Consider the following 57,671-nt stretch of genomic DNA (forward strand, 5'->3'; position numbering starts at 1 on the left):
CTCATCAATTGTTACCATAATAGTAACCTTTGGATCACTAACCGGAGCCATTCCAACAAATGAAGATATATATTTACCATCTTGATATCTACCATCAATAACCTTTTGAGCTGTACCTGTTTTACCACCAATATGATATCCTTCTATGAATGTTCCTGTACCCGACCCACCAGTAACAACTCTTTCAAGATAACTTCTAAGTTCGGCTGTTTTTTCAGTACTAGCAACTGTTGATGTTTTAGGTTTAAATGTCTCGTCTACAATTTTCACATTATTTTCATCTTCATGAGTTACTTCCTTCATTACATGCGGTTGAATTAGGGTTCCTCCATTAGCAACAGCATTAAATGCTGCCATATATTGAACAGAGTTTACAGTGTTAGTTTGACCAAATGCTATTGTTGCGAGGTCCGCGTCTGATACTTTATTAACAGGCTTTACAATACCCTTCGCCTCACCTGGTAAGTCGATTCCACTTGCTTTACCAAATCCAAACTTATTAATGTATTCACATAATTTTTCTTTGCCAATCATAGCTCCCAGCTCCATGAATCCTACATTACATGAATTTTGAATTATATCTGGGAATACCTGCGCTCCATGTCCTTGTGTTCTCCAGCATTTTGGATGAATGCCACCAACTGCTAATGATCCATTACAAAAGAATTTTGTATCCTTATTAACAATATTTTCTTCTAATCCTGTAATAGCTGTTACAACTTTAAATATGGACCCTGGCTCAAATGTATCATTTACTAACCTATTTCTCCACATCTTTTGTACTTTATCCTCTTTAGTTGCTCCATCAAAATTATCTGAACCCTCTCGTGGATTATTAGGATCAAAATCTGGCTTATTAACCATTCCTAAAACTTCCCCTGTCTTAGGATCCATAACTAATATTGAAACTGCTTTTGCCTTAGTATCTTCATATGCCTGTTGAGCTGCTTTCTCAGCAAAATTTTGAATATTTTCATCAATTGTAAGAGATACATCTTTACCATTTACTGGTGATGTAAATTGAGATATTGTATAGGGTAAATCCCTGTTGTTTTTATCAAGCTCTGCAATCTTCATGCCAGGAATTCCTGATAGATATGAGTTATATTGAAGCTCCACTCCAGTTAATCCCTTACCATCGACATTAGTACTGCCTAGTACATGTGCTAGAAAATTATTATTAGGATAATACCGCTTTGTATCTGGCGAAACCAAAACTCCGCTTATATTAAGTTCCTTAACTTTATCTGCCTGTTCTTTTTCTATTCTTCTCACAAGAGTAGCAGATCCAGCATTTGCACCACTTGGAAGTTTAGTTTCAAGTTTATCCTTAACTTTTGTAACATCAAGGTCCAATGCCTTTGCAATAGCAGGCGCTATATCATCTGTTTTTAATCCTTCATCTCCAGAAGGAATAGGAATTCCTACGCTCTTCATTTGATCAATTTCAGTCTTTTTCAGATCTTTTAATGTTCTTTTCAAATATGACCTTATAGAATTCAAATCGAAGTCAACTCTATAAACATTAGCGGATACAGCAAGTTCCTTACCATTTCTGTCTAGTATTCTTCCCCTTATAGCATCTATTTTTACTTCGCTTGTCCATTGTTCCTCTGCCCTTGCCGCATAGTCAGCTCTCTTAACTATCATTATATATGAAAGTCTTATTGTTAATATTGCAAAAACAAAAGTCAAGACAAAAGCAGCAAAACTCATCCTTTGGCGCATTTTTGCTCTATCTTTATAATTTTTCTTTTTCAACGTCTACTTCCCCCATGTACTTTCTTTTGGTATATGAAAAGACAATAAGTCAAAGATACTTTGTATATTTTATGTTATATACAATATCCTTGCCTTATAGTTACTCATTAGTAAATATACTTACCATAGCACATCATAAAGTTAATCTAACAATGGAAGACTTCACCTTCTAAAATTCAGTAAAATATATCTTCCATTTAGATTTAAGTACAATAGTACACATTGACTTATTATTCCTAATTATACCTTACATAACCCTCAAAATACCGATAATTTAACTTATTATTATTTATGTGGGAACACAAATTACTACGACTACTTAAGTAAACTTGTTAGTTTAGAGAATAAAGTATCTTTTTTAGGGTTAGATTCTGTATTGGTCGGTTTTATATCCTCAAAATAATTCTGAGCAAAATCAATCCTTACAGTTTCCTCTTTCTTTGGAACAAACATAGCCAATTTATTTGAAGCATTCTGTTCTATATTGTTTAAAGATGAAAACTTAAGTAATTTAACTTTTATAGCTTCATTTTCTTCTTGTGTTAGCTTAATTTCAGCACTTAATTTACTTACTTTACTTTGCATACTATAAATTTTATTATCCCCAGAAATAGTTATAAATCCAAGACCAATTATGACTACTGCTACAGTTAACATATATTTTCTATCATTTCTTCTGCTGTTTCTCAATAAATTGTTCTTGTTTGTTATATTTTTTCTTCTTTGTATTTCCTTATATTTCTTCTCTGGTTTACGTACCCTGGTTTTTCTTTCTGGTGCTAATGCTGTATTCCCTTTTATATAATCATATTCTCTTCTTCCCATTTTATTCACATCCCAACATATTTATAACATAATAATAATTATATTTTTTCAATTATCCTCAATTTAGCGCTTCTACTCCTTGGATTTTCTTCAATTTCCTCTTCAGTTGGTGCTATGCCTTTTTTTGATATATTCTTAACTTGTGGTAATTTTCCACAAGCGCAAATCGGAAATTCTTTTGGACAATTACATGGGTTTTCTAATTCTCTAAATTTAAGTTTTACAATTCTATCCTCTAAAGAGTGGAAAGTTATTATTGCCATTCTTCCCCCTTTATTTAATCTATTCACTCCATCTTCTATAGTTTTATTTAGTATTTTCAATTCTGAGTTAACTTCTATTCTAATCGCCTGAAATGTCCTTTTAGCTGGATGAGGTCCTTCTCTTCTCATTTTGGCTGGAATAGCAGCTTTAATAATATCTACTAGTTCAAAAGTTGTTTCTATAGGCTTTTCTACCCTTCTATTAACTATAAAATTTGCAATTCTTTTAGCAAATCTTTCTTCACCATAATCCTTTATGATTTTATATAAATTTTCTTCTGAATAAGTATTTATAATTTCATAAGCAGAAAAATCATTATCTCTGTTCATCCTCATATCCAATGGTGCATCCTTCATATAACTAAATCCTCTAGATGCTTCGTCAAGCTGATATGATGAAACACCAAGATCCATTAAAATTCCATCAACTTTTTCAATCTCTAAATCATTTAAAATGTTATCTATACTATAAAAATTACTATGAACATATTTTACATTACTAAAATCCCTTAGCCTTTCTTTAGCTGCACTTAGCGCATCTTTGTCTTGATCTATACCTATTAGCACTCCATCAGATGATAGATGCTTTAAAATATGGGAAGAATGTCCTGCACCACCTAAAGTACAATCAACATAAATTCCATTTTCCTTGATATTTAGTGCGTCTATGCACTCATTTAATAATACTGAAACGTGTTTAAATTCCATACTAAAAACTCCTTATATTCCTAAATCATTCATTTTTTCTGCAATTGAATCAAAATCTATACTTGATTCGTTATATTCATTCCACTTTTCTTTGCTCCATATTTCTACTCTAGATAATACTCCAATACTTACTATGTCCTTTTCTATACTTGCATATTCTTTTAAATTTTGTGGAATTAATCCCCTACCTTGTTTATCTAATTCTACCTCACAAGCCCCAGAAAAAAAGAATCGTACAAAAGATCGTGCATCTTTATTTGTTAAAGGCAAAGTTTTTAATTTATCTTCTAGTATTTTCCATTCTCCAAGCGGATAAGCATATAAACATCCATCTAGGCCTTTTGTAATAACAAATTTATTTCCCAGACCTTCTCTAAGCTTCACTGGAACAATTATTCTATTCTTAGGATCTAACGCATGTTGATATTCCCCAATAAACATTATTCTCAGCTCCCACTTTGATACTTTTTGAAATTCTCCTCTATTTTATACCACTTAACACCACTTTTAACCACTTTAAGTATATCTATTCTATAAAAACATGGTATTTCCTCCTTCATACTGATATTTTTTTATAAAAATTAAAAAAACTACGTAAAAACAATATATATTTTTACGTAGTTTTTCATCTTTTAAAATAAAATTCTTATTATATTATACTTTTTAGTCTCTTAATGTGGCTCCAAGTTTATATTCCAAAGATTTTAGAATCTTTTCATGAACTTTATTAACATCTTTATCTGTTAATGTTTTACTTTCATCTCTGTACCAAATAGCATAAGCTATACTCTTCTTACCTTCTGGAATTTGTTTTCCTTTATATATATCAAACAATTCCACTTTTTCAACTAAGTTTCCACCAGCTTTTTTAATTGTTTCATCAATTTCTTGAACTAGAAGACTATCATCAACAAGTAATGCTATATCTCTTGTCACTGCTGGGAATTTAGGTAATGCTTTATACTTTTTATCCATATCAGCATTTTCATATAAAACATCTAAATCTAACTCAGCAACAAAGCATGGTACATCTAAACCATAATTCTCACAAACATCTAAGTGAACTTCTCCAAGTGTTCCAGCATTGTTTCTGGCAACAACAATCTTAGCTGTTTTTCCAGGATGGTAGCTTACATTTTCGCTTTCTCTTTCATATTTAACATTTTTTATTCCAAGACCCTCAGTTATGTTTTCAACAACACCCTTAAGTTCTAAATAATCACAATCTCCATACATACCTATAGTTAAGGTATTTTTTTCTATTGGAAGCTTTGTTTCATCTTCATTTGGAATATAAACTTTACCCATTTCAAATAATCTAACATATGAATTATTTCTAGAATAATTTCTTCCGAGAGATTCCATAATTGAAGGAAGTGTTGATGTTCTCATTACACTATAGTCTTCTCCTAATGGATTCTTTATCTTAACAACCTTTCTAAGTTCACTATCTTCAGGTAAATTGATTTTATCAAATACCTTTGGAGATACAAATGAGTAACTAATAGATTGATTTAATCCACTTCCTGTTGCAAGCAATACTACTCTGTTATCTAACATTCCTTTTCTATATCTAGGTTCTCTTTCTGTAGACACCTTGAAAATTGTTGTAGGAATCTTTTCATATCCATAAATTCTTGCTATTTCTTCAGCTATGTCTTCTCTAATTGCAATGTCAACTCTGAAAGTTGATGCTGTTACAACTAAATTTTCACCATTAATTTCTGTGAATAAATCAACACTATCTAAACATCTCTTCATCTCTTCTTTAGAAAGATCTGTTCCAAGGAAGTTATTAACCCAATTTGAATCAACAGTTACAGTTGATGCTTCTTTTTTATTGTTATAAACATCTATAGTGCCTTCCATAACTTCTCCAGCATTTAATTCACATATTAAACTACATGCTCTGTTTATTGCTATTTCAGCCAAATTAGGATCAATATCTTTTTCAAATCTGCTTGAAGCCTCTGTTCTTAAATTTAACTTCTTAGAATTCACTCTTATGTTAGTACCATCAAAGTTTGCACATTCAAAAACAACTTCAGTAGTATCTTCTTTTATTTCTGAGTTTAAGCCACCCATTATTCCAGCAAGGCCTATAGTGTTGCCTCCATCTTTAATACAAAGCATGGAATCATCTAATTCTCTTTCTACTTCATCTAAAGTCGTGAATTTTTCTTTATCTTTAGCTCTTTCAACAACTATTTTATTAGTAGTGATTTCTCTCTTATCAAAAGCATGCATTGGTTCCCCAATTTCAAGCATTACAAAATTTGTTATATCAACTATATTATTTATAGGTCTAATTCCTGCTTCAAGAAGTCTTTCCTGCATCCATCCTGGTGATGGCTGCACTTTAACATTTTTAATTCCTCTTGCAATATATCTATTACAAAGTGAATCTTTAACTTCAACTGTTAGTTCATCACTTATATTCTTAGAACATTTTGCTTCATAATCTAAATTAGGCATTTTATAAGTAGTTCTAAGCGCTGCCGCTGTTTCTCTTGCCATCCCAACCATGCTTAAACAATCTGGTCTATTTGAAGTTATTTCGAAATCCAAGATAGCCTTATTTAAACCTAAAACTTCTTTAATATCAGCTCCGATTTTAGTATCCGCAGGTAAAATCATTAATCCATGTACTGGTTCATCTCCCGCTATGCCTAATTCTTCTTCTGAACAGAACATACCATTTGACACTTCTCCTCTAAGCTTACCTTTTTTAATTTTAGATCCATCAGCTAATGTAGAACCATGAAGAGCAACTGGTACAATGTCTTGTTCTTTCATATTGGTTGCAGCTGTAACTATTTGTATTTCTTCAGTGCCTATGTCAACCTGACATATACTTAATTTTTCTGCATCTGGATGCTTTTCTATTTTATTAATTTTACATGTAACCACATTTTGAATTACATCACCTTGAACAACAAGTTCCTCTAATTGTGAACCAGTTAAAGTTAATTTATCTCCTAATTCTTTAGGACTAACATTTATATCAACATAATCTTTAAGCCAGTTATATGGTACTTTCATTTTGCTTCCTCCTCTTTTAACAACGAAGTAATTAATTCGCTCTAAATCTAATATCTCTTACCCTCATTTTTATAAGTGTAAAAGTTCTTAATTGTGCTTCGCACTTTTTTATATGTGATAAGATCTTAATTGCAGCATAGCTGCTTTTTTTAAGGTGCATATTCTGAAGAATATATATGGTAATATTCTCTAGAATATATATGGTTAAAAATATATATTCTTAAATCTCCAAGTTTCTAATTACTAGAACTCATGAAAGATGTTATGCTATAAGTTCTTAAAATTGATTTAAGAATCTCATATCACTTTCATAAAGTAATCTTATATCATCTATTCCATATTTCAACATTACCATTCTATCAACACCAAATCCAAAAGCAAATCCACTATAAACTTCTGGATCAAGCCCACAATTTCTAAGAACATTTGGGTGAACCATACCGCAACCTAATAATTCAATCCAACCACTGCCTTTACACACTCTACATCCTTCTCCACCACAAACAAAGCAAGTTGCATCCATTTCAGCAGATGGCTCTGTGAACGGGAAATGGTGCGGTCTGAATTTAGTTTGAACCTTATCTCCAAACATCTTCTTAGCAAATAATTCTAATGTTCCTTTTAAATCAGCAAAAGTAACTCCTTTGTCAATAACCAAACCTTCCATTTGATAGAATATTGGCGAGTGAGTAGCATCTACTGAATCTGATCTATATACTTTACCAGGTGATATCATTTTTATTGGAGGTTTTTGATTTTCCATAGTTCTAATTTGAACTGGTGAAGTTTGAGTTCTTAGAACTATATTATCGTTGATATATAAAGTATCTTGTTCACTTCTTGCCGGATGATTCTTAGGGATATTTAATGCCTCAAAATTGTAACGGTCAAGTTCAACTTCTGGACCTTCTTCAATAGTGAAACCCATTGAAATAAAGATTTCTTCCATGCTTTGTAATGTTAGGTCTAAAGGATGCCTTTTTCCTATTACTTTTTTTCTTCCTGGAAGTGAAATATCTATAGTTTCTCCAGCAAGTTTTTCTGACTTTTCCTTATCTTTAATAGTTTTTAATATGCTTTCTAGTTTCTCTTCAACAACAGCTTTAGCTTCATTCACCATTTTTCCAACTATCGGTCTTTCTTCTGGAGATAATCCTCCCATACCTCTTAATATTGTAGTAAGTTCTCCTTTTTTACCTAAGAACTTTACTCTTATCTCTTCTAATTCACTGCTATTTTTTACAGCTTCAATTTGATTTAATGCAAGCTCTTGCAATTCTTTAAGTTTTTCTTTCATAATTGTTCTCCTTTCAATAAATTCAGCAAACAATGTCATATTATTTACTTTTAGTCGCCAATAAAGTGATTTTTCATTTATTTCTTAAAACACACTTCAAAAATCTTAACCCCTTACCGGCTAGACTTGAATTAATCACAAATTATTATACTGAGCAAATTTTTACACAAAAAAATCGCCCCCATAAAAAGGGACGAAAAATCCGCGTTACCACCCTAATTGGAGCTTTATCACTAAAGCAACCCAACTTAATTTAATTAACGACTTTTTTTGCCGCTAGCTACTACTAAAAATTTCACAGCTAGAACTCCTGAGTGAACTTCAATATTATATTATTTAAGAAGGCTTGCAGTCTATGACCTTCTCTCCCTTAAAATTCTTCTAATATCTACTCTCTCATTCACAGTTTTTAAATATTTCATTAATACAACTAATTATACAAATAAATCCTAAAAATATCAATACTCAATTTTATGATATCTTTACAAATTACTTTGCCTTACTTTTTCATACATTATAACTGACGCAGCTATAGCTACATTTAGAGATTCTGCATTACCAGGCATAGGGATTTTAACTTTAGTATTAGCCAAATCAAATACTTCACTACTCACTCCATTACCTTCATTTCCAACAGCTAGCAGAACTTTACCCTTTAGATCTACGTCAAAAAAGTTTTTATCAGTATCAAGTGATGTAACAACTATGTTGAATCCCTTCTCTTTTAATTGCTTAACTAATGTTAAATTCTCATCATCATAATGAATAGGAATATAAAATATAGAACCCATTGTAGATCTAATAGTTTTTTCATTGTATATATCTACAGTTCCTTTTGTTAATATAATCCCTTGTACTCCTGCCGCATGAGAAGTTCTTATTATAGTTCCTAAGTTACCAGGATCCTGTATTTTATCACAAAGCAAATAGAAATCACCATTATCACTTAATGACATTGAATTCATATTAATTACAGCAATTATTCCTTGTGGCCCTTCTGTAGAAATTAATTCTTTAAATAAGCTTTCACTTATTTTATATATTTTTGTATCCTCAGTTATGTAATGTAATAAAAATTGATCAATTCTCTCAAATGCATCTTCTGTAACAATTAAATAATCTATATTAACTTTCGCTTTGAATGCCTCTTGAATCAATCTAAACCCTTCTATTATATATTGATTATTTTTATTTCTATTTTTTCTTTCTTTAAGTTTCTTGGTATACTTAAACAAATTATTTTCTTTACTTTCAATAAATATCAAAGTTCTACACCTCTAACCTATTCAGCTTTTCTTACAAATCATACTTTCAAGCTCATTACCAAGAGCCGCCACAACATTCCTATATACTTATATATAATCTTCGAAACAAGAAACAGCTATACCATTACTATAAATTATTTTATAAATAAAATAAAATGCGGCCTAAGCCGCATTTTATGTATTAAGCGTTTAATTGTTTCTTAGCAACTTCTACTAATTCTGAAAACGCCTTAGGATCATTTATAGCTATCTCTGATAACATTTTTCTATTGATATCTATTCCAGCTAATTTAATTCCGTTCATGAATTTTGAATATGATAAATCATTCATTCTTGTAGCAGCGTTTATTCTTGCGATCCATACGCTTCTATAATCTCTCTTCTTATTCTTTCTTCCAACATAAGAATTTCTTAATGCTCTTATTACTGATTCATTAGCAGTTTTAAATAACTTGCTCTTTCCACCATAGTATCCTTTTGCAAGTTTTAAAACTTTTTTATGATTTTTACGAGAATTTTTCGCTCTCTTTACTCTTGCCATTACTTAAACCTCCTGCACTACCTCTATTTTATAGGTATGGTAATAATTTCTTAATAGTTTTTTCTTGTGTTACTGAAACGTATCCAGCTTTTCTAAGATTTCTCTTTCTCTTTGAGCTCTTCTTAGTTAAGATATGACTCTTAAACGCTTTAGCTCTCTTGATCTTTCCTGTACCTGTCTTTTTGAATCTTTTTGCTGCACCTCTATGACTTTTCATTTTTGGCATGATTAAAATCCTCCTCTCAAGTTATGCCTTCTTAGGCCCTAAAACCATTGTCATGCTTCTGCCTTCTCTTTTAGGATGTTTCTCTATTAGGCAGACATCTTCTAATTTAGAAGCAAAGTTATTAAGAATTCTTTGCCCAATGTGGGAAAGTTCCATTTCTCTACCTCTAAATCTGACAGTGATTTTAACTTTATCTCCATCTAATAGGAACTTTCTTGCATTTTTTGCTTTTATGTCAATATCATGTTCCTCAATAGTTAGACTGCATCTTATTTCTTTAATACTTACAATTTTTTGCTTTTTCTTAGCTTCTTTTTCCTTTTTTGATTGCTCATATATATACTTACCAAAGTCCATAATCTTACAAACTGGTGGTGTAGCATTAGGAGAAATCATAACTAAGTCCATTTCTTTCTCTTCTGCAAGTCTTCTTGCTTCAGCTGATGAGATAACACCTAATTGCTCCCCATCGCTTCCAATCACTCTAAGTTCTTTTTCTCTTATTTCTTCATTCATAGAAAAATCTTTATTAATATTTTTCACCTCCGAAAAATTACATACATAATAAAAAGACGGCCATATAGCCGTCTCAACATTATCAATACATCATGCATAATGCATAAATAGATATCCATTAACCCAACCAGTAGAATTAACACTGTTAGGTGAGAAACGGCTGTTTCTTCTTAACGAATATTAGTATATCATCTTTATTAATACGTGTCAATATTTTTTCGCAATTATTTTTTCAGAATTATATTCGTTGTTTGCTTCATAAAAAGTCACTCTATTTTCAAACACATTTTCTATTGTATCCAAAAACTCCTTATTGTTGCAATTTTCTTTACCAAAAATATTTATAGCTTTTGGTGCATTTGTAATAAGTCCACTTATTAGTATGTCCTCAATATTTAAATCTACTTTATTTTGTTCCGTTATTAATTCATTGCAAAAATCGTAATATAAATTTTTACCTTCTTTATCCCGAATAATATAATTATTCCCTTCTTCTATTATTATATTAACTTCTTCTATCTTAGATTCCTGTAACTCTACAAAATACTTTAGTAATTTTATAAATTCCTTATATTCCTTTTCGACCATATATCTTTCCACAACTTTATCTATAATTTTCTCAATATCACCTCTAAGTTTTCGCATTCTAAAAGTTATAAACCCATCTATATTAAGTTCTTGTTTTTCACTTATACAATCTCTAATCATTTCTACCATTAAGTTTATTTTATTTAAGCAATATATAGAATCTTCATTTTGAGTAGTTTCTTCATATTTTAATACTTTAACTATTTGATCTTCCACCTCCAGTATCTCACTTTGTTTTAAGAAAAAATAGTTATCCGTTATGAATTCAAACATTTCTTTTTTTCTATAATTATCAATTACTATTCTATATAAAATATTACTAACATATAAGTTAATAACTTCTTTTATTTTTTCATTATAACATTCATCCTCAGAAATTATCTTAATTATATGAGTATTTCCTTCGATGCTTTCAACAAACCCTATTAAGATATTTTTCTTCTTCAGTAGCTCTCTTAGCTCTTGCAGGTCCCGAGAAAAAGTCAAGTCTTCACTATAAGCTAATTTTAAAATAAGCATGGATTTCACTCCCTTCTTAATATTAGTATGTATAAAAAATCTAATGATATGCAGAGTTTATATTTTATTTTTGGTTAAACACAAGTTCCTTTTTTACGTATAATCGTTAATTAATTGACATATCTAAATCTAAGGTTCAAAATATAATTTAAATCAACTGCCTTGCTAGATTGCAAAAGCAGATTATTTATCACATTTTTTAAGGAGCATTTTATGCATTGTTTTATTGATTATAGAGCGACAAAAGAAGAATTACTTAATCTTTCAAAATTTGGAATCAATCCAATTCTAGTCCCAAAATCTAATGATGTTTATGAAGCTATAAATGGTCATCCTGATATTCAATTAAATATATTAAAAAATAGTTTAAGTGATAAAATCATTATCCAAAAAAATATTTCTGAAACTTTCATTAATATTCTCAAAGAAAATAATATAGATTATATTTTTTCTAAGAGCTCGTTGACTAATAAATATCCTGGTGATATTATTTTAAATTCCTTAATATTAGAGAATTATTTTATACACACATTAAAATTTAGTGACGATAACCTTTTAAAATCGCAATATTTAAAAAAACATATTAATGTTCCTCAAGGATACACCAAATGTTCTATCCTACCCGTTAATGAAACTGCATTAATTACAAGCGATAGAGGAATTTTTGAATCTTTAAAAAATTATAACTTTGATATTCTTCTGCTTCCTCCCGGAGATATATTACTACCTTCACTAAATTATGGCTTTATAGGCGGGGTTGGTGGTATGATCTCTAATAACAAAATGGCTTTCTTTGGTGATCTAGATAGTTACAAATGGGGAGACGAAGTAAAAAAGTTTCTTTCAAAATATGACGTCGCACCCATCCCACTAAGAAAAGGAAAATTAATAGATCGAGGTAGTCTACTTACCTTATAATCATGTCCACTATATAATATGATTTCTGTTTTTTTATGTTACTTTTATATTAGGCAACTGAAGCATTATATAAAATACAAAAAATTACTTAAATCTCCTTTATAATGTTCTCAAAAACAAAAAAGATAGCATGTGTAAGATTCCTCTTGACTGCTATCCTTTTCATTTTTATCTTATTATCCTATTTCTTATCTCACTGCTCAATTTTTCAGCTTTTTCTTTTACAATTCCTGTCATAGTTCTAAATTCGCTACTCATATCTTGAGTGAATTCTTTCATTTCACATCTCATTTTTTCTGCCTTTTCTTTTATTTCTTTGTTTAAATCTAGCATAATAATATCTCCTTTCTTAAAAAATCTTTATATTATTTATAATTGCTAAAAAATTATATTTATAAATGTTTTTTTGTAATATAAGTTTGCCCCAAAATAGGAATATTATTAATAAAACTCTGACTTATTTTTAATTTTTCAAATATTTATGGTCATATGTAAAAATTTTTCATATGACCATCACAATTTCTTACTTTTTGATTATTTCTATATTTCTAAACTTAAAAATTCGCCTTCCATATATAAATCAAATTTATTAAATGCCCAAGAAAATAAGAAATTTACTTTGACATAGTAGCTTCCTATCATTTAAACTATTTTAGAATAGATTTATAACGAATTATTTTATATTTTAGGAGGCAATTAATGAGCGTACTTACTGTTAAAAATATGAATCATGGCTTTGGAGATAGAGCTATTTTCGAAGATGTATCATTTAGATTATTAAAAGGTGAACATGTTGGTCTTATTGGAGCTAATGGAGAAGGTAAATCAACATTTATGAATATAGTAACAGGAAAACTTATGCCTGATGAAGGTAATGTTATATGGTCAAATAATGTTAGAGTTGGATATATGGACCAACATGCTGCTTTAACTAAAGGACAAAGTATAAGAGATGCTTTAAGAGATGCTTTTAAATACCTTTTTGATTTGGAAGCCGAAATGAATTCTTTATATGAAAAAATGGGTGATTGCAGTGAAGATGAGTTAAATAAAATGTTAGATAGAACTGCTACAATTCAAGACATGCTTGATCATAATGGATTTTATATAATTGATCCAAAAGTCGAGGAAGTTGCGAAGGGGCTTGGACTTTTAGATTTAGGCTTAGATAGAGATGTTGATGATTTATCAGGTGGACAAAGAACTAAAATTCTTTTAGGTAAATTATTACTACAATCTCCTGATATTTTACTTTTAGATGAGCCTACTAACTATCTTGATGAAGAACATATAGAATGGCTTAAAAGATACCTTCAATCGTATGAAAATGCATTTATACTAATTTCACACGATATCCCATTCATAAATTCAGTAGTTAACTTAATTTATCACGTAGATGAAAGAAAGCTTACTAGATACGTTGGAGATTATGATGAATTCCAAAGAATATATACAGAAAACAAGAAGAAATTAGAAGCTGCCTTTGAAAAGCAACAAAAGGAAATTGCAAGACTTGAAGACTTCGTTGCTAGAAATAAAGCTAATGTTGCTACTGCTAATATGGCTAAATCTAGACAAAAGAAATTAGATAAGATGGATGTAATTGAACTTTCTAAGGAAAAGCCAAAACCTGAATTCAACTTCAAACCAGCTAGAGCTTCTGGTAAAGTTATTTTTGAAACTAAAGATTTAGTTATAGGTTATGACTCTCCTCTTACAAAACCATTAAATTTATATATGGAAAGAGGACAAAAAATAGCATTAGTTGGAGCTAACGGACTTGGTAAATCAACTCTTTTAAAAAGTTTACTAGGTATAATCAAACCACTTAGCGGAGAAGTTAATCTAGGAGATTATCAATACATAGGTTATTTTGAACAGGAAGATAGAGGCGATAATAGTAACACTTGTATAGAGGAAGTGTGGCAAGAGTTCCCTGGATATACTCAATATCAAATAAGAGCTGCTCTTGCTAAATGTGGACTTACAACTAAACAATTAGAATCTCAAATAAGAGTTCTATCTGGTGGTGAGGCTGCAAAAGTTAGGCTTTGTAAAATTATAAATAATGAGACTAACATATTAATACTTGACGAGCCTACAAATCATTTAGATGTTGATGCAAAAGATGAATTAAAAAAGGCACTTAAAGAATACAAAGGAACAATTCTATTAGTTTCACATGAACCTGACTTTTATAGAGACATAATAACTGAAACTTGGAACTGTGAAGATTGGACAACAAAGATAATATAGCAATTATTAAAAATGTAGTCAGTTTATTAAAACTGGCTCTTTTTTGCATTTTAAACTTTATCACTTTATATAATCTCTCTATAAAACCTTATCATGGTGTTTATATATAAATTCATATATTAACTATATAAAATACAATAAAATCTCATAATGCAAATATAATAATAAACAGTTCTCTTTTCATTGATACTTTCTTCTATTATAATAATGTTTAAGAGATAAAAACACTGTTTCTGTTGGTAGTCAGAACCTATATTATAATATAGCAGTAACCTGCCCTCCTGGGGTTGTCCATTCTCCGTAAATTTATTTCATACAGGAGGATTTAATTATGGTAACAATAATTAAATTAACAGTTCTTTTTGATGATCCATTTTGGATTGGTGTCTTTGAAAATATTGAAAATGGCGAATATAATGTATGCAAAGTTACCTTCGGCTCAGAACCAAAAGATGAGGAAACTTACGAATTCATACTAAAAAAATTCTATCATTTAAATTTTAGTTCGCCGATATTGTCTGATGAATTTAAATCAGTAGAAAGGAAACACAATCCTAAAAGGCTTCAGAGAAGTATTAGAAAAGAGGTTAATGCTAAAGGCATAGGAACTAAAGCTCAAATAGCTATGCAATTACAGCATGAACAAAGCAAAATAATACGCAAACAAAAATCAAAAGAGCAAAAGGAGCAAGAAGAGCAAAAAAAGTTTGAGTTAAGAAAAAAGAAAAAGCTAGAAAAGCATAAAGGACATTAACAGTAAAAGTCCTCTATAAATCTCTTCTTTTTTAACTATTATACTTCATTTTGTAACTATCTAAAATGCTCGAAAATAACAAGTTAAAAATGCTACTAATGTCTTAAACACAAATAAATATCATTTTGATAAATGATATTGCAGCATTATATTAACTTGTTATTTTTGTTCTTCTTTATAATTTAAATATACTTTTTTATTTTATCTCACAAAGTTCACTGTCTTAAAAACTCTTACTTGACATAAAATGCTAACATGTTATCATAAAACTATTAGCTAAAAGCAATATACATATAAAGGGGATATTACAAAAATGATGACACTAGATAAATTTGAAGAAGCATACGAAATCGTACAGAGAGTAATTTTAAAAACTAAATTAGTGTTTAGTGATTATTATTCAGATATTACAGGAAATAAAGTCTACTTCAAGCCTGAAAATATGCAAAAAACGGGTGCTTATAAAATAAGAGGGGCATACTATAAAATCAGCACGCTTTCAGAAGAAGATAGAAACAAAGGTCTTGTAACAGCTTCTGCTGGCAACCACGCTCAAGGAGTAGCTTACGCTGCAAAATCCTATAATACAAAAGCAATAATTGTAATGCCAACTACCACTCCACTAATGAAGGTTAATCGTACTAAAGCCTATGGAGCAGAAGTTATTTTACATGGAGATGTTTATGATGAAGCTTGTAATTACGCTTTAAAACTTGCCGAAGAAAAAGGCTATACTTTCATTCATCCTTTTGATGACTTAGATGTAGCAACCGGTCAAGGCTCAATAGCGATGGAGATCATAAAAGAATTACCAACCGTTGATATAATCTTAGTACCAATAGGCGGCGGTGGACTCGCTACAGGAGTTTCTACACTCGTTAAACTTCTTAACCCTAACATAAAAGTTATTGGTGTTGAGCCCGCTGGTGCAAACTGCATGCAGGTTTCATTAAAAAACGGAGAAGTAATCACTCTTCCTTCAGTGGATACTATAGCTGATGGTACTGCCGTTAAAACTCCTGGCTCTAAGATTTTTCCATATATAAAACAAAATCTTGACGAAATCATAACTATTGAAGATCACGAGCTTATAGGAGCATTCCTAGATATGCTTGAAAATCACAAAATGCTTGCTGAAAACTCAGGTTTATTAACTGTAGCAGCATTAAAACACTTAGATGTAAAGGATAAAAAAATTGTATCTATTATAAGTGGTGGCAACATGGACGTGATTACTTTTGCATCCTTAGTACAACATGGTTTAATTGAAAGAGAACGTATTTGTACAGTTTCTGTTTTGCTTCCAGATAAACCTGGTGAATTAACAAATGTATCTAAGGTAATTGCAGAAGCTCAAGGTAATATAATCAAACTAGATCATAATCAATTTGTTAGCATTAATCGTAACAGTGCGGTTGAACTTGATATAACTATGGAAACCTTTGGGCATGAACATAAAGAAGCCATTATAAAAGCCCTTAGGAATAATGGTTATGATCCAAAAGTTATAAACCCTAAAATGATTTACCAATAATTAAACTTACGAAAAATGATCTACAAAAAACTTTTAGTAGATCATTTCTATTTATAATATATTTAGGTCTTTTATTTTAGCACCTTACCAGCGCCATTACACTTAAAAACTACAACTTGTCCTACTTTTAATAATATATTCTTCTACATACCAGTACTTTAAAGTTATATTAATTGATTAAAAATACTAATTCAATTTATTATTTTTAATCAATTCTTTTACATCAATTAACCGTTCACATATTTTAAATGCTAATTTTTTTGTCTCTTCCTCTAATACTTTCATATCCGGAACATGTATACCAGTCATTCCTGCTGAATGAGCCGCCATTATCCCAGCGTCTGAATCTTCTATAACCAAACAATTTTTAGGGTCCACATCTAATTCTTCTGCTGCCTTTAGGAAAATTTCCGGATCTGGTTTGGAATTTTTCACTTGATCACCGCAAACTATAGAATTAACTTTCTCTTTTATCTTTGCTTCTTCCAATAGTTCTAGTGCTCTTTGTCTCCTTGTTGAAGTTGCAACAGCTATTTTAAATTTTTCTTTATTTAAATAATCTAGTAATTCATGAACTCCCGCTTTAATTTTAACACCATTTTCATTTGTTGTTTTATGTGCTAATTCAGATTTCTTCTTATATATCTCATCAAACGGGAAATCACTTCCATATTCCTCCAACATAACTAACTTTATGCCATCAACATTTCTCCCAATAAACTTTACATAAAACTCTTCAGCTATTTCATATTTATATTCTTTAAGAACTTCCTTATAGCATTGAAATGATATTCTTTCTGAATCAATTAATACTCCATCCATATCAAAAATTATTGCATCTATTTTTTTCATACGTTTTCTCCTCTTCTCCAATTAAAAATATTGCGTACTTTTTATATCTTAACATTTTACTTCAAACTTTCCAACTAATAAAACAATTCCAAAAATCTCTTTGCTGCACCCCATAAATATCTCTCCTTAATCCAAATCGCTGTAATTTGAATCTTTAAAGTATCTCTTAATAATAAGTAGTACATCCTTTAAATCATTTAGATCAATTTCCGCACATTCATTCATAAACATATAATATTGACTCATCACAACCACCATCGCTTCAGATTCCCTACTTCTCTAGCAGCCGAATTAGTAATTTCTATTATATGTTTAGCCCTCTTATAAAGAAGTTTGCCAGCATCTGTTAATATTATTGTTCTTGCTCTACATTCAAATAATATTAAATACTAACTACAATAAACTGCTCTAAATCAATTGATAAGAGCAGTTTATTATTAAAATATGTACAATTATTATTTATATATAAAATTCCGTATTCTTTCAAGTAACATACTTAACGCTACAGTATTTGCTCCACCCTCTGGAATTATTATATCTGCCCTTCTTTTGCTTGGATCTACAAACTCCTCATGCATAGGTTTCACAGTTCCTAAGTATTGATTTATTACAGAGTCTAAATCTCTACCTCGCTCTTTTACATCTCTTAATAATCTTCTTATTATCCTTACATCACCATCAGTATCTACAAAAACTTTTATGTCCATCAAATCACAAAGTTCCTTATTTTCAAATATCAATATTCCTTCTAATATAATAACCTTAGTTGGCTTAACTTCAACCTTATCATTTAGCCTAGTGTGTTCAACAAATGAATAAACCGGATGGTATACTGTATTTCCTTCCTTTAACTGCTTAAGATGATCTATTAAAAGATCAGTATCAAATGAATTTGGATGGTCATAATTTAGCTTCTTTCTTTCTTCTAATGAAATTTCTTCATTAGATTTATAATAATAATCATGACAAAGTATAATAACTTGCTCCTCGAAGACTTCCCTTATTTTCTCAGCTAGCGTAGTTTTACCTGATCCACTACCACCAGCTATACCTATTATCATTACATCTTGCATATCTTCCTCCATAGTATTATATATATATTCTAAATTAAACTTATATTATCATACCTTTTAGATTTTATTACAAAATAAAAAAAAAGACAACTCTTATCAAACCTTAATTATCTCTATTAGGGCCTAACAAGAGCATTGCTGTAATGCTTTTCTTATCAAATTAGTGAATTCTATAATGCATTTTTTTGGAGCACTGATGATTTCTTATATAAGTATACAGTGAGATTCTTATTCTCTTTATTGACATTCCTTAATATTATTGCATTTTCACTATTATTTTCAATACTTTCTATATCAAAAAGTTCAATTGCTTTATTAATTTTTTTAATTTCACCATTTTCTTTCTTATATAGCACGGATAAGGTTTCATCAAAATAATAATCTTGTTCTAATGTTTTATTCTGATTTTCTTCCGTTTCACCATAAGTAAATCTATCTTCTCTTCTTAAATAAGCTTTTTTCTTACTATTTATTCCAGCTTTGTTATAAACATTTTGTTTTTCATGAATATTTATATTCTTCAAAATGCACTCTATCTTAATTACAAAATTTTCGTATTTTTCAATCATTTCTACTAGTTCACTATACTCAATAACATCTTCACCATACTTAGTTCTAAAATCATCAAGCATATCCTCAACTTTACCTCTATCATATATTCCTTTGAAAGATATATCTTTTGCTAGCTCTTTTACTATATTATTTATACTTTTATAACGTATAAACTGTAGCATTTTTATAATAAAAAACATAGACAACACACAACAAGGTACTGAAATTAATGGGAAGTTAATTAGTAGAGCTCCAAGAAAAATTAGCAGCATAAAATTCCTATTGGCATCTTTATATATCTCGATTCCTTCCACAAGTGCAGGATTATAGGATAGAATCTTCTCTATCATCAAGTTCTTATTTTTTTGATTAATCTTTCTATCACTTTTAATAATTCTCCTTGATTCTTTTCTTTTACGTCCTCTCATATCAGCTACCTCCTCTTATTGTAATGTTTTCCTTAATTTTACATCACATATTATTTATTATCAAGCTCTTCCATAATTTAAATATTTCTATGTTTTACTCTTATTTTTCTTTTTTCCTTGTATTTTTCTTTATTTCTCTAGCCTTTTTTACACTACCATGTCTATTTTTAACAAAAAATTCTTTAATCACCTCTCATTAAATTAACTTTCTCATGATTTATAACAAATTGACCAATTACTTTATTTCCATTTATCTTATCAATCTCAAAATCAACCTATTGACACAATTACACTCATGTGATATATTAAAAGTTTTATTTTTTTCACAAATATGTTATACTATAAAAATAAAGAAAAAGGAGGTGGATTTTTTGTTTTCCATAGGAGATAAAGTTGTTTACCCCATGCAAGGCATAGGTACCATAGAAAGAATAGAAAATAAAGTTTTCAGCGGCAAAAATAAAGAGTATACAATAATAAAAATTCTATCAAATCACTTAGAAATAATGATTCCAAGTGATAAACTAGCTAATTCAAATTTACGTAAAATTAGCGACAATTCTACTCTCGAGAATGTATTATTTAATATTAATAATCAAGAGAATAATTCTCAAGTTATGTCTGCTAAAGAAAGATATCAAATTAATTCAAATAAAGTGAAATCTGGTTTGCTCAAGGATAGTGCTGAAGTTGTTTACGATTTGATGATTATAAGGAAAGAAAAATCACTAAACACAAGTGAAAAGCAGCTCTTCAATACTGCCCACAAATTATTAGTTCAAGAAGTTTCATTGATTAAAAATATTACTGAAGTGGAGGCTGAAAATTTTTTAGATTTGAATTTGGGATGATATAATATTTAATTTTTATTTTGTTGATTATCTATTATACAAACCTCTACATAAAAATAATAAAGTTATATCTATAAAAACTTAATCAAGAATTTATAGATATAACTTTATTAACTAAAAAAGCTATAAGAGTAAACTCTTATAGCTTATTGCTTCAAACAGAAACTATCTTCTGTTGTTTTGTTGCTTTCTAGCTCTTCTACAATCAGCACATCTTACTGGTTCATTTTCGAAACCTTTTTCTTTGTAGAATTCTTGTTCTCCAACTGTGAATATAAATTCTTTTCCACAATCTTTACATACTAATGTTTTATCTTCCATTTACAATTCCTCCAAATTTAAAGACTTAGTTAACCAATATTTTCTCATAAGGAGAAATTATAATATAATTAAATCTTTTATATATTTTGTTCTCATCGAACTTCTTAAGTATACCATACTATTTTTAAAAATACAATACTATTTTTTAATTATTCTCTGTTACTCCAGATGAAATATTTACAAATGAATTTGTGATAATGTATTTATTATCTCCAACTCGAATGAATTTCATTTTGACACTATCTCCAACCTTAGTTAAAGCAACTTCTCTAGAAGTTTCTGTTGAAACTGAGAAGATATTTGGATTATTCTTTATTTTAACATCATAAATACTTTCACCTTCTTTTATAACAAGCCCTATTCTTTCAACTTCTCCTTCTACTACTTCTTCCTGATTCCCACTTTCCAGTGAAATATTAGTATTAGTCAAACCTTCAAGATATTTGTTCAACGTTGCTTGAAGTGTATCTCCAACCCCCACAGTATTATAATTCTTAACATTTACCATAGAATATTGCTTAACTAAACCATTAGAATCTTTTAAAGTCATAAAATATGTTGGCTCATTCTGAATATTAATTAAGTAAGGAAAAGTTGCTTTATATCCATACTGTTGAACCTTCCCCTCCGCTGATCTCATACCTGCTTCCTCTGTAGCACCAGCAGTTTTATACAGTTTTGTTTCTCCATTCCTCGTATTAGTTAGTGTAAACCCTACAAGTGATTCATCGCTTCCTACTGAAGTAATGCCTGTATAATAGTAACAGGTCCCTTTATTATAAATTATATTCATACCATTTGTTGATTTTAGCTTATCTTTGTCAGTAAAGTTTAAAACCCCATGAACTAATTCTCCCCATTTATTAATATATCTATTTATATACTGCTTAGGCTGTATTCTATCGACCCAACTTGGTAAATTATTAATATCATAGATAACTGAGTTTCCAGTCTGCGCATCCATTACTAATGCCCCGATAGCTTTAGCTTCTATAATACCTACTCCGGTATCATATCTTGTTATTACCCAATAAGGTCTTCCAGTATCATCCAACTCAAATGTATAATCTGTATGTCCAGCTTTCATATCCTTAAAGTAAGCTGCCCTGCTTAAATCACTAAAAAAATATGCAGAATTTAAATATTTGAGTTTAATATCATTCCCATCAAGTTTAGTAACCAATTCCACATCATTCTGATTTGTAGCACTTACTTTAATATATCCAATTGTCCCTTCTCTATTGGTAAACCATTTAAGAAAAGATGAATGCTCAAGTGGAGCCACATAACATAGTTGACCATTTACACTTTGTAGATTTAATTCACCAATAGTAACTTGACTCCCAAGGCTTGTAATTTCACCGAGTTTTTTATCTGCAAGTTTATATGCAAGTTCTTTATCTATTGTAGGTAATTGATTTATATCCATATATTCTATTTGGCTTGAAAAATCTACTTCATCTATACTCCCAATCAAATTTCTGTGAGCATTATAGCTAATTAGCGGACTATAAAAGATAAATATGGCAATATATAATGCAGCAACCGATGATGCTGTAATTATATATTCTTTTCTTCTAAGCAAAATCCCATATGCTAAAGTACAAATTACGAATATTCCAACTATAGTACCTGCACTAAGACTAATATCTAAAATTAAACTACTTGAAAATAATAAAATCAATCCAATAATCAAATACGCACTAAATAAAATTTTAAGATATCTAATGAAATTTCTATTATTCATGTTTCTCCTCCAATATATTTATATTTTTTGTATAGATTATTATAGCATATAAAAATACTCCTGTATTTATGAAGCTATATAAATACAGGAGCTCATATATTATTAAAAGGTAAAATTTCTAAAATAATATAGCTATTAATATGTGGAAACTATATTATAAAAATGTGTAGATATGCAATGGCAAAGCATTCTTCACATTTAAGAAATATTCCTTTTGGGGGCAAAGTATAATAGTATTTTTTCTTTAAAATATTCTTTAATTAAAATTTCCTTACAACTTAATTGTAAAAGATATTTATCTTATTCCTTATTTTTACTTTATGATTATTTATTTACAAAGTCAAAAAAGAGATAAGAAGGCCAAACTTTACAATTGTGAGACCTCATTATCTCTAATCTATAAAACATATTTACATGATAACAAACATTTTATATATATTCAACATTTCCAGAAAATTCTTAAGAAACGTAAGAAAATATATCATCATACTATATTTTTTAAAGTTTTTGCTTAGATTTTTTTCACATTTCTTGTTGCTACTATATCTACATTAGTTCCAAGAATATTTTTAATTATTATATCGCCAATTTTGATAGGTGCATTTACTGTAATTTTGTTGATCTCCTCCATGCATTTAAAATTAAGATCTTTAGGAATTGGATTTTTTGTTTTTACAGGCACCACTGCCAATTCTCCATTTTCTACTTTAACAGTTGAAGTTATTACTCTTACTGGGTTTGTAACTTCATTTATCCCATATTCAATACCTCTATTGCAACCATTTCCTTGTACACTATTATTTTCTGCATCTACTTTTAAATGACATCCCTTAGGACAACATATACAAATTAATTCTTTTTCCATTTTATTCACCATCCTCTAATGATATTGTTATATCACCTTTAACCTTATCTAATAGCACCTTACCTAAAACTACTTTTTCCATTTCTGATGGTGCTAAATGAGCTCTTTTAAATTTAGCTATAACTTCATCATTACATCTTACAACTAATGCTTTATCGTGATATATATTATTTACTCTCATAAATATAGTCAATTTATCATCAACTGCATCTACATTAAGTCTTTGAGGAACTGTATAATTCACATTTGACCCATTTATAATATTTATATATTTATTTTTATTAAGCTCTCCTTTAATATATATTGCAGCTGAAAAACCAGCATGTTTTGATTCTTGACTTACAAAGTCTACTAAATCATGAACATGTACTACATTCCCACATGCAAATATACCATCTACTGATGTCTCCATACTTTCATTAACCATTAAACCATTAGTTCTTCTATCTCCCTCAATTCCAGCATTAAATGATAATTCATTTTCAGGAATTAATCCAACTGACAATAACAAAGTATCTACTTCAAATTCTTTTTCAGTTCCTTTAATAGGTCGTTTATTCTCGTCAACTTCAGCTATTATAACTTTTTCAAGCCTATCTTTTCCTACAATATCTACTACTGTGTGAGAAAGATATAGTGGAATATCATAATCATTTAAGCATTGAACTATGTTTCTATTTAATCCATTTGAATATGGACATAATTCAACAACCGCTTTAACTTTTGCTCCTTCAAGAGTCATTCTTCTTGCCATTATAAGCCCAATATCTCCTGACCCTAAAATAAGAACTTCTTTTCCCGGCATATATCCTTCTACATTAATATATCTTTGAGCTGCTCCAGCACTAAATACTCCTGCTGGTCTATCACCTGGTATATTAATCGCCCCTCTGGTTCTTTCTCTACATCCCATAGCAAGAATTATAGCTTTTGCCTTAAGTTCCATGAATCCTTCTTCTGTGTTTATTGCATAAACTGTTTTATCTTTTCCTATCTCTAAAACCATTGTATCAAGCTTTATCTCAACATCTGTATCTTCAATCATTTCTATAAATCTTCCGGCATATTCAGGCCCAGTAAGTTCTTCTTTAAAGGTATGAAGCCCAAAACCATTATGAATACATTGATTTAATATACCTCCTAATTCTTTATCTCTTTCTAAGATTAATATCTTTTTTATCCCATTATTATATGCTTCATATGCTGCTGCAAGGCCTGCTGGCCCTCCACCTACTACTATTAACTCATAACTCATAACACTACCTCGCCCTTCTACTTACTTTTACCCACTAGAATATAAGAATTATCCTTTTCTAAAACAACACTTTCAAGTGGAACACTATATTCCCTTGCAATTATTTCTTGAACTCTTGGTCCACAGAATCCACCTTGGCATCTTCCCATTCCCGGTCTGCATCTTCTTTTAACACCATCTAAGGAAAGAACTCCAAAACTTCTCTTTATTGCATCTACAATCTCACCTTCTGTTATACTCTCACACCTACACACTATTCTTCCATACTGTGGATTTTTCTTAATTAATTCTGCCTTCTCCTTAGGTGACAACTCCATGAAATGAATTTGCTCTCTGCTAGCTACAAAGTTTTCTTTTTTCTCTAATTTGCACCCTGCCTCAGCTAATATATCTACAACTCCTAAAGCAATAGCAGGAGCTGATGTTAATCCAGGCGACTTCATCCCTGCCACATCAATAAATCCCTTAACCTCATCATTTTCTTCAACTATAAAGTCACCTGTATCTGGATTAGCTCTAAGACCTGCAAAGTTCCTTATACTTTCTCTAAAATTAACTTTTTTTGTAGATCGCATTGAAGCTTCTCTTATAGCTTCTAACCCTTCTGCAGCTGTTCCTAAATCCTCTTTATCCTCTATATCCCTAGCATCTGGCCCCACCATTAAGTTTCCATGAACAGTAGGAGTTACTAAAACCCCTTTTCCTAATTTTGATGGGCATTGAAATATTGTACTATTCACTATATTCCCCTGACTCTTGTCCATAATATAATACTCACCGCTTCTTGGAATTATTTTAAAGCTCTCTTTACAGATTAGATTATGAATCTTATCTGCATAAAGTCCGGCCGCATTAATTACAAATTTAGCTTCAACAAGTTCTCCATCTTGAGTTGAAATTCTAAACAAATCCTTTTTATCTATAGAGACAACTTCTTTTTGTAGTTTAAGTTCTCCACCATTTTGAACTGCATTTTCAGCGAGCGCAATTGTATATTCAAACGGTCCTACTATACCACCAGTTGGTGCATATAATGCCCCTTTTATTTCTTCATTAATGTTTGGTTCCATTTCCAGAACCTCACCCTTATTTAATATTTTTAAATCTTTTACTCCTATCTTATTTCCATTTTCATAAAGAGCTTTTAACGTATTTAAATCTTCATCATCAAAAGCTAGAATTAGTGATCCATTTCTTTTAAAAGGAACACTTAATTCTTTGCATAAATCTTCAAACATTTCATTTCCTGTCACATTGTACTTTGCCATTAAAGTGCCTTCTTTAGGATCATAACCAGCATGGACAATTGCTGAATTTGCTTTACTTGTACCCATTGATACGTCTTTCTCTTTTTCTAAAACAACTACTTTTAAATTATACTTAGTTAATTCTCTAAATATAGAGCTCCCTATAACTCCTGCTCCAATTATCGCCACATCATACATAAAACATCCTCCTTATTATAAGACATAAAAAAAGTCAAGCAAAAAACACGATGAAAAATCATCCTAGTTTTATGCCTGACTCTATATTCTCTCAGCATTTATATTCAATTACATTTATATTATATCCTGTAAAGGTATACTTGTCCAGTATAAATATTAAACTTTTTTAAAACTTTTCACTTTATTTATCCATTACATTTTATTCTATTCTTCTTCCCAAGCTTCTGCCCTTTTAACAGCCTTTTTCCATCCTCTATATAACTTTTCCTTTTTATCCTCAGATAGATTTGGAGTATAAGCCTGACTTACAGCCCACTTTTCAGCAATTTCTTCTTTTGATTTCCAGAAACCTACAGCAAGTCCTGCTAAGTATGCTGCTCCAAGTGCTGTTGTTTCTGTTATTATAGGTCTTACAACCTCTGCACCTGTAATATCAGCTTGGAATTGCATTAATAAATTGTTTCTACTAGCTCCTCCATCAACCTTAAGTCTTGTAAGTTTACATCCAGCATCTTCCTGCATTGCATCAATAAGATCTTTGGATTGATATGCAATAGATTCAAGAGCAGCTCTAATTATATGATTTCTATTAGCACCTCTTGTAAGCCCAAATATAGCACCTCTTGCATACATATCCCAATATGGAGCTCCAAGTCCAGTAAATGCAGGAACAACATATACACCACCGTTATCTTCTACTTTTTTAGCAAAGTATTCTGTATCAGCTGCATCATTAACTAATTTAAGTTCATCTCTAATCCATTGGATAACAGCTCCACCTACAAATACTGATCCTTCTAATGCATATTGAACCTTTCCGTCTATACCCACTGCAATCGTGCTTACCAATCCATTTTTACTATGAATTAATTTTTCTCCAGTATTCATAAGTAAAAAACAACCTGTTCCGTAAGTATTTTTAACACTGCCTTCTTCAAAGCAAGTTTGACCAAATAAAGCGCATTGTTGATCCCCAGCCATACCAGCTATTGGTACTCTAACTCCTCCAGTACCTCCAAGGTTTGTATATCCATAAACTTCTGAGGAATTCTTAACTTCTGGAAGCATTGATTTTGGAATGTTAAGTTTTTCTAAAATCTTTTCATCCCACTTTAAATCCTTTATATTATAAAGCATTGTTCTTGATGCATTTGTATAATCAGTTACATGAACCTTTCCATTAGTAAGTTTCCATACAAGCCAAGTATCGACTGTACCAAATAATAACTCACCTTTTTCTGCTCTTTCTCTAGCACCTTCTACATTATCTAAAATCCATTTAATCTTTGTTCCTGAAAAATAAGCATCCAATAATAATCCTGTATTTTCTTTTACGTATTCTCCAAATTCATTGTCTTCCTTAAGCTCTTCTATTATAGCTGCAGTTCTTCTACATTGCCATACTATTGCGTTATATACAGGTTCGCCAGTATTTTTATCCCAAACTATAGTTGTTTCCCTTTGATTTGTAATTCCAATAGCTGCAACTTCTTCTTGAGTTATATTTGTTTTTGCAATTACTTCTTGTAAAACTCCGTATTGGCTTGCCCATATCTCTAACGGATTATGCTCAACCCATCCTTGGTTTGGATAGATTTGTGTAAATTCTTTTTGACTTACTCCAAAAATATTTTGCTCCTTATCAAAAACTATCGCCCTTGAGCTTGTAGTTCCTTGGTCTAACGCTATTATATATTTTTTCATACAATGCACCTGCTTTCTATATTTGTAAATTTTAATTTTAAATACTAAATTTTGCAATAAATCTTATTGATTGATATTTATTAATCATTTTAGAATTTAAATGTTACTTTACGCAGTAATTTGCTCATAATTATAGCCACATAAAACATTCATTTATACTTACAATGCTTATTATATCTTGCTGCATAGTATAAATTTAAAATTTACTTAGGTAAATAATATTAATCTAAGTAAATTTAGTTTTATGTGGCTTCATTCTCTAATTCTCTTTAGCCTACATGTCCCAAATTTCTTTTTTAGTAGTAGATACACATGTTGCTCCTGAATTCAATGCTTGCATTACATCTTCTTTGGTTTCAATTAATCCGCCAGCAACAACTGGTTTATTAGAATGTTTCGAAATAATTCCAAGTACTTTAGGAATTATTCCTGGTAATACTTCTATTGCATCACATTCAGAAATCATATGATTTTTTACATTATTTAATGAAAGTGTATCGAAAATAAATACTCGTTGAACTCCTAATAAATTATATTTTTTAGCGAGTTTTACAACTTGAGGTTTTGTACTAATAATGCCACTAAATTTTGTTTCATCCTTTATATATTTTATAACAACTTCCTTGTTAGTAAGGCCTTCAACTAAATCGATGTGGATTATTCCTATTTTATTCTTAGATGATATAATTTCACTGATATTTTTGATGTTCATTATATCTCCAAATAAAACAAATATAATTTGAGCATCTGAATTTATTGCTAGTTCTAACTGTTCTTCATTTTTTACTGCTGCTATGATCGGATTTTCTTCTAATAATTCTTTAATATTCATGCATACTCCCATGTAATTGTTTTCTTTTTTTATTTTAAGTATTACATATTTATCTTTTAGTGTCAAATCTAATTGACTAAAATAATAAATCAAATTCTCTAAACTTTCTGGGTATTTTTTCACAATTTGTCACACTTTAAATTTATAATTATTTACTATTTATATTTATATTTTCACTTAGTAATCTAATAAATATGTTTATAAACTACTTTGCTTAATTACATAAACACTGTGTGAAATACCGCTCCTAGAACAGCTCCTACTATTGGTGCAACAACAGGAATCCATGCATATGACCAATCTGAATCCCCTTTGTCAGGTACAGGTAGTAATGCATGTGCAATTCTTGGCGCTAAATCTCTAGCTGGATTAATTGCATATCCAGTTGTTCCCCCTAAACTTAAACCAATTGCCCAAATTAAAAATCCTACAAATAATGTTCCAATTCCATTTGTTAAATTTTGTGCTCCAATTCCTAAGATTCCAAATACTAATACAAATGTTCCTATAACCTCACAAATAAAATTTAATGAATTATTTCTTACAGCTGGTCCAGTACAAAATACTGCTAGCTTGTCCCCTTTATTATCTGTTGATTTAAATTGATCATAGTTAAAAATCAATACTAATGCTGCTCCTAAAAAGCCACCTATAAATTGTCCTGCCAAATAAATTGGGACCTGTCCCCAAGCAACTTTACCTATAGCTGCAAGAGCAATAGTTAACGCCGGATTAAAGTGAGCTCCACTATAACTTCCAAAAATTAGAGCGGGAACTGCAACTGCAAATGCCCATCCTGTTGTTATTACCATCCATCCTGAACCAAACCCCTTTGAATTCTTTAGTACAACATTTGCGACAACACCATCTCCTAAAAGAATAAGTAATAATGTCCCCACTAACTCTGCGAAAAAAATTGTCATAACACTCTCTCCTTTTCAAAATAACAATATTATTTAACTTAATATTTAATATATTAAGTTAATTTGCTTTTGATTTTCATTCCATAAATTTGATATTTTCCACATGACCTATTGTTATAAATTTCATTCTTCTTTTGATTCAGAGGCGTTATATTTTTTTACCACTTTTCACCTACTCTCAAACTTTATAATTCTATTAATATTTCAAGAAAATTACCCAATAGATATTTATGATTATGAGAATTATACTAAGAAAATGTTTGATTTTTAAAATCCAAATAAACTTAATATTAAATAAATTTGCTCATAATTATAGCCACATAAAACTTCCTTGTAATCTATCAATACAACATAAATCTGTTGCATTGATAGATTACAAGATTAAATTCACTTAAACGGATATAATTCCCTAAGCAAATTCAGTTTTATGTGGCTCTATTCTCTAATTCTCTACAGCCTAAATTTCTAAAGTTTCCCTTGAAATTTTAATGTAATTGTTTTCTTATTGATTTTAGTATCACATATTTATTTTAAGGTGTCAAGCTTCGTTAACAATATAACAATCATAATTAACCAGCTTATTTTTACCAATTATAGAAAAATAGAGTATTAAAAACAATTATTTTTCTTATAACATCTCATATTTTTTTCTAATTTTAAATTATATAGCTTCTTATTGTTAAATTTTTATTTATCATATAAATTGCTAGATTAACAGACACTACTAACTCAAAAAGAATGATTAAACCAGCTATATTATGAGATTTAATCATTCTTTTCTGTATGTAAATTAAAATAGGTACCATAAAACCTTATTTATATATGTCAGAGAACTCTATATTTATCTTTTCAATATAATTTTTTCCTATGGAATCACAAAAAGAGAATTCCTCCTCAACTTCATCAACTAATTTACATGGTATTTGGATTATGAATTCTGTACCTTCATTGATATGACTTTTAACCAAAATTGTTCCTCCCTGCAATTCAACCAAAGATTTTACAAGTGAAAGCCCTATTCCACTTCCCTCATGATCTCTTGTTAGAGATTTATCTACCTGTATAAATCGTTCAAATATAGTATTAAGTTTATCTTTCGGAATGCCTCTACCAGTATCTTTAATACAAATACTAATATTTTCACCTATGTCTTGTACATTTACTAAAATAGTGCCGCCATTAGGTGTAAATTTTACTGCATTTGATAAAAGGTTTAGTATAATCCTTTCCATTTTTTCAAGATCGCAGGCAATAACTTTTTCTTCTACATCTGTATCAAATATTAGTGATAATCCTTTGCTTTCAACATAATCTGCTACAGATATAACAATGTTCTCAATAAGACTAATTATATCAACATTTTGCTCACAAATATCGAAATATCCCGAGTCAATTTTTGTTATATCAATTATATTATTAATAAGCCTTAGCAATCTATAACAATTTTGTTTCATAATTTTAGTATATTTATATTTATCTATAGATTCATCTGGAAATGAACATTTTTTTAATTTTAAATCATGCATTTGCAGGGCAGAAAAAATGAGGTTAATTGGAGTTCTTAGTTCGTGAGATATATTTGAAAAGAACTCCGTTTTTATCCTATCGTATTCCTTAATCTCATATAATTTCTTTCTTTCATCTTCTACACTTCTACGTAATTCTTCAATATTCTTTCTCTCAGTTATATCTATAGCCACTCTCATAAATAACTTATGTCCATCTTGTAATTCTCCAATATATGCTGAATAAAAGTTCCAAAATCTTATATTACTTTTCCGCGTTTTTACAATATATTCACCATCATTCTGCCTCTTTTTAGATGTAGATAGTTTTTTTATATTATTATCCGCCAAGTCTAACTTGAATATTTCTGATACTTCTGCCCATTTAGAAATTGTAGACATATCTTTAATTGTATAACCTGTAATTTCGACCCATGTTCTATTAATTGTTTTAATATTGCCATCTTCAGTATATAACATTATAGGTAATGGAGCTTCTTCTAATGAATAACGAAATTGTCTTTCACTTTCTTTTAGAGCTTCCTCTGTTTTTGTTCTTTCAGTAATTTCTTCTTCAAGTACAACGTTGAATTCTTTTAATTCAAGAGCTATCTCTTCAAATTGTTGATTTTTTTCACTAACCTCTTTTTTCAAAACTTTATTAAGATTAATTAATTCTTCATTAGTCCTCTGTAACTCACTAATCGAATTACTATTCTCATTCTTTATTTTTTCTAGTTGAAGTTCCATAAATCTAAGCTTTAAGTGCATTTCAATTTTCACTACTACTTCTAGTTCATTAAAGCAACTACATATATAATCAACTCCTCCAACACTAAATAATTCCTCTTTATCATTATTTTCTTTTGAGCAGATAAAAATAATCGGAATTTCCCTAAGTTCTTTATCGGTTTTTAATATTTTACATATTTTATATCCAATTTTATCATTTTCACTAATATCAATTAAAATTATATCTTGAATATTTTCTTTCACATAGTTTACGGCTAAATCATAGTTCGAAGTATTTTTAATATTATTATAACTTTTCTGCTTAAGTATCTTTGTTAATGCCTCAAAATTTTTAACACAATCACTAAAAATAAAAATATTAGCATTATTCAATAATAGTTGCATATCTTCCATTACTTATAACCTCATCTCAAAATATTTTAAATAGATACCTGGAATATCTCTTCTCAAAAATAACTTAAATTTAAGAATTAAACGTTTTATTTCCACTAATGTATAAGGAATCTTACATTTCTGTCTTAACCCTAAACACAAGCATTGTCGATGATTGATTCATATGACCTATAAACTGTTCCCCATAGGCGGAAAAACCAGCTGTAGGGATATCTTTAAATATTTCTGTATATTCATTCAATAAATTATTTCTTTCTAACTCAAGTATTCTATGAATGCACTGGAAATTTATCATCCCTTCTATTCTCCCAAACTCATTTATCTTGTTATCGATAGCTTTTTTAGTTTCTTCAATAATATTTGTTGATTTAAGAAGTTTAACTTCCATTCCTTCAAGTATATTACAGTAAAACGACATACTTGTCCCAATTACTTGTTGCGGTGCTCTTATAAAAATATCTTTTTCCCCAACTATTAGTCCTAATGGATTTGTCATGAAATATTTTGGAACATCATCTAATGAATGTTCTCCTACAGCATCTGCATATTCAAAAACTGCAGGCCTATTGTTAAACTCTATAACTTTCCGTTTTTCTTCATTAACCTTGTTAGCAATAAAGACATGATCCAAAATTTCAAAGCTTTGTGTTTTTATTATATCAAATTCTGCCTTATCGCTTATTTTTAGTAAAATAAGAACAGCAGAATCATTATAAACATTTCCATTTGCGCTAACAAACGTTTCTGAAAACTTATAATCATCACCAGCTGATCCACCAACAAAAAAAACATTCGTTCTATTACCAATCAAGTCCATAATTTTTTCTTCTTTCATGCTTAGTCCGTCAATTAATGTAATACCAACAAACTTTTTAGTATCCATAGTATATAGGCTTTCTTCATAGTATTCTTCGAATGACTTAAAGGCTTTTTCTATACTTAAGTTTTCTCTCATATTTTTTACAACTTCTACCTTAACATCTGAAACAATATTTGATCCGATAGCCATAGCTACAACAGAATTTCTTAAAACTTTACCACTTACTAACTCTCCTGCTGTGGAACACCCTACTACCATGCATTTCGGAAAATTTTTACTCATGAGCTTGCTGATCTTCTGTTGATCAAAGATGGAGGATGCAAAAAAAATTATTAGCTTTGTATCCTCAACATTCAACTGTTCTTTCAAATCTAATACAACTTCCTCTTCTGTGTACTTAGTTGAAAATGCAGACTTCATATTAATCCCTCTATTATCAAAACTCCTTATATTTAATTGCTTAGCTATTTCAAAAAGTTTCTCAATTATTGCAATATCATCTAAAGATTTATTATCAAACTTTGTTGGATTAATCCCTTTTAATATTAATTTAGCTATAGTCATTTCTTTAATAGCAGGATTACCTCTTGATCGTTCTTGAATAATCTCATCAATCATTTCTTTTATTTTCCCAGGCAATAATACCACTCCTATTCATTCTCTCTTCACACATTCTTAAAATTATCCAACCAAGTATATATTTTATATCAAAATAATTATAATTATAACATATAATTCCTATTTTTTACTTAATTTTCTTTCAGAATATCTTATATTCTATTCATGTATTTTTAAAAAAGCATAAAATGCCAACTATATTATTCACAATATAGTTGGCATTTACTAAAATTAACATCTTTATCATTTATATATCAAAAAATATATTTTTTACTTAAAATCCTCTATTCTTATTATATTATCTATTTTGTTAACTGATTTTAAGCTTTTAATCTCTTCAATTGCATTATCAATTTGAGCCTCATTTGTTCTATGAGTAACTAAAACAATCGTTACTTGCCCATCTTCTTCATCGCCTTTTTGTATAACTGAACGTATACTCACATTGTGTCTTCCAAGTATCGCAGTTATTTCTCCAAGTACTCCTGATTCATCTAGAACAGTAGCTCTAATATAATATTTACTTTCAACAGAACCCATTTCTAAGATTTCTCTTTCCCATAAATTATTCTTAACTACTGGATTTGAATTATCTGTATCAACATTACTTCTAACAATTGAGACTATATCACTAACCACAGCACTTCCGGTAGGCAGATCGCCTGCCCCTCTTCCATAAAACATTAAATCTCCAACTGCATTTCCTCTTATAAACACTGCATTATATGAATCGTAAACATTTGAAAGCGGATGTTTTTTAGGAATCATTGTAGGATGAACCCTTAATTCAACCTTCCCATTAACTTCTTTTGCTATAGCTAATAATTTTATTCCCATTTTAAATTCTTTAGCATACTTCATATCAACAGCTTCAATTTTTGTAATACCTTCTCTATATACATTTTTCACATCTATTTTTGATCCAAAAGCCAATGATGCTAATATAGCCAATTTGTATTGTGCATCATACGCTTCAATATCTGATGTAGGGTCCGCTTCTGCATATCCTTTTTCTTGAGCTTCTTTTAATACATCGTCAAAATCAGCATCCTCAAGTTCCATCTTACTTAATATGTAGTTCGTTGTACCATTTACAATTCCATAAAGAGTTTCTATTTTATTAGCAGTTAAACTTTCATCTATTCCTTTTATGATTGGAATACCTCCAGCTACGCTAGCTTCATAACTGAACATAATCCCCTTTTCATCAGCCTTCTCAAAAAGCTCATCGCCACCAGTTGCAAGTAACATTTTATTAGCTGTTACTATATGTTTCTTAGCATCCATGCATCTAAGCATATAATCTCTAGCAGGTTCCATTCCTCCCATAACTTCAACAACGATTTTAATTGAATCATCTTCTAATATCTCGCTAAAATCTGTAGTTATAAGTTCATTAGGTATATCTACACCTCTTGGCTTATTCTTATCTCTTACAAGGACTTTTGCAACTTCTACTTCATATCCGCATCTTTTCATAATTTCTTCTTTATTAGAATTTAAAATCATCCAAACACCACGACCAACATTCCCCAATCCTAGTAGTGCTATTTTTACTTTTTTCATTTTGTGCCCCCCTTAAGTTAAACATAAATAAAATATGTCCTATATCTATAGTAAGTTATAGTATTCTTATTAATTATAATTCTTATATTAATTTTTGGCTATATTTTTTTATTTAATATTTTCTATAGGAGAAAAAAATCACCTTCTCAAATTTATACTTCATTTGAAGGTGATTTGATATTTTTTAAATATTTATATGATAATAGCTAGCCCTTACTCCAATAATTATTTTATAACTTTCTTTTAAACATTGTATAATAGACTTACTACTTTCTTCACATAATTAGAGTAATTTAGATTTATGAACTCATATAAATAAATGAAGACTATTTAACTGTTAATTAACTTATATAGCTTTTCTACTTCATCCGTAATTACACCATAAGCTCCATATTTCATAACCATCTTCATGTGCTCCTCTTCGTTAACTGTATATGGATTAATCACAATACCTGCTTCCTTAATTTCTTGAATATATTTCTGATTTAATATACTAGGAAAGCATGGATGATAGCATTCTGCCGATATATCTTTCAAATACCTCGGAACATTCACAAGCGTTGAATTTGTTAATGCTCCTAATTTTATTTCTTTATCTAGATTTCTTATTTTAGCCAAACTTAAGTGATTAAAACTTGAAATTATAACTTTATCCTTTATATTATACTCATAAATCATTGATAGTACTTTTTCCTCTAAACCTTCATAGGGAATTATTCCATTTTTTAATTCTAAGTTCAATACCTTTAAGTTAGAATCTATAAATAGTTCGAATAGTTCTTTTAATGTTGGTATTTCTTCACCATTATTATTTTGAAAATACTCTACTTCTTCCAATGTGTAATCACCAATTTTTAGTTTATTGTTTTGGATGGTGCAATTTACTTTTTGTAGCTGCTCCATTGCCTTTTCTCTTAACTTTTGAACTCTAGGCAAGCTTTTAGTTCTAAACATTTTAATTTCATAAAAAGTATAGTCTTTTACATAACCGTGACCATTAGTAGTTCTCTCCAATGTCTCATCATGAATTAGAATAGGTACGTTATCCATTGATAGCTGAACGTCGGTTTCAATTCCATCTGCATTGTATTCAATAGCTTTTCTAAATGCGAGCATAGTATTTTCATCAAATTTACCACTATATCCTCTATGGGCAATATTCAAAATTTTCATTCTACTCATTCTTATAATGCTCCTTCATATATTTTAATTGTTAATATTAAAAAGATAGAAGATACAATCTAATACCCACTATCTTTTTTATATTTATTTAATAATAATTATGTTTTGATTACTTTATTTATTTTGAGTCATCCATTACTTATTAGCCTTGTTATACTTTTCGATTGCTGAGTTAATTGATTTTTCACTAGCATCTATCGCTTCTTCTGGCGTTAATTTTCCTTGTAGCACCGCTTCTATATTTGTTTCATTAGTTTGTCTTGCCTCTGGGAATACTCCTAGAAGTGCTCCTCTAGATTCAATTGGTGATGCATGTAGTTGATCAATTGCGGTCTTAAATTGAGGAGTTTTTGCTAAGTTATCTTTCATTTCTTGTAAATCATAAGCTTTTGTGGTTACTGGAAAATATCCTGTTTTTTCATTCCAATATACTTGTTGTTCTGGCGAAACCATAAATTTAATGAATTCAAAAGCAGCTTTTTGCTTTGCATCATCATCTTTATTCAAAATCCATAAGGATCCTCCTCCAATTGAAACTCCACCTTTGTCATCCTTATTTATTTTAGGTAAAAAGGCTGTTCCAACTTCAAACTTACCATTAACGCCTTTTAATACATCATTAAGTGATGCAGTCGAATCAATAAACATAGCTGTTTTTCCAGCTATAAATGCTTGTTGCGTATCAGCTGTCTTTCTGCCAAAATTTCCAAGTAGCCCTTGATCGTAAAGACTTTTCCACGCTTTTAAAATCTTTAAACCTCCGCCATTATTTTTAAAATCTACTGCCGTAGCACTGGACTCTCTTCCATTACCGTTATTTGCAAAGGGAGTTAGCTGTTTAGCTAAAAATTGTTCAAAGAACCAACCATAAATCGCCATAGAATATCCATATTGAGTCACAGTATTTCCATCCTTCTTAGTTAACTTTTCTGAATATGCTTTTATTTCTTCAAAATCCGTTGGAGCTTTTTCTGGATCTAAGCCAGCCTCTTTAAAAGCTGTTTTATTATAATAAAGAATCGGAGTTGATGAATTAAATGGCATAGAATTTAATTTTTTATCAACAGTATAATACCCTAAAAGATTTTGTTCTAAGGCTGAGGTATCATATTTCTCTTCATCAATAAACTTCTGCATTGGAGTTGATAGCTTAGAGTCTATCATCCATCTAGTACCAATATCATAAAGCTGCATTACATCTGGATAACTTTTTTTGTCCTTAGAACTTTTTATTTTATTTATAGCATCATCATATTCTCCTTGATATTGGGCAGTAACAATTATATTATTTTTGTTTTCCTTATTGAACTTGTCAACCATTTCGTTGATGGCTTCTCCGCCTCCACCACCCATTGAATGCCAAAATACAATTTCCTTTTTTCCATCTGCTTTTCCATTTGTCTTAACACTTTCACTGTTGGTAGCTGAACTTCCACACCCCATTAGGAATGTAGCACACAAACATGCAGTTAGTAAAACTGATAAAATTCTTTTCTTCATAAAAAACTCCCCTTCATTATTCATAATTTAGTATTAATTTCTCAAAGACTCATATAAACATTTAATCTTTTGCTCTTAATAAAATAAATTCATTAGTATTATATTTTTAACGCACACCAGTAGATAAATCGTTAATTTTGAATATTATCTAATAGGTACAGCGTTTTGCTTTTCTATCCTTTTACTGCTCCAGATGTGATTCCTTTTATGAGCTGCTTTTGTCCAATAATAAAAATCACAATTGACGGTAAAATAATCATTATTACACCTGCAAAAACCAATCCTATGTTTTGGCTTTCTGCAAATTGAAGCATACTTATACCTATTTGAACTGTTCTTTTTTCTGGTGCATTTGTTACAAGTAATGGCCACATATATTGGTTCCAAGTACTTAAAAATGTATATACTCCAAGAGCCGATATTACAGGTCTTGATATAGGAAGCAAGACTTTCATAAAAAATCTAAAGTTGCTACAACCATCAAGAGTTGATGCCTCCTTTAACTCTTTAGGAATAGTCAGGTAAAATTGCCTTACTAAAAATATTCCCATGGCCGATGCTAAAAAAGGTATTATTAGACCTGTATAAGTATCTGTAAGACCTAGTTTTGCTATAGTTAAATAATTTGCTATTATTGTTGATTCACTTGGAATCATTAAAGTCGATAAACATAGAACAAATAATATACCTTTCCCTTTAAATTCAAAATAAGAAAATGCATATGCAGCTAAACAGGAAGTTACCATTTGTCCTATTGTAATTAGACTAGATATATAAAAACTATTTAAAATAAATCTGAATATTGGAACAGATGATATTGCTTGTTTATAGTTATCTAAATTAATACTTGATGGCAGCAATTTAGGTGGAAAGGAAAATATCTCATCCTGAGTCATCAAACTAACACTGAATGCGTATATTATTGGAAAAATTATAATGAGTCCAATCAAAATATTAATTGAATATAACAATAAGTTTTTAACTTTGCTCTCCATTATGAATAAAATACTCCCTTCTTCTCAAATCCAAATTGAATTAATGTAATCAAAAATATTATAAAAAATAATACTATTGACTCTGCACATGCTGTTTCAAATCTATTGTTAAAAAATGCTTCCCTGTAAATTTCATGTACAATAACGTTAGTTGAATTAGCTGGTCCACCTGATGTTAATAATTTAATTTGTGCGAAGGATTGAAATGAATTAACCATATTTATAAATACAACAAAAAATAACGTGGGCGAGATGAGAGGCAGAGTTAATCTAAAAAACTTTAAAATCTTACTAGCTCCATCTATTTGCGCACTTTCATTTAATTCTTCCGGAATATTTTTTAACCCTGTTAATATAAATATAAAATTTAATCCTATATTAAGCCAAACTGTCACTAAAGCTACCGAGAATAATGCTAACTTTTCATCAGTCAACCATCCAATTTGTGCTTTTATGAGATAATTTATAATTCCAATTGATGGATGGAATAATAACATCCAAACTACAGCAGCAGCTGATGATGATACTGCCATTGGCATTGCAAACATAACTTCAAACACATTATTTCCTTTAAATTTCCTATTTGCAAGTACAGCAAGTATAAGTCCGATAATTATTGCTGGTATGGCTGTAATTGCTACAAACTTAATTGTTATTTGAATACTATTTAAAAAATCTGATGATAAAAATAATTCTTTATAGTTATCAAATCCTACAAATTCGACAGCTTCCCCATTAGCATTTGTTATATTGAAACTTAAAAATATCGTCTTTAAAAACGGAAAAAACATGAATATCCAAAATCCCAAAAGACAAGGAGTTAAATATAAGTACGGTTCAATCTTCTTTAAAATGACTTTCATCTTTATTCCTCCCAATCAATTCTCTCTTCATAATCTTTGTTAAAGAAATGTGCTTTACTAAAATTAAATTTAACACTTATAGTTTGTCCTTGTTCACCTCTAAACACTCCGTTAATCTTACAAATGAACTTATTATTATTAATATTGAAGTGTATATACGTTTCCGAACCCAAGATTTCAACTAATTCTATCTGTGCTAAAGATATATTATTTTTCTCCAATTTTGACGAAACTGTTTTTTCTACAAACTCTTTGACTTTAATATTACTGCCAATATCCTCGATAACAAACCTCTCATTAGAATCACTTCTAATATGTTGAACAACTTCAATATCCTCTGGCCTTATTCCTACTATTACTTCTGCCCTATAATACTTCTCTTCAAAGATCTTTCTTAAATGATTTTCTTTAATCTCATATCTGATAAATTTGTTTTCTATATATAACCTATCATCAATTCTATCTACAACAACATTAAAAAAATTCATTTGAGGAGAACCAATAAAACTAGCTACAAATTTATTTCTTGGTTTTTCATATATTGAAACTGGATCTGCGACTTGTTGTATTTCTCCCTTATTCATTACAACAATTTTACTTCCCATCGTCATAGCTTCGGTTTGATCATGTGTTACATAAATAAAAGTTGTCTTTAACCTTTGATGAAGTTTAATTATCTCACTTCTCATTGACACTCTAAGCTTTGCATCTAAATTTGATAGCGGCTCATCCATCAAAAATACCTTTGGTTCTCTAACAATTGCACGACCTAATGCAACTCTTTGCCTCTGCCCTCCTGATAATTCTTTTGGCTTTCTATTTAATAAATCTTTAAGTTCTAATATTTCTGCGGTTTCCTGTATTTTTTTATCTATCTCCTTTTTATCCATTTTTTTAATCTTAAGGGCAAATGCCATATTTTCATAAACAGAAAAGTGTGGATATAAAGCATAATTTTGAAATACCATAGCTATATCTCTATTAACTGATTCAACTTTATTTACTAGTTTCTCTCCAATATATAAGTCTCCTGAAGATATGTCTTCAAGGCCTGCAATCATTCTTAATGTTGTAGATTTTCCACAGCCTGATGGCCCTACTAAAACTACAAACTCTCCATTCTCAATATCTAAATTAATAGTGTTAACAGCCTTATAATCATTGTCATACCACTTATTAATGTTTTTTAAAATTACATTTGCCATATTCTAACCTACTTTCTAAAGATTCTAGATTATATTAACCATAATTATTGCTAATAAGTTCTCGTCTTCCACTTTTTAACTATAACCCTTCTTTATTACATTTATATTTAATCCATGTTAAACTTGGTTAATTAAAAGTTAACCAATAAAAAATGAGTTCGTAAGAAATACCTACAAACTCATTTTCACAAATATATAATATTGCTAATTTCACACAAATATTTAAAATACGACTAATTCATCTTTAGGTCTTAACAGTATTTTAAATTTTGGGCTTATCTAGTACAAAAAATATAATTTAATCTATAAAAATTTCTCCTTTAAAAAACAACTTAGCTTTCCCAGAAATCTTCACCTTTTCCCCAGTATATTCACACACCAATAATCCGCCTCTCCTAGATAATTGATGAGCAATCATTTTATTTTGTTCAAGAACCTTAGACCAATATGGAACTAAGGTGCAGTGGGCTGAACCCGTCACCGGATCTTCCGGTACTCCACATAAGGGCGCAAAATACCTTGAAACAAAGTCTGAACTTTCTCCTTTTGCAGTAACTATAATTCCAAATGCATCAATTAATTTCAATACTTCCATATTAGGCTGTAAATCTATTATATCCTGCTCATTATCATACACTACCATTAAATCTCTTGATTTATATACTTCTTTAGGTTCTTTTCCTAAACCTTGTATTAATTGTTCAGTAATAGCAGCTTCATTACCTTCTCTACTTGGAAATTCCATTGTTATATTTTCTCCATCTTTTTCTACGGTTAGGATTCCGCTCTTTGTTTCAAATTTCACAATATTCTTAGGATAATTTAGAACTTCAAATATCACATATGCAGTTGCAAGGGTTGCATGTCCACATAGATCTATTTCCTCTTCTGGCGTAAACCATCTTAATTCACATATATCATCTTTAATTATGCAAAAAGCAGTTTCTGATAAATTATTTTCACTAGCAATATTTTGCATTAAATTCTCATCTATCCACTCTTCTAATATGCATATAGCAGCTGGATTTCCTTTAAAAATCTCTTCTGTAAATGCATCTACTTGATACATTTGTATTTTCATATTACATTACCTCATTTCATTTTAATTGCATAAATATGTATAGATTATGTTTTTATCATAAAGAAATAATTATAATATTTTATTATCTTAAAAAAGCCCAAATATAATAGGTATAAATATAGCAGGAAGTAAATTTGCAACTTTAATCTTGCTTACTCCAAGCATATTAAATCCAAGGCCTACAATTAAAAGACTCCCGACAGCTGACATATTACTTATTACAGTTTCAGTTAATACAGTTGAAAGACCTCCTGCAAGAAGTGTTATACTTCCTTGATAAATTAATATAGCAACCGAAGAGAGCATTACTCCTATACCAAGAGATGATGAAAATATTATGGAAGATACCCCATCTAGAATAGACTTAGCAAAAAGAGTAGAATGGTCTCCTCTTAATCCACTTTCAAGAGATCCAACTACTGCCATTGCTCCAACACAAAATAATAAACTCGATGTTACGAATCCTTCTGATATAGATATCTTTTCACTCGAATTGTTCTTTTTATTATTATTTATCTTTTCTTCAATTATATTTCCTAAATCATTAAGTCTTTTATCAAAATCTATTATTTCTCCAACCAAAGCACCTATAGCTATACAAATGATAATTTGTAATGTATCCTGACCCTTAAGCGCTCCTGATATTCCTATGTATAATACGCATAAAGCAAGTCCATTCATTATTGTTGTACTAACTTTTTCAGTAAGTCTCCCTTTAACAATTAATCCTACCAAGCAGCCGCCAATTATTGCTAATGAATTTACTATTGTTCCTAACATTTTTTTCCCCCCAATTTTACACATTTTATTCTGATTAATTATAACATATATATTTTATTAAAACTAATTTAGCAAGCTCTAAACTCTAACTTCATGTAATTCTTTAAATGAATTACCATAAAATACAACGTGTCAAATCATTCATCTTGAGTAAACTAATTATGAAATTAGTCACAAAAATCCCTAAGATTTATATCTTACTATATACGAATAATAATGTGACTGAAATTCACAAATATTTTTTTATAAATGCTATGTTTTTTAGACTGATTTTTATGCTTGACTTGATAGGAGTTGATATTTTATGGCAAGAATGAGGAACCCTAGGTTTAAATTATGTAGACGTCTAGGATTAAATGTTATTGGACATCCTAACGCAATGAAAAGATCTAATAATGGTAGTGCTAGAAATGCAAAAAAGCTTTCAGCGTACGGCACACAATTACTAGAAAAACAAAGACTTAGAGCATATTACGGTGTAATGGAAAAACAATTTGCCTCTTATGTTAAAAAAGCACTTAAAGATAAGGAGCCAACTGGTTATTCTTTAATTAAAAGACTAGAGTGCAGACTTGATAACCTAGTTTATAGACTTGGTTTTGCAACCTCTATTGCTCAAGCCCGCCAAATGGTAGTTCATGGTCATTTTCTTGTAAATGGTAAAAAAGTAGATATTCCATCTTTCAATATAAATCTCGGAGATACCATTAAATTAAAAGAAAAGTCTCAACATAATGATTTATTTAGAGATACTTTTTTATCCAATATTCTTAATGCATATCCATACCTTAGTAAAAACGAAGGTAATTTTTCAGGTACTCTTAGTAGATATCCATTAAGAGAAGAGGTTCCTATCGAAATAAATGATTCACTAGTAGTAGAGTATTATTCTAAACTTTAATTAAAACATAGAACTAAAGAAAACAGTTAATTTTTCTTCTGTTTTACTTTTTTAGTATATGATTATTGAGAGGGGGAATTTATCATTGGAAGCTAATATAAAACAAAATAATCTAAGAAAGAATCCCTATAATAATTTTTCTTTCTGGAAAAGCAAAATTATTAATAATGAAGATTTATGGGAAGGATATTTTGATAGTAAGGAAATAACTAAAAATTCAAAAATCATTTATACGGGAATTTTCGATCTTGATAAAAATATTTTGCAATGCGGGTGGGCTGCTTATCCTTGTGGTTACAGTTTACTAGGATTTTTAGAATATGTGTTTTTACCAACATCTTTTTTTAGTTGGTTTGATCGCAATTCTGATGATTTCTTTATACCTATATCTGATTTTGATACTATAGTTAGTGAAACCTTAAAATATAATGATTCGAATGTAGATTTAAACTCTGTAAATTCAATGAAAAAATCCTATGAGTTCATAAGTAACCTTTGGAATTCTAAGCAGAATTCACTAGATGTTGAATTCAAAAACTTTTGCGACTCATTTAATGACGTTTGGGATAACGATCCTAATCAGAGATTATTCTTGAAAATATTTAATAATCCATGTGATATTTTCAATTTTATAGAAGATTCTATAATTTGGGATTCAAAAGAATTCATTGAGGAAGATATTTCTATGACGTTAGATGAACTGAAATTTGCCTGCGACAACGCTGTTGAAGAACCTTTGCTAAGTAGAAGATTAATTGATATATTGAATACTAACGCACCAATTCTCTTCTAAGGTTACTTTCTAATCCCTTATCAAGAATAGCTAAGTCTAATATTTATAAGATTTTATACTATAGCATTTCAAAGACATATCTAAAAAAAATTCAATCTATTTTTATAAAAAGACTTTTATACTAAATATTATTATAGCAGTATAAAAGTCTTCTTTATCTTTTCTTCTATATAAATAATACATAAAAAGGATTGCGTCTAACAATATGCTATTAGTCACAATCCTTTAGTAATTATTCTTTTATTTCATTTTCTTTAGGAAGAATTCCAATTCCAAGTTCTGTTAGTTGTTTTTCATCAACTATGTTTGGAGCTTCACTTAAGAAACAATATGCATTTTGATTTTTAGGGAATGTAATAACATCTTTAATGTTATCAGTTCCAGCTAAGAACATAATCATTCTATCTAAACCAAATGCTAAACCGCCATGTGGTGGTGGTCCGAATTTAAAAGCTTGTAGCAAGAATCCAAATTGAGCCCATGCTTGTTCTTGAGTAAATCCAAGTGCTTTGAGCATTCTCTCTTGAAGAGCCATGTCGTGGATTCTTATAGATCCTCCTCCTAATTCTTCACCATTTAATACTAAGTCATAAGCCTTAGAACGTACACGTCCTGGATCAGACTCAATAAATTCTAAGTCTTCATCCATTGGAGCTGTAAACGGATGGTGACAAGCAGTGTATCTCTCTTCTTCTTCACTGTATTCAAATAATGGGAATTCCGTAATCCATGTAAAGTTAAATTCACTTTTATCTTTAATTAAATCAAATTGCTTAGCTAGTTCTAATCTTAGAGCACCTAAACTTTGGAATACTACCGAATTTTTATCTGCTACTATTAAAATAGCATCACCATTCTCAGCACTCATAGTTTTAACAATGGAATTTGTCACATCATCAGTTAAGAATTTAGCTATCGATGATTTAACACCATCTTCTTTAATTTGAATCCAAGCAAGACCTTTAGCTTTGTATGTTTTAACGAATTCGCCTAGTTTATCTAAAGGCTTTCTTCCAAGTTCTGCGCCACCTTTTAAGCATAGAGCCCTGACAGATCCTCCCGCTTCTATTGCTGATTTAAATACAACAAAGTCTAAATCTTTAACATTTTCAGTTATATCTGTTATTTCCATTCCAAATCTTAAGTCTGGTTTATCTGAACCATATTTCTCCATAGCATCTCTAAATGTCATTCTCTTAATTGGAAGCTTAACATCTACTCCGCCTACTTCTCTAAATACATGAGAAATTAATCCTTCATTTACAGCCATAATATCGTCTTGCTCAACAAAACTTAACTCCATATCAACTTGAGTAAATTCTGGCTGTCTATTTGCTCTTAAATCTTCATCTCTAAAACACTTCGCTACTTGATAATACCTATCAAATCCAGATACCATTAATAATTGCTTAAATATTTGAGGTGATTGAGGAAGCGCATAAAACATTCCTGGATAATTTCTAGATGGCACTAAATAATCTCTAGCTCCTTCAGGTGTACTCTTTGTTAAAATTGGAGTTTCAACATCTAAGAAGTTATGTTCTTCTAAATAATCACGAATAGCTTTAGTTGTCTTACTTCTTATTTCAAATATTCTTTGCATGTCAGGTCTTCTTAAATCTAAATATCTATATTTTAACCTGATATTTTCTGCTGCATCTAAATCTTCCTTTATGTAAATTGGAGGAGTTTCTGATTCAGAAAGAATCTTTATCTCTTCACATTTTAATTCAACAAAACCAGTTGGCATGTTTTCATTAACACTTTCTCTTTTAACAACTTCTCCTGTTACAGCAATACAGTATTCTGATCTAGCTGACTTTGCTTTTTCAAAAGCTTCCGCATTTATTTCTTCACCAAAAACCACTTGCATTATACCTGTTTTATCCCTTAAATCTATAAATTCGAGACCTCCAAGTTTTCTATTTCTTTGAACCCATCCCATTAAAGTTATTTTACTTCCTACATGTTCTTCTCTAGGTTCTCCACACATCATTGTACGTTTTAATCCGTTTAAAGATTCACCCATTACTAAAATCCTCCCTTGGTTCTTTTTATAAACTATTAATTACTTAAGTGTTTTTGCAATTTCATCTAAGTCATCTAATGACACTTCAAATATTTCGCCATCACTCATTCTCTTTAGGTTAATTTTTTTATTTGTTAATTCATCTTCACCTAAAATAGTAGTAAAGGCTGCACCTATTTTATTAGCATATTTCATTTCGGCTTTTACACTTCTGCCCATGTGATTTATTTCGCACTTAACACCTAGAGATCTTAAACTGCTAGCTAACTTAAATGCATACTTGCTTTCTTCTTCCCCTCTAGCACCAATATATAAATCAAATAAGTTTTCCTTAGGTATTTCTATATTTTCTTTTTCTAGAGTCATAATTAATCTTTCTACTCCCATACCAAATCCAACTGCTGGCATATCAGGACCACCAAGTTCTTCAATAAGCTTATCATATCTTCCTCCACCGCATACTGTGAAATCTGAAGTTAGAATTTCAAATATAGTTTTAGTATAATAATCTAATCCTCTTACTATACCTGGATCTATTGTATATGGAAGACCTAAAATATCTAAATATTCTTTAACTTTATTAAAGTGTGTTTCACATTCTTCACATACATACTCTAAAATTGTTGGAGCATTTTTTGTGATTTCATGACATTTCTTTTCTTTACAATCTAAGATTCTCATAGGATTTTTTTCAAATCTAGTTTTACACGTATCACAAAGTCCATCATAATTTTCAGCTAAAAATTTCTTTAGTGCTTCATTATATTTAGGTCTACAACTTGGGCATCCTAAATTATTTATATTTAAACTTAAACTCTTTAAACCCAATTCCTTTAAAGTATCCATGGCAACTGCTATAACTTCTGCATCCATTGAAGCTGCATTTGAACCAAAAACTTCCAATCCACATTGATGAAATTGTCTAAGTCTTCCTTTTTGTACATTTTCATATCTAAAAGCGGGAGTTATATAATATAACTTTGTAGGTTGAGCTTCATTAAATAATCTATTTTCTACAAATGCTCTAACTGCTGAGGCAGTTCCTTCTGGTTTTAATGTTATACTTCTATCTCCTTTATCATTGAAAGTGTACATTTCCTTTTGAACTATGTCGGTAGTATCCCCAACACTTCTTAAAAATAATTCTGTATGCTCGAACATAGGCGTTCTTATTTCTCTTATTCCGTAAGTTTTAGCAACCTTTCTGAACACACTTTCAATATATTGCCACTTATATGCATCTTCAGGTAACATATCTTTAGTCCCTTTAGGTGCTTGCATTTCCATTGCCATTTTTTAGTTCCTCCCAACCAGTTTAATACAGTTAATATTTATAACACTATTTCATGCAATTAACTGCTTACTTTTAATAAAGTTCTTAATTAGATTTTTTAGCCTAAATAAACTTTCTTATTAAAAGCAAATATTTTCTTAGAATATGCATATTATTCCCATATGTATAATTATCCATAGACAATTGTACATTATTTATTTAAAATTTGAAAGTTCAAAATTACCATTATGCTTTAATATTACAAATATAGCCAGTTGTTAATATAAAGTATCTAATAATTTCTTTTTTCCCTCAATCATTTCATCTATTCTTGATATATATTCATGAAGGTCTTTTAAATTAGGAAATCTTTCTAGCCTATCTTCATCTAAAAATACCACTTTACTCACAGCAGCTGCTCCGAGTGCTATAATTGTTTGTCTTTCTTCAATCATTTGAATATTGTAAATGCATTCTTTACCCTCTTTAGCATACCCTAAATTCTCCATATTTCCAACCATATTTTTTTGTCTATACATATAATATGGTAAAATGCCTAGATATTCCGCTAAATGCTTACTTTCATTATACATCTCTATAATCTCTTCTTGTGATGTAATTTCAATGCCCTTTTTAAGAATGAATTCTTCATACATCCTTGACCCACGTTTTAACGCTAACCCGTGTACTGTTATACTATCTGGTCTTAATTTTATCAATTCGTTTTTTGTATTAATGACATCTTCATGTCTTTCACCTGGAAGCCCAATAATTATATCCATATTAATATTATCAAAACCAAGTTCCCTTGCTAATTTGAATTTTTCCTTAATATCCTCAGAAGAATGAGTTCTCCCGATTAACTTTAATGTTTTATCATTCATTGATTGAGGATTGATGCTAATTCTATCTACATTACATTCTTTCATAATTTCAAGCTTATTTTTAGTTAACGTATCAGGTCTTCCACATTCAACTGTAAATTCTTTTACATTACTACTTTTAATAAAATTGTCATAAATTTCTTTCATTATCATAGCAAATTCATCATCATTTACTGCTGTTGGTGTTCCTCCACCAAAATATACTGATTCGATATTAAGCTTTTTTTCTTTTACATATCCGCTAATACCCTTAATTTCTTTTGTCAACGCATCAAGGTATGGCATTACTAATTTTTTATGAACACCTATCGGATTTGATGTAAAGGAACAATAAAGACATTTTGTAGGACAAAATGCCATTCCAATATAAATTGCAATATTGTTCTTATCTTTATTAACTATTCTTTCTTCAGCTTTTGCTACCTCAATACATAATCTCGACTTCTCTTCATGAGCTAAATACTTATCTTTAAATATTTCGATTACTTCTTCTTCATTATTGCCTTCTTTAAGTAATTTTAACGCTATTTTAGAAGGTCTTATTCCAATTAATATACCCCAAGGATATATATCATGAGTTATATTCCTTAAACACAGAAAAAGAAATCTTCTAAGAGAATTCTTGATATCTTCTCCTAAAGATTCTTCTTCGTAATAATCTTCGTATTTAAACCTCAAATTTTTTTCATCAATATAACAAATGAAATTTGCTTCTTCTAAATCAACAAATTGAATTTCTTTCATTGGATAGTACACGTTAAATAATTGATATACTTCGTATCTATATTTAAGATTATTTAAATTAATTTTTACTTCCATCATTGCTCCCTTAAAAAATGTGCAAATAAATTGCACATCATATCTTTATAAAAATGGATTCATTCTCTTTTCGTAACCTATAGTAGATGCTCCTCCATGCCCTGGGTAAACTTCAATATTATCCCCTAAAGGTATTAATTTATCTTTTATATTCTTAACAAGCTTCATTCCATTTCCACCTGGAAAATCACTTCTTCCTATAGATCCTTGGAAAAGAGTATCACCTGTAAATAGTTTATCATTTATTAAGAAACAGATTCCGCCTGGAGTATGCCCTGGCGTTTCAATAACCTTTATAGTATTTTTCCCTAATTTTAGAGTATCTCCTTCTTTTAAATATTCTGCAGTTTTAGGTAATGACCCAAACACATAATTATCATTTTGCATGAATTCCTCTTCTGCTTTATGAATATAAAAAGGAACATTTAATTCATCCATTAAATCAACTACACCATCTACATGATCACTATGTCCATGAGTTAAAAGAATAAATTTAGCTTTTCCTCCTAAATTTCGAACTTTTTCAGCTATTACTTTCGCCTGTCCACCTGGATCTATAATTCCAAGTTCCTTAGTATCTTCATCCATTACTAAATAACAATTTTCCTCATACATTCCAGCTATAATTGTTTTTATAATCAACTTTAATTCCTCCTAAAGACATATAAACGATAATTTCATATGTCTAAAAATTTCTTTTACTATCTAATAATATGGTCACCGGTCCATCATTATTAATTTGAACTTTCATATCTGCACCAAATTCACCACATTCAATCTTTAAATCTGACTCCTTAAGAAGTTTCACAAACTCTTCATATAGTTTATTAGCCTCTTCCCCACCTAGTGCTTCCATAAAATTCGGTCTTCGGCCTTTTCTGCAATCGCCATATAGTGTAAATTGAGATATAACTAATATTTCACCTTTAATATCTAATAAAGATAAGTTCATTTTATCATTTTCATCATGAAATACTCTTAAATTAATAATTTTATCTTTTATATACTTTAAATCTTCTAAAGTATCTTCCTTAGATATTCCTATAAGTACATTAAATCCAATTCCTATCTCTCCAATTATATTTCCATCAACTGTAACACTCGATGAGCTCACTCTTTGCACTACTGCTCTCATGTTATCTCACCTTTCTTAAATTATAGCATCGTATTTTTAACTATTAACTCTATATACATCTACTACGCCTTTTAATCTTTTAATTCTCTTCATTAAATCTTTTAAACTATCTATTGATGTAATCTTTAATTTAACATTAATTATTGCGGAACCCTGTTTAGATAAATTTGCATTTACAGCACTTAATTGCAGCTTAAGTTCTGTTATAACACTCATTATATCAGCAAGTAATCCTTCTCTATCATCAGCTTGAACTTGAATTTCAGCAAAATAAGATGTTCCTTGTGCTGAACCCCAATTAACTTCTACAACTCTATCTGCATCCGTATCAATAAGATTTTGTAAGTTACTACAATCTTTTCTATGTACTGATACACCTCTACCCTTAGTTATGTACCCTAAAATTTCATCTCCAGGAACTGGACTGCAGCATTTTGCAAATCTAACCATGAGGTTATCTTCACCTTTTACTGTTATTCCATAACTATTATGTTCTTTCTGTCTTGCTGTTTTTGCAATTTGCTCCTCAATGCTTTTACTTAAAATCTCTTTATTTTCTTTTTCCTTGCTTGCTTTATCTACACCTATTCCATTGTCTTCTTTAAGTCTTACAATAAGAGTTGATACTGAAAAACCTCCAATACCAATTAAAGCATATAAATCATCCATTGAGTGAATATTATATCTTTTTATTAGTTTCTCATAAAATTCACCTTTAGCAATATCGTTATAGTTAACACCTTGCTTCTTTAATTCTTTTTCTAAAAGCTCTTTCCCTTTGATTATATTTTCCTCTTTTTTAGCTTTTTTAAACCAAAGTTTTATTTTACTCTTTGATTGATTACTTTTTGCAATATTTAACCAATCCATATTCGGACCTTTTGCATTAGGTGATGTTAATATTTCAACAATTTCTCCAGTCTTAAGTGTATAATCAAGAGGAACTATTTTACCATTTACTTTAGCCCCTATGCACTTATTTCCTATATCAGTATGTATTCTATAAGCGAAATCTATAGGTGTTGCATTAGTACATAAGTTTATTACAACCCCCTTTGGTGTAAATACAAACACTTCATCTGAAAATAAATCTATTTTAAACCCTTCAATAAATTCCTCCGCATCTGAAGTTTCCTTTTGCCATTCAAGCATATCTCTAAGCCATACAAGTTTCTTCTCAAAATCTTTTTGCTTATCTTGCTCTGCTTTTCCTGCATCTCCTTCTTTATACTTCCAATGAGCGGCGATTCCATATTCCGCTGTTTTATGCATTTCAAATGTTCTTATTTGAATTTCAAATGTCTTACCTTGAGGTCCAATTACAGTAGTATGTAATGATTGATACATATTAGGCTTGGGCATAGCAATATAATCTTTAAACCGCCCTGGAATTGGTCTATATATGGTGTGAACAATACCAAGAACTCCATAACAATCTTTGACAGAGTGAACTAACACTCTAATAGCTGTTAAATCAAAAATCTGCTCAATACTCTTGTTCTTATTTACCATTTTCTTATAGATACTATAAAAATGCTTAGGTCTTCCATCAATATCCGAATCAATTCCTGATGCTTCAAGCTTTTGGTATAAATCTTTTACTATATCTTTTGTATAAGTTTCTCTTTCAACTCTTTTTTCAGCGATACTGTCTACTAGCTCATAATATTCTTTATCATGTAAATATCTAAAACATAAATCTTCAAGTTCCCATTTAATTTTAGACATACCCAATCTATGGGCTAATGGTGCATAAATATCCAAAGTCTCTTTTGCTTTATTTTTTTGTTTCTTCTCTGGCATAAACTTAAGAGTGCGCATATTGTGCAATCTATCTGCTAATTTTATTATTATTACTCTTATGTCCTTAGCCATTGCAAGCAGCATCTTTCTAACATTATCCGCCTGCTGCTCTTCTTTAGTTTTATACTCCATTTCCCCAAGTTTGGTAAGCTTTGTAACGCCTTCTACAAGATTTGCTATTTCCGCATTAAAAAGTTTAACTGTTTCATCATAAGAACAATCTGTATCTTCTATTACATCATGCAATAATCCAGCAACAATTGTATTTGTATCCATGCCTAATTCTGCTAAAATTTCTGCTACTGCTATTGGATGAATGATATAAGGTTCACCTGATTCTCTCTTTTGATCCTTATGAGCACTCTCCGCAAAATGATATGCCTTTTCTACCATATTAACATCAACATTGTTACAATTATTATGGATCTTTTCCAATAATTTATCAATCATAAGGATTACTCTCCTTCTACATTAAAAGTAAATTCAAAGGCTGGTTTTATAACCAGCCTAACTTTTTAATAATTATATATTATTTTAGAATTATTTTCAATAAGACATTAACTTATATTCAAAAAAATAGTTCAAAATACATATATATCTTTGAACTATTTTCTATATAACTAAACTATATGGCTCTTTTCAAAAATGAAATTATTGAGCAATTCACAATAATAATTAAAATTCAGACGAGAATCTAAAATTTAAAGATCATATTTTACTAACGATAATACATCGTATCCTTCTAATTTGTCTATTCCTTTAAGTTCAGTTAGTTCAATCACAAAATCTAATGAAACAACTTTTCCACCTGCTTGTTCTATTAATTTTGCAACACCTTCCACTGTTCCTCCAGTAGCAAGTAAATCATCAACAACAGCAACTCTTTGACCAGGCTTAATTGAATCTTTGTGAAGTTGTAATGTATCTTCACCATACTCTAGTCCGTAGTTAACAGAAATAGTTTCCCCTGGCAATTTTCCTGGTTTTCTTACAGGAACAAATCCTACTCCTAAGGCATAAGCGACTGGTACGCCAAAAATAAACCCTCTTGCTTCTGGTCCAACAATCAAATCAATTTTCTTATCTTTTAAATGATTTACGATTTGATTTATAGCTTCCCTTAGGCCTTCACCATCGGCTATTAATGTAGTTATATCCTTAAAACTTATACCTTCCTTAGGAAAATTTTCAATTACTCTTATTTTCTCTTTTAAATCCATTTTAATTCCTCCATAGCACTTTATTTATTAACCACAAATTTATGATTTAATATTCAATTAATGTACTAATTGCTAAATAATCATCTACCTAATCTTAATCTATATATTTCAACGAATTAGTTTTCTTTAACCTATATAAATATTTAACAATTTGATCTGATCTATCCTTATCATTTGTGGTTAAAAGCTCCAAAACTATTCGAGCATTATCCATAACCCCTACTGCACCAATAGGCGGGATTATAAATTCAATTATTTTATTTATACCATCATCATTAAATTCTTCTATACCATTAAATTCTATTATCGACCGTAACCCATTATTATTTGTATTCATTAAAAATTTATTTCCTTCTTTAATCAATACGCCATTCTCGCCTCTAGCTGATACTTTTGTCCACTGAATGCCAATAAGTATTAAATCTAAATATTTATTTATGCTTTTCATATTATAGTATATTGCTATTGCTTGCATAAGCTTAAATGCCAGACCACTTGTCGATAAATCTTTATATCTATATTGGCACCCCTTTTGATTAGGATTAATGTAAATGTAATCATTCACAAGCTCACTTTTTTCATTCTCAAGAATAATTAAATCAATGCCAAGTTTTTTACATAACTCCACTTCTTCTTTTGATTTCAAACCTACACCTAAAGTTATCAAAAGTTCCGCTCCTAAAAAATCCACATTATTCTTAATATCTACCGAATTTATTACAGCATCATTTTCTTGCCTATCATAAATCAAATACTCTACATCTGCATTTAGATATCTTAGAACAAGAATTAATGATGAAACTGCACAAATTCCATCAACATTATATGTACCATAAACAACTATCTTTTGTCTGTTATTAACAGCCAAAGCTAGTCTCTCTATTGCTTTATTCATACCTTTAAGTATAAATGGGTTATATCCACTAATATAATTTGGACAATATATACTTTCCCAGAATTTACGCATGGTTTATTCCTCCATAAAATTAGAAAACACCTATATTATAAATGATTATAAGAAAATTTACAATTATTTTGTTAAGAAAAGAAAAAACCTCCATCAAAGTTCTGGAGGCTTTGTAATCTTTCCCAGTAATTAAGCTCTTTGTAATTTTCCGTTTTTATTTCCAACTTTATTTTTTAGATATACCCATATAGGAGAAGCTATACAAATTGATGAATAAGCACCACTTATAATACCAACGATTAACGGTATTGTAAAAGCTTGAACAGATGGTACTAGAAAATTCATTGCAATAATAGTAACAACTGTTGCTGCAGATGTATAAATGGATCTTTTAATAGTTTCAGTTAAACTAACATCAGCTATTTCAATCGATTTTGCCCTTCTCATTATTTTTGTATTTTCTCTTATTCTATCAAAAATAACAATTGTATCGCACATAGAATATCCTACAATTGTTAGCATTGCTGCAACAAAAGGAGTATTTACTGGAATATAAAATATTGAGTAAACGGAAAGAGTTACCAATATATCATGAATCGTAGCTGCTATGGCTGCTACTCCAAACTTAAACTCAAATCTAATAGCAATATATACAAGCATTACACCGAAAGCTGCCAACAATGCAGTAATCGAATTTTTAGTTAATTCTTCACCAACCGTTGAACCTATTTCATCTTGAGAAACAAGCGCTTTATCATCTAATTGGTATTTATTCTTCAAATCTTTAATAATTGAAGCTAACTTATCACTATCAAGATCTGCTGACTTTATTTCATACTTATTATTATCTGATGTATTAGTAACCGCATCTGGTGAATAAGTTTTAACTATTGCGTCAGCATCTTCTTTTTTAATATTTTCATTTAATTGAATAACTACTTCTGTACCGCCTTTAAAGTCAATTCCGAAATTTAATCCTCTAACCATTAAGAATCCCATTCCAATTACAATAATTATTAGGGAAATTGAAAACCATAGTTTTGTCTTTTCCATTATCTTAAGCATGTTTTTCATCCCCCTTTATTTTACTTACTCCAAAGTGTGATAATTTATTGATGAAACCGATCTCTACTCCTAAGCTAACAAGTACTTTCGTCACAAATAGACCAGTGAATAAACTTATGATTATACCTATCATAAGAGTAATTGCAAACCCCTTAACTGGTCCTGATCCAATAAAATACAGAATTAATGATGCAAGTAACGTTGTTACGTTTGAATCTACTATTGAAGACAACGCATTTTCTGAACCTTTTTTAACAGCTGCTTTAATAGTATACCCCTTCTTTAATTCTTCCTTAGTTCTCTCAAATGTCAATATGTTCGCATCAACTGCGACACCAATAGTAAGTAAGAATGCTGCAATACCTGGAAGTGTTAAAGTAACACCAACTTCTACAAATACTAAAAGTGTAAGTACTATATATAAAGTTAATGCAATATTTGCCATTAATCCTTGAAGTCTATAGTTAAATAACATAAACAAGAAAACTAAACCAACACCTATAATTCCAGCTTTAACTGAATTCGGGAATGCTGTAACACCAAGTTCTGCTCCTACATTAGTAACTGAAACCGCTTTTACAGGTAGTGGAAGTGCACCTGAGTTGATCATTCCTGCTAACTTCTTATTTTCTTCTAATGTACCATGAGTTTCAATACTAGCTACCCCACCAGTAATTTGTGTATTTACAACTGGATCTGATATCATCTCATCATCAAGATAAATTGAAATCTTTTGTCCAACATACTTTCCTGTTGCCTCTGCAAATTTTTGAGTTCCCTCATCGTTTAATTGTAAACCTACTTCATATCCTCCACCTTGTTGATTCATTTGGGCAGTAGCTTTCTTTATATCTTTTCCTGTTAAAATTTCTTCTCCATTAGGTCCCTTGAACGCAAGATTACCAGATTGCTTTAAGCTATCTACAATTTCTTTAGAATTTGTCATTCCAGGAACATCTATTCTTACTCTCTTTTCGCCTTCAGTTGTTACTATTGTTTCCGCAACTCCAAGCTTATTTGCTCTTAGAGATAAATGTTCTTTCGTACTATCTAATTCTTCTCTTGTTACTTTATCTTGTTGAATTTCCATAAGTACAGAAACTCCACCTTGTAAATCAAGTCCTCTGTTTATTACTTTATCAAATGATTTAAATTCCCATCCTCCTAGAACAAATCCTTTAAATCCTGCAAAAGCTAAAAATCCAATTACAGCAATAATAAATATAAATAATGCTGAACTTTTGCTTTTCCTTTTCATCTTAATCCCCCTCTACGTATTCTGTCTTTTCTTAATTAGTATTCCCAAAATCTTTTTAAGTAAAAGTTTGAATATTAATTTTAATAAGCTTTTCAGATATTATGTAAAACACCAAAACATTTAAAATTAAGAACATAAATCTCTTTGTAATAAAGAGGCTCATTACTTCTTAATTTTAAATATTATTTCAATCATATGTTACACATTTTTCATTATAGCACACTATATTTTCTTAATAAAGTTTTTTATTGATTTGCCGCTATAACTACATCATCCGATTAACTTTTCTTGATATCTCTTCACATATGTACAGCTACTTTTAATCACTTAGGTTAATCAAAAAATCAAAGTACATTACAAATTTATCCCGAGCATTCCCGCAAGAGTACCTACAGCCAATGCGATGGCTAATTTAGCAAAATCAAAAAGTTTAAAAGTTAGCTCTCCACTAAAACTACTAGA

The 57,671-nt window shown here is 29.8% G+C and carries 51 protein-coding genes and 1 other annotated feature (2 of these 52 running past the window's edge); of the genes, 7 read left to right on the forward strand and 44 right to left on the reverse strand.

All coding sequences use genetic code 11. From position 1 onward, the window contains the following. The 11 genes from D2A34_RS16405 to ytxC form a co-directional block, all read right to left on the reverse strand. Positions 1–1,761, reverse strand: the 5' portion of a protein-coding gene (locus D2A34_RS16405) for a stage V sporulation protein D (RefSeq protein WP_079440080.1). The gene continues 501 nt to the left of window position 1, outside the view; the window shows 1,761 of its 2,262 coding nt (coding positions 1–1,761); its start codon is at positions 1,759–1,761; the stop codon falls past the left edge of the window. Between the two features lie 315 nt (positions 1,762–2,076). Beyond that, positions 2,077–2,586, reverse strand: coding sequence for a cell division protein FtsL (locus D2A34_RS16410; RefSeq protein WP_079440081.1), 510 nt, complete (start codon positions 2,584–2,586; stop codon positions 2,077–2,079). A gap of 38 nt (positions 2,587–2,624) precedes the next feature. After that, positions 2,625–3,557, reverse strand: coding sequence for a 16S rRNA (cytosine(1402)-N(4))-methyltransferase RsmH (gene rsmH, locus D2A34_RS16415; protein WP_079440082.1), 933 nt, complete (start codon positions 3,555–3,557; stop codon positions 2,625–2,627). 12 nt (positions 3,558–3,569) lie between these two features. Then, positions 3,570–3,998 carry a division/cell wall cluster transcriptional repressor MraZ gene (mraZ, locus tag D2A34_RS16420; RefSeq protein WP_079440083.1) on the reverse strand — a complete coding sequence of 143 codons (429 nt, stop codon included), beginning with the start codon at positions 3,996–3,998 and terminating at the stop codon, positions 3,570–3,572. 222 nt (positions 3,999–4,220) lie between these two features. Then, positions 4,221–6,599: a phenylalanine--tRNA ligase subunit beta gene (gene pheT, locus D2A34_RS16425; protein WP_119367334.1), complete on the reverse strand. Its 2,379-nt coding sequence runs from the start codon at positions 6,597–6,599 to the stop codon at positions 4,221–4,223. A gap of 277 nt (positions 6,600–6,876) precedes the next feature. Beyond that, the gene (pheS, locus tag D2A34_RS16430; protein WP_079440085.1) at positions 6,877–7,896 is read right to left on the reverse strand and encodes a phenylalanine--tRNA ligase subunit alpha; all 1,020 of its coding nucleotides are present in this window, start codon (positions 7,894–7,896) and stop codon (positions 6,877–6,879) included. A 186-nt stretch (positions 7,897–8,082) separates the two neighbouring features. Next, positions 8,083–8,309 (reverse strand) — a binding site (T-box leader). Between the two features lie 69 nt (positions 8,310–8,378). Next, positions 8,379–9,161 (reverse strand): TrmH family RNA methyltransferase, encoded by a 783-nt coding sequence (locus D2A34_RS16435; protein ID WP_079440086.1) that lies wholly within the window; start codon positions 9,159–9,161, stop codon positions 8,379–8,381. A gap of 181 nt (positions 9,162–9,342) precedes the next feature. Continuing rightward, positions 9,343–9,702, reverse strand: a complete 360-nt coding sequence (gene rplT / locus D2A34_RS16440) for a 50S ribosomal protein L20 (protein ID WP_079440087.1) — start codon at positions 9,700–9,702, stop codon at positions 9,343–9,345. A gap of 28 nt (positions 9,703–9,730) precedes the next feature. After that, the gene (gene rpmI / locus D2A34_RS16445; RefSeq protein WP_079440088.1) at positions 9,731–9,928 is read right to left on the reverse strand and encodes a 50S ribosomal protein L35; all 198 of its coding nucleotides are present in this window, start codon (positions 9,926–9,928) and stop codon (positions 9,731–9,733) included. 21 nt (positions 9,929–9,949) lie between these two features. After that, entirely contained in the window at positions 9,950–10,471 is a 522-nt protein-coding gene (infC, locus tag D2A34_RS16450) for a translation initiation factor IF-3 (protein ID WP_079440089.1), read from the reverse strand. 180 nt (positions 10,472–10,651) lie between these two features. After that, positions 10,652–11,551, reverse strand: a complete 900-nt coding sequence (ytxC, locus tag D2A34_RS16455; RefSeq protein ID WP_079440090.1) for a putative sporulation protein YtxC — start codon at positions 11,549–11,551, stop codon at positions 10,652–10,654. Between the two features lie 213 nt (positions 11,552–11,764). Here ytxC and D2A34_RS16460 point away from each other — a divergent pair, with 213 nt between their 5' ends. Beyond that, positions 11,765–12,469 (forward strand): DUF6873 family GME fold protein, encoded by a 705-nt coding sequence (locus D2A34_RS16460; protein ID WP_119367335.1) that lies wholly within the window; start codon positions 11,765–11,767, stop codon positions 12,467–12,469. A gap of 168 nt (positions 12,470–12,637) precedes the next feature. Here D2A34_RS16460 and D2A34_RS26810 read toward each other — a convergent pair whose 3' ends face one another. Then, on the reverse strand, positions 12,638–12,802 hold the full coding sequence (locus D2A34_RS26810; RefSeq protein WP_169896788.1) for a hypothetical protein: 165 nt from the start codon (positions 12,800–12,802) through the stop codon (positions 12,638–12,640). 366 nt (positions 12,803–13,168) lie between these two features. Between D2A34_RS26810 and D2A34_RS16465 the strand changes: the two genes are divergently transcribed. The 3 genes from D2A34_RS16465 to ilvA all read left to right on the forward strand — a co-directional run bounded on the left by D2A34_RS16465 (position 13,169) and on the right by ilvA (position 17,013). Then, on the forward strand, positions 13,169–14,725 hold the full coding sequence (locus D2A34_RS16465; RefSeq protein WP_079440092.1) for an ABC-F family ATP-binding cassette domain-containing protein: 1,557 nt from the start codon (positions 13,169–13,171) through the stop codon (positions 14,723–14,725). 331 nt (positions 14,726–15,056) lie between these two features. Next, positions 15,057–15,479: a YjdF family protein gene (locus D2A34_RS16470; RefSeq protein ID WP_079440093.1), complete on the forward strand. Its 423-nt coding sequence runs from the start codon at positions 15,057–15,059 to the stop codon at positions 15,477–15,479. Between the two features lie 313 nt (positions 15,480–15,792). Beyond that, entirely contained in the window at positions 15,793–17,013 is a 1,221-nt protein-coding gene (ilvA, locus tag D2A34_RS16475; RefSeq protein WP_079440094.1) for a threonine ammonia-lyase, read from the forward strand. Between the two features lie 186 nt (positions 17,014–17,199). On the opposite strand, the gene D2A34_RS16480 is transcribed toward ilvA, so the two are convergent. From D2A34_RS16480 to D2A34_RS16490, 3 genes are all read right to left on the reverse strand, one after another. Then, positions 17,200–17,865 carry an HAD family hydrolase gene (locus tag D2A34_RS16480; protein WP_079440095.1) on the reverse strand — a complete coding sequence of 222 codons (666 nt, stop codon included), beginning with the start codon at positions 17,863–17,865 and terminating at the stop codon, positions 17,200–17,202. A gap of 455 nt (positions 17,866–18,320) precedes the next feature. After that, complete coding sequence (gene udk, locus D2A34_RS16485; RefSeq protein WP_079440096.1) at positions 18,321–18,938, reverse strand: uridine kinase; 618 nt, start codon at positions 18,936–18,938, stop codon at positions 18,321–18,323. 170 nt (positions 18,939–19,108) lie between these two features. Further along, positions 19,109–19,918, reverse strand: coding sequence for a hypothetical protein (locus D2A34_RS16490; protein WP_079440097.1), 810 nt, complete (start codon positions 19,916–19,918; stop codon positions 19,109–19,111). 371 nt (positions 19,919–20,289) lie between these two features. On the opposite strand from D2A34_RS16490, the gene D2A34_RS16495 reads away from it, so the two are divergent. Then, positions 20,290–20,769, forward strand: a complete 480-nt coding sequence (locus D2A34_RS16495) for a CarD family transcriptional regulator (RefSeq protein WP_079440098.1) — start codon at positions 20,290–20,292, stop codon at positions 20,767–20,769. 165 nt (positions 20,770–20,934) lie between these two features. On the opposite strand, the gene D2A34_RS16500 is transcribed toward D2A34_RS16495, so the two are convergent. From D2A34_RS16500 to D2A34_RS16585, 18 genes are all read right to left on the reverse strand, one after another. Next, positions 20,935–21,090, reverse strand: a complete 156-nt coding sequence (locus tag D2A34_RS16500) for a zinc-ribbon domain-containing protein (protein ID WP_015392682.1) — start codon at positions 21,088–21,090, stop codon at positions 20,935–20,937. Between the two features lie 145 nt (positions 21,091–21,235). After that, complete coding sequence (locus tag D2A34_RS16505; protein WP_079440099.1) at positions 21,236–22,837, reverse strand: cell shape-determining protein; 1,602 nt, start codon at positions 22,835–22,837, stop codon at positions 21,236–21,238. Positions 22,838–23,348: 511 nt separating this feature from the next. Then, entirely contained in the window at positions 23,349–23,702 is a 354-nt protein-coding gene (locus tag D2A34_RS16510; RefSeq protein ID WP_079440100.1) for a DUF1667 domain-containing protein, read from the reverse strand. A 1-nt stretch (position 23,703) separates the two neighbouring features. Further along, positions 23,704–24,957, reverse strand: a complete 1,254-nt coding sequence (locus D2A34_RS16515; protein WP_119367336.1) for an NAD(P)/FAD-dependent oxidoreductase — start codon at positions 24,955–24,957, stop codon at positions 23,704–23,706. Between the two features lie 17 nt (positions 24,958–24,974). After that, positions 24,975–26,402, reverse strand: coding sequence for an NAD(P)/FAD-dependent oxidoreductase (locus D2A34_RS16520; RefSeq protein ID WP_079440102.1), 1,428 nt, complete (start codon positions 26,400–26,402; stop codon positions 24,975–24,977). A 204-nt stretch (positions 26,403–26,606) separates the two neighbouring features. Next, entirely contained in the window at positions 26,607–28,106 is a 1,500-nt protein-coding gene (gene glpK, locus D2A34_RS16525) for a glycerol kinase GlpK (RefSeq protein WP_079440103.1), read from the reverse strand. A 274-nt stretch (positions 28,107–28,380) separates the two neighbouring features. Further along, the gene (locus D2A34_RS16530) at positions 28,381–28,938 is read right to left on the reverse strand and encodes a glycerol-3-phosphate responsive antiterminator (protein ID WP_079440104.1); all 558 of its coding nucleotides are present in this window, start codon (positions 28,936–28,938) and stop codon (positions 28,381–28,383) included. A 218-nt stretch (positions 28,939–29,156) separates the two neighbouring features. Further along, on the reverse strand, positions 29,157–29,861 hold the full coding sequence (locus tag D2A34_RS16535) for an MIP/aquaporin family protein (protein WP_119367337.1): 705 nt from the start codon (positions 29,859–29,861) through the stop codon (positions 29,157–29,159). A gap of 812 nt (positions 29,862–30,673) precedes the next feature. Further along, positions 30,674–32,512, reverse strand: a complete 1,839-nt coding sequence (locus tag D2A34_RS16540) for a hybrid sensor histidine kinase/response regulator (protein WP_119367338.1) — start codon at positions 32,510–32,512, stop codon at positions 30,674–30,676. 112 nt (positions 32,513–32,624) lie between these two features. Beyond that, positions 32,625–33,980 (reverse strand): FIST signal transduction protein, encoded by a 1,356-nt coding sequence (locus D2A34_RS16545; RefSeq protein WP_341467255.1) that lies wholly within the window; start codon positions 33,978–33,980, stop codon positions 32,625–32,627. A 240-nt stretch (positions 33,981–34,220) separates the two neighbouring features. Continuing rightward, positions 34,221–35,516: a homoserine dehydrogenase gene (locus D2A34_RS16550; protein ID WP_119367340.1), complete on the reverse strand. Its 1,296-nt coding sequence runs from the start codon at positions 35,514–35,516 to the stop codon at positions 34,221–34,223. 330 nt (positions 35,517–35,846) lie between these two features. After that, positions 35,847–36,689, reverse strand: a complete 843-nt coding sequence (locus D2A34_RS16555; protein ID WP_119367564.1) for a glycerophosphodiester phosphodiesterase — start codon at positions 36,687–36,689, stop codon at positions 35,847–35,849. 144 nt (positions 36,690–36,833) lie between these two features. Further along, complete coding sequence (locus D2A34_RS16560; protein WP_119367341.1) at positions 36,834–38,198, reverse strand: ABC transporter substrate-binding protein; 1,365 nt, start codon at positions 38,196–38,198, stop codon at positions 36,834–36,836. A gap of 173 nt (positions 38,199–38,371) precedes the next feature. Beyond that, positions 38,372–39,193 carry a carbohydrate ABC transporter permease gene (locus D2A34_RS16565; protein ID WP_119367342.1) on the reverse strand — a complete coding sequence of 274 codons (822 nt, stop codon included), beginning with the start codon at positions 39,191–39,193 and terminating at the stop codon, positions 38,372–38,374. Beyond that, positions 39,193–40,056, reverse strand: a complete 864-nt coding sequence (locus D2A34_RS16570) for a carbohydrate ABC transporter permease (RefSeq protein ID WP_119367343.1) — start codon at positions 40,054–40,056, stop codon at positions 39,193–39,195. Before D2A34_RS16570 ends, D2A34_RS16565 begins: the two co-directional genes overlap by 1 nt. 2 nt (positions 40,057–40,058) lie before the next feature. Continuing rightward, on the reverse strand, positions 40,059–41,261 hold the full coding sequence (locus D2A34_RS16575) for an ABC transporter ATP-binding protein (RefSeq protein WP_119367344.1): 1,203 nt from the start codon (positions 41,259–41,261) through the stop codon (positions 40,059–40,061). Positions 41,262–41,559: 298 nt separating this feature from the next. Further along, entirely contained in the window at positions 41,560–42,342 is a 783-nt protein-coding gene (locus D2A34_RS16580) for a PhzF family phenazine biosynthesis protein (protein ID WP_119367345.1), read from the reverse strand. Between the two features lie 87 nt (positions 42,343–42,429). Beyond that, a complete protein-coding gene (locus tag D2A34_RS16585; protein WP_119367346.1) occupies positions 42,430–43,122 on the reverse strand; it encodes a DUF554 domain-containing protein in 693 nt (230 codons plus the stop codon). Positions 43,123–43,426: 304 nt separating this feature from the next. Here D2A34_RS16585 and rpsD point away from each other — a divergent pair, with 304 nt between their 5' ends. Next, positions 43,427–44,023 (forward strand): 30S ribosomal protein S4, encoded by a 597-nt coding sequence (rpsD, locus tag D2A34_RS16590; protein WP_079441083.1) that lies wholly within the window; start codon positions 43,427–43,429, stop codon positions 44,021–44,023. A gap of 85 nt (positions 44,024–44,108) precedes the next feature. Then, positions 44,109–44,816 carry a hypothetical protein gene (locus D2A34_RS16595; protein WP_079441081.1) on the forward strand — a complete coding sequence of 236 codons (708 nt, stop codon included), beginning with the start codon at positions 44,109–44,111 and terminating at the stop codon, positions 44,814–44,816. A gap of 232 nt (positions 44,817–45,048) precedes the next feature. Here D2A34_RS16595 and aspS read toward each other — a convergent pair whose 3' ends face one another. The 11 genes from aspS to D2A34_RS16650 all read right to left on the reverse strand — a co-directional run. Continuing rightward, a complete protein-coding gene (gene aspS / locus D2A34_RS16600) occupies positions 45,049–46,845 on the reverse strand; it encodes an aspartate--tRNA ligase (RefSeq protein ID WP_079441080.1) in 1,797 nt (598 codons plus the stop codon). 39 nt (positions 46,846–46,884) lie between these two features. Then, positions 46,885–48,138, reverse strand: coding sequence for a histidine--tRNA ligase (hisS, locus tag D2A34_RS16605; protein ID WP_079441078.1), 1,254 nt, complete (start codon positions 48,136–48,138; stop codon positions 46,885–46,887). A 258-nt stretch (positions 48,139–48,396) separates the two neighbouring features. Continuing rightward, positions 48,397–49,821: a coproporphyrinogen III oxidase gene (locus D2A34_RS16610; protein ID WP_119367347.1), complete on the reverse strand. Its 1,425-nt coding sequence runs from the start codon at positions 49,819–49,821 to the stop codon at positions 48,397–48,399. Between the two features lie 45 nt (positions 49,822–49,866). Then, complete coding sequence (locus D2A34_RS16615; protein WP_079441074.1) at positions 49,867–50,463, reverse strand: MBL fold metallo-hydrolase; 597 nt, start codon at positions 50,461–50,463, stop codon at positions 49,867–49,869. Between the two features lie 43 nt (positions 50,464–50,506). Continuing rightward, positions 50,507–50,956, reverse strand: coding sequence for a D-aminoacyl-tRNA deacylase (dtd, locus tag D2A34_RS16620; protein WP_079441072.1), 450 nt, complete (start codon positions 50,954–50,956; stop codon positions 50,507–50,509). Between the two features lie 36 nt (positions 50,957–50,992). Next, on the reverse strand, positions 50,993–53,209 hold the full coding sequence (locus D2A34_RS16625; RefSeq protein ID WP_119367348.1) for a RelA/SpoT family protein: 2,217 nt from the start codon (positions 53,207–53,209) through the stop codon (positions 50,993–50,995). A gap of 251 nt (positions 53,210–53,460) precedes the next feature. Continuing rightward, positions 53,461–53,979, reverse strand: a complete 519-nt coding sequence (locus D2A34_RS16630) for an adenine phosphoribosyltransferase (RefSeq protein WP_079441069.1) — start codon at positions 53,977–53,979, stop codon at positions 53,461–53,463. A 94-nt stretch (positions 53,980–54,073) separates the two neighbouring features. Continuing rightward, a complete protein-coding gene (locus tag D2A34_RS16635) occupies positions 54,074–54,946 on the reverse strand; it encodes a DHH family phosphoesterase (RefSeq protein ID WP_079441067.1) in 873 nt (290 codons plus the stop codon). Positions 54,947–55,075: 129 nt separating this feature from the next. After that, positions 55,076–55,951 (reverse strand): protein translocase subunit SecF, encoded by an 876-nt coding sequence (gene secF / locus D2A34_RS16640; protein ID WP_079441065.1) that lies wholly within the window; start codon positions 55,949–55,951, stop codon positions 55,076–55,078. After that, positions 55,944–57,209, reverse strand: a complete 1,266-nt coding sequence (gene secD, locus D2A34_RS16645; protein ID WP_119367349.1) for a protein translocase subunit SecD — start codon at positions 57,207–57,209, stop codon at positions 55,944–55,946. Before secD ends, secF begins: the two co-directional genes overlap by 8 nt. 354 nt (positions 57,210–57,563) lie before the next feature. Next, on the reverse strand, positions 57,564–57,671 hold the 3' end of the coding sequence (locus D2A34_RS16650; RefSeq protein ID WP_079441061.1) for a TIGR04086 family membrane protein. 261 nt of this gene lie beyond the right edge of the window; 108 of the gene's 369 nt are visible here — the last part of the coding sequence; the start codon falls outside the window, past its right edge; it ends in the stop codon at positions 57,564–57,566.

This window comes from Clostridium chromiireducens (genome assembly GCF_003575225.1).
Classification (GTDB): Bacteria; Bacillota; Clostridia; order Clostridiales; family Clostridiaceae; genus Clostridium; species Clostridium chromiireducens.

Excerpts from the sequence above, each read along its gene's own strand:
- D2A34_RS16410 (WP_079440081.1), bottom strand. The coding sequence starts at position 2,586 with ATGGGAAGAAGAGAATATGATTATATAAAAGGGAATACAGCATTAGCA.
- rsmH (WP_079440082.1), bottom strand. The coding sequence starts at position 3,557 with ATGGAATTTAAACACGTTTCAGTATTATTAAATGAGTGCATAGACGCA.
- mraZ (WP_079440083.1), bottom strand. The coding sequence starts at position 3,998 with ATGTTTATTGGGGAATATCAACATGCGTTAGATCCTAAGAATAGAATA.
- pheT (WP_119367334.1), bottom strand. The coding sequence starts at position 6,599 with ATGAAAGTACCATATAACTGGCTTAAAGATTATGTTGATATAAATGTT.
- pheS (WP_079440085.1), bottom strand. The coding sequence starts at position 7,896 with ATGAAAGAAAAACTTAAAGAATTGCAAGAGCTTGCATTAAATCAAATT.
- rplT (WP_079440087.1), bottom strand. The coding sequence starts at position 9,702 with ATGGCAAGAGTAAAGAGAGCGAAAAATTCTCGTAAAAATCATAAAAAA.
- rpmI (WP_079440088.1), bottom strand. The coding sequence starts at position 9,928 with ATGCCAAAAATGAAAAGTCATAGAGGTGCAGCAAAAAGATTCAAAAAG.
- ytxC (WP_079440090.1), bottom strand. The coding sequence starts at position 11,551 with ATGCTTATTTTAAAATTAGCTTATAGTGAAGACTTGACTTTTTCTCGG.
- D2A34_RS16460 (WP_119367335.1), top strand. The coding sequence starts at position 11,765 with ATGCATTGTTTTATTGATTATAGAGCGACAAAAGAAGAATTACTTAAT.
- D2A34_RS26810 (WP_169896788.1), bottom strand. The coding sequence starts at position 12,802 with ATGCTAGATTTAAACAAAGAAATAAAAGAAAAGGCAGAAAAAATGAGA.
- D2A34_RS16465 (WP_079440092.1), top strand. The coding sequence starts at position 13,169 with ATGAGCGTACTTACTGTTAAAAATATGAATCATGGCTTTGGAGATAGA.
- D2A34_RS16470 (WP_079440093.1), top strand. The coding sequence starts at position 15,057 with ATGGTAACAATAATTAAATTAACAGTTCTTTTTGATGATCCATTTTGG.
- ilvA (WP_079440094.1), top strand. The coding sequence starts at position 15,793 with ATGATGACACTAGATAAATTTGAAGAAGCATACGAAATCGTACAGAGA.
- D2A34_RS16480 (WP_079440095.1), bottom strand. The coding sequence starts at position 17,865 with ATGAAAAAAATAGATGCAATAATTTTTGATATGGATGGAGTATTAATT.
- udk (WP_079440096.1), bottom strand. The coding sequence starts at position 18,938 with ATGCAAGATGTAATGATAATAGGTATAGCTGGTGGTAGTGGATCAGGT.
- D2A34_RS16490 (WP_079440097.1), bottom strand. The coding sequence starts at position 19,918 with ATGAGAGGACGTAAAAGAAAAGAATCAAGGAGAATTATTAAAAGTGAT.
- D2A34_RS16500 (WP_015392682.1), bottom strand. The coding sequence starts at position 21,090 with ATGGAAGATAAAACATTAGTATGTAAAGATTGTGGAAAAGAATTTATA.
- D2A34_RS16505 (WP_079440099.1), bottom strand. The coding sequence starts at position 22,837 with ATGAATAATAGAAATTTCATTAGATATCTTAAAATTTTATTTAGTGCG.
- D2A34_RS16510 (WP_079440100.1), bottom strand. The coding sequence starts at position 23,702 with ATGGAAAAAGAATTAATTTGTATATGTTGTCCTAAGGGATGTCATTTA.
- D2A34_RS16515 (WP_119367336.1), bottom strand. The coding sequence starts at position 24,957 with ATGAGTTATGAGTTAATAGTAGTAGGTGGAGGGCCAGCAGGCCTTGCA.
- D2A34_RS16520 (WP_079440102.1), bottom strand. The coding sequence starts at position 26,402 with ATGTATGATGTGGCGATAATTGGAGCAGGAGTTATAGGGAGCTCTATA.
- glpK (WP_079440103.1), bottom strand. The coding sequence starts at position 28,106 with ATGAAAAAATATATAATAGCGTTAGACCAAGGAACTACAAGCTCAAGG.
- D2A34_RS16530 (WP_079440104.1), bottom strand. The coding sequence starts at position 28,938 with ATGAATATTAAAGAATTATTAGAAGAAAATCCGATCATAGCAGCAGTA.
- D2A34_RS16535 (WP_119367337.1), bottom strand. The coding sequence starts at position 29,861 with ATGACAATTTTTTTCGCAGAGTTAGTGGGGACATTATTACTTATTCTT.
- D2A34_RS16540 (WP_119367338.1), bottom strand. The coding sequence starts at position 32,512 with ATGGAAGATATGCAACTATTATTGAATAATGCTAATATTTTTATTTTT.
- D2A34_RS16550 (WP_119367340.1), bottom strand. The coding sequence starts at position 35,516 with ATGAAAAAAGTAAAAATAGCACTACTAGGATTGGGGAATGTTGGTCGT.
- D2A34_RS16555 (WP_119367564.1), bottom strand. The coding sequence starts at position 36,689 with ATGAAAATTTTGAATATTGCCCATAGAGGATATAGTGGTAAATTTGAT.
- D2A34_RS16560 (WP_119367341.1), bottom strand. The coding sequence starts at position 38,198 with ATGAAGAAAAGAATTTTATCAGTTTTACTAACTGCATGTTTGTGTGCT.
- D2A34_RS16565 (WP_119367342.1), bottom strand. The coding sequence starts at position 39,193 with ATGGAGAGCAAAGTTAAAAACTTATTGTTATATTCAATTAATATTTTG.
- D2A34_RS16570 (WP_119367343.1), bottom strand. The coding sequence starts at position 40,056 with ATGAAAGTCATTTTAAAGAAGATTGAACCGTACTTATATTTAACTCCT.
- D2A34_RS16575 (WP_119367344.1), bottom strand. The coding sequence starts at position 41,261 with ATGGCAAATGTAATTTTAAAAAACATTAATAAGTGGTATGACAATGAT.
- D2A34_RS16580 (WP_119367345.1), bottom strand. The coding sequence starts at position 42,342 with ATGAAAATACAAATGTATCAAGTAGATGCATTTACAGAAGAGATTTTT.
- D2A34_RS16585 (WP_119367346.1), bottom strand. The coding sequence starts at position 43,122 with ATGTTAGGAACAATAGTAAATTCATTAGCAATAATTGGCGGCTGCTTG.
- rpsD (WP_079441083.1), top strand. The coding sequence starts at position 43,427 with ATGGCAAGAATGAGGAACCCTAGGTTTAAATTATGTAGACGTCTAGGA.
- aspS (WP_079441080.1), bottom strand. The coding sequence starts at position 46,845 with ATGGGTGAATCTTTAAACGGATTAAAACGTACAATGATGTGTGGAGAA.
- hisS (WP_079441078.1), bottom strand. The coding sequence starts at position 48,138 with ATGGCAATGGAAATGCAAGCACCTAAAGGGACTAAAGATATGTTACCT.
- D2A34_RS16610 (WP_119367347.1), bottom strand. The coding sequence starts at position 49,821 with ATGGAAGTAAAAATTAATTTAAATAATCTTAAATATAGATACGAAGTA.
- dtd (WP_079441072.1), bottom strand. The coding sequence starts at position 50,956 with ATGAGAGCAGTAGTGCAAAGAGTGAGCTCATCGAGTGTTACAGTTGAT.
- D2A34_RS16625 (WP_119367348.1), bottom strand. The coding sequence starts at position 53,209 with ATGATTGATAAATTATTGGAAAAGATCCATAATAATTGTAACAATGTT.
- D2A34_RS16630 (WP_079441069.1), bottom strand. The coding sequence starts at position 53,979 with ATGGATTTAAAAGAGAAAATAAGAGTAATTGAAAATTTTCCTAAGGAA.
- D2A34_RS16635 (WP_079441067.1), bottom strand. The coding sequence starts at position 54,946 with ATGCGTAAATTCTGGGAAAGTATATATTGTCCAAATTATATTAGTGGA.
- secF (WP_079441065.1), bottom strand. The coding sequence starts at position 55,951 with ATGCTTAAGATAATGGAAAAGACAAAACTATGGTTTTCAATTTCCCTA.
- secD (WP_119367349.1), bottom strand. The coding sequence starts at position 57,209 with ATGAAAAGGAAAAGCAAAAGTTCAGCATTATTTATATTTATTATTGCT.